General features: G+C 57.2%; 53 protein-coding genes and 5 pseudogenes (1 of these 58 running past the window's edge). 25 read left to right on the top strand and 33 right to left on the bottom strand.

Translation table 11 applies throughout. The features are described 5' to 3' along the window. The 3 genes and pseudogenes from ACUVSA_RS09375 to ACUVSA_RS09365 form a co-directional block, all read right to left on the bottom strand. Positions 1 to 935, bottom strand: a pseudogene (locus ACUVSA_RS09375) (acetyl-CoA acetyltransferase); it reaches 261 nt to the left of the window's first position. 13 nt (positions 936 to 948) lie between these two features. After that, the gene (locus ACUVSA_RS09370; RefSeq protein ID WP_445894612.1) at positions 949 to 1,311 is read right to left on the bottom strand and encodes a Zn-ribbon domain-containing OB-fold protein; all 363 of its coding nucleotides are present in this window, start codon (positions 1,309 to 1,311) and stop codon (positions 949 to 951) included. Continuing rightward, positions 1,223 to 2,329 carry a hypothetical protein gene (locus ACUVSA_RS09365; RefSeq protein ID WP_445894611.1) on the bottom strand — a complete coding sequence of 369 codons (1,107 nt, stop codon included), beginning with the start codon at positions 2,327 to 2,329 and terminating at the stop codon, positions 1,223 to 1,225. Before ACUVSA_RS09365 ends, ACUVSA_RS09370 begins: the two co-directional genes overlap by 89 nt. A 461-nt stretch (positions 2,330 to 2,790) precedes the next feature. On the opposite strand from ACUVSA_RS09365, the gene ACUVSA_RS09360 reads away from it, so the two are divergent. The 4 genes from ACUVSA_RS09360 (at position 2,791) to ACUVSA_RS09345 (ending at position 4,574) form a co-directional block, all read left to right on the top strand. Then, entirely contained in the window at positions 2,791 to 3,312 is a 522-nt protein-coding gene (locus tag ACUVSA_RS09360; protein WP_445890831.1) for a hypothetical protein, read from the top strand. Positions 3,313 to 3,382: 70 nt separating this feature from the next. After that, positions 3,383 to 3,523: a hypothetical protein gene (locus ACUVSA_RS09355; protein WP_445894610.1), complete on the top strand. Its 141-nt coding sequence runs from the start codon at positions 3,383 to 3,385 to the stop codon at positions 3,521 to 3,523. A 48-nt stretch (positions 3,524 to 3,571) separates the two neighbouring features. Beyond that, positions 3,572 to 4,081: a double zinc ribbon domain-containing protein gene (locus tag ACUVSA_RS09350; RefSeq protein WP_445894609.1), complete on the top strand. Its 510-nt coding sequence runs from the start codon at positions 3,572 to 3,574 to the stop codon at positions 4,079 to 4,081. Beyond that, positions 4,068 to 4,574: a hypothetical protein gene (locus ACUVSA_RS09345; protein WP_445894608.1), complete on the top strand. Its 507-nt coding sequence runs from the start codon at positions 4,068 to 4,070 to the stop codon at positions 4,572 to 4,574. Before ACUVSA_RS09350 ends, ACUVSA_RS09345 begins: the two co-directional genes overlap by 14 nt. A gap of 198 nt (positions 4,575 to 4,772) precedes the next feature. Here ACUVSA_RS09345 and ACUVSA_RS09340 read toward each other — a convergent pair whose 3' ends face one another. Then, entirely contained in the window at positions 4,773 to 6,425 is a 1,653-nt protein-coding gene (locus ACUVSA_RS09340) for an acyl-CoA synthetase (RefSeq protein WP_445894607.1), read from the bottom strand. Positions 6,426 to 6,559: 134 nt separating this feature from the next. Beyond that, a complete protein-coding gene (locus tag ACUVSA_RS09335; protein WP_445894606.1) occupies positions 6,560 to 8,224 on the bottom strand; it encodes a long-chain fatty acid--CoA ligase in 1,665 nt (554 codons plus the stop codon). 379 nt (positions 8,225 to 8,603) lie between these two features. On the opposite strand from ACUVSA_RS09335, the gene ACUVSA_RS09330 reads away from it, so the two are divergent. From ACUVSA_RS09330 to ACUVSA_RS09320, 3 genes and pseudogenes are all read left to right on the top strand, one after another. After that, a complete protein-coding gene (locus ACUVSA_RS09330) occupies positions 8,604 to 9,020 on the top strand; it encodes a MerR family transcriptional regulator (RefSeq protein WP_445894605.1) in 417 nt (138 codons plus the stop codon). After that, positions 9,017 to 10,519 (top strand): annotated as a pseudogene (locus ACUVSA_RS09325) (class I adenylate-forming enzyme family protein). The gene ACUVSA_RS09330 and the pseudogene ACUVSA_RS09325 overlap by 4 nt, the downstream one beginning before the upstream one ends. Before the next feature lie 17 nt (positions 10,520 to 10,536). After that, a complete protein-coding gene (locus ACUVSA_RS09320) occupies positions 10,537 to 11,781 on the top strand; it encodes an acyl-CoA dehydrogenase family protein (RefSeq protein WP_445894604.1) in 1,245 nt (414 codons plus the stop codon). Positions 11,782 to 11,892: 111 nt separating this feature from the next. On the opposite strand, the gene ACUVSA_RS09315 is transcribed toward ACUVSA_RS09320, so the two are convergent. The 6 genes and pseudogenes from ACUVSA_RS09315 to ACUVSA_RS09290 form a co-directional block, all read right to left on the bottom strand. Next, a complete protein-coding gene (locus tag ACUVSA_RS09315) occupies positions 11,893 to 12,753 on the bottom strand; it encodes an ABC transporter ATP-binding protein (protein WP_445890823.1) in 861 nt (286 codons plus the stop codon). Next, a complete protein-coding gene (locus ACUVSA_RS09310; protein ID WP_445894603.1) occupies positions 12,741 to 13,733 on the bottom strand; it encodes an NAD(P)H-quinone oxidoreductase in 993 nt (330 codons plus the stop codon). Before ACUVSA_RS09310 ends, ACUVSA_RS09315 begins: the two co-directional genes overlap by 13 nt. A gap of 11 nt (positions 13,734 to 13,744) precedes the next feature. Next, positions 13,745 to 14,425 (bottom strand): annotated as a pseudogene (radC, locus tag ACUVSA_RS09305) (RadC family protein). Continuing rightward, entirely contained in the window at positions 14,406 to 15,059 is a 654-nt protein-coding gene (locus ACUVSA_RS09300; protein WP_445894602.1) for an MlaC/ttg2D family ABC transporter substrate-binding protein, read from the bottom strand. The pseudogene radC and the gene ACUVSA_RS09300 overlap by 20 nt, the downstream one beginning before the upstream one ends. Positions 15,060 to 15,141: 82 nt before the next feature. Then, entirely contained in the window at positions 15,142 to 16,308 is a 1,167-nt protein-coding gene (locus tag ACUVSA_RS09295) for a class I SAM-dependent rRNA methyltransferase (protein ID WP_445894601.1), read from the bottom strand. A gap of 95 nt (positions 16,309 to 16,403) precedes the next feature. Next, a complete protein-coding gene (locus ACUVSA_RS09290) occupies positions 16,404 to 16,673 on the bottom strand; it encodes a hypothetical protein (protein ID WP_445894600.1) in 270 nt (89 codons plus the stop codon). 249 nt (positions 16,674 to 16,922) lie between these two features. Between ACUVSA_RS09290 and ACUVSA_RS09285 the strand changes: the two genes are divergently transcribed. Further along, positions 16,923 to 17,576 carry an LOG family protein gene (locus tag ACUVSA_RS09285; protein ID WP_445894599.1) on the top strand — a complete coding sequence of 218 codons (654 nt, stop codon included), beginning with the start codon at positions 16,923 to 16,925 and terminating at the stop codon, positions 17,574 to 17,576. Here the strand turns inward: ACUVSA_RS09285 and ACUVSA_RS09280 are convergent. The 6 genes from ACUVSA_RS09280 to asnB all read right to left on the bottom strand — a co-directional run bounded on the left by ACUVSA_RS09280 (position 17,566) and on the right by asnB (position 27,360). Continuing rightward, a complete protein-coding gene (locus ACUVSA_RS09280; protein ID WP_445894598.1) occupies positions 17,566 to 19,056 on the bottom strand; it encodes an Rne/Rng family ribonuclease in 1,491 nt (496 codons plus the stop codon). The two genes, ACUVSA_RS09285 and ACUVSA_RS09280, sit on opposite strands and share 11 nt — an antisense overlap. After that, positions 19,053 to 20,411, bottom strand: a complete 1,359-nt coding sequence (locus tag ACUVSA_RS09275; protein WP_445890816.1) for a CoA activase — start codon at positions 20,409 to 20,411, stop codon at positions 19,053 to 19,055. Before ACUVSA_RS09275 ends, ACUVSA_RS09280 begins: the two co-directional genes overlap by 4 nt. A gap of 22 nt (positions 20,412 to 20,433) precedes the next feature. After that, positions 20,434 to 23,496, bottom strand: a complete 3,063-nt coding sequence (locus ACUVSA_RS09270) for an acyl-CoA dehydratase activase (protein WP_445894597.1) — start codon at positions 23,494 to 23,496, stop codon at positions 20,434 to 20,436. 174 nt (positions 23,497 to 23,670) lie between these two features. Next, positions 23,671 to 24,636 carry a radical SAM protein gene (locus ACUVSA_RS09265; RefSeq protein WP_445894596.1) on the bottom strand — a complete coding sequence of 322 codons (966 nt, stop codon included), beginning with the start codon at positions 24,634 to 24,636 and terminating at the stop codon, positions 23,671 to 23,673. After that, positions 24,633 to 25,076 (bottom strand): MerR family transcriptional regulator, encoded by a 444-nt coding sequence (locus tag ACUVSA_RS09260; RefSeq protein ID WP_445890813.1) that lies wholly within the window; start codon positions 25,074 to 25,076, stop codon positions 24,633 to 24,635. Before ACUVSA_RS09260 ends, ACUVSA_RS09265 begins: the two co-directional genes overlap by 4 nt. 490 nt (positions 25,077 to 25,566) lie before the next feature. After that, positions 25,567 to 27,360, bottom strand: coding sequence for an asparagine synthase (glutamine-hydrolyzing) (gene asnB, locus ACUVSA_RS09255; RefSeq protein WP_445894595.1), 1,794 nt, complete (start codon positions 27,358 to 27,360; stop codon positions 25,567 to 25,569). Positions 27,361 to 27,650: 290 nt separating this feature from the next. Between asnB and ilvD the strand changes: the two genes are divergently transcribed. The 7 genes and pseudogenes from ilvD (at position 27,651) to ACUVSA_RS09220 (ending at position 33,484) form a co-directional block, all read left to right on the top strand. Then, on the top strand, positions 27,651 to 29,312 hold the full coding sequence (gene ilvD, locus ACUVSA_RS09250; protein WP_445894594.1) for a dihydroxy-acid dehydratase: 1,662 nt from the start codon (positions 27,651 to 27,653) through the stop codon (positions 29,310 to 29,312). A 9-nt stretch (positions 29,313 to 29,321) separates the two neighbouring features. Next, positions 29,322 to 30,167 (top strand): class I SAM-dependent methyltransferase, encoded by an 846-nt coding sequence (locus ACUVSA_RS09245; protein ID WP_445894593.1) that lies wholly within the window; start codon positions 29,322 to 29,324, stop codon positions 30,165 to 30,167. A gap of 19 nt (positions 30,168 to 30,186) precedes the next feature. Beyond that, positions 30,187 to 31,203 carry an AmmeMemoRadiSam system radical SAM enzyme gene (gene amrS, locus ACUVSA_RS09240; RefSeq protein ID WP_445894653.1) on the top strand — a complete coding sequence of 339 codons (1,017 nt, stop codon included), beginning with the start codon at positions 30,187 to 30,189 and terminating at the stop codon, positions 31,201 to 31,203. Then, complete coding sequence (locus tag ACUVSA_RS09235) at positions 31,203 to 31,883, top strand: endonuclease III domain-containing protein (RefSeq protein WP_445894592.1); 681 nt, start codon at positions 31,203 to 31,205, stop codon at positions 31,881 to 31,883. The genes amrS and ACUVSA_RS09235 overlap by 1 nt, the downstream gene beginning before the upstream one ends. Next, a pseudogene (locus tag ACUVSA_RS09230) lies at positions 31,820 to 32,356 on the top strand (universal stress protein). Before ACUVSA_RS09235 ends, ACUVSA_RS09230 begins: the two are co-directional and overlap by 64 nt. 4 nt (positions 32,357 to 32,360) lie before the next feature. Next, complete coding sequence (locus tag ACUVSA_RS09225; RefSeq protein WP_445894591.1) at positions 32,361 to 32,897, top strand: hypothetical protein; 537 nt, start codon at positions 32,361 to 32,363, stop codon at positions 32,895 to 32,897. A gap of 2 nt (positions 32,898 to 32,899) precedes the next feature. Further along, a complete protein-coding gene (locus ACUVSA_RS09220) occupies positions 32,900 to 33,484 on the top strand; it encodes a shikimate kinase (protein ID WP_445894590.1) in 585 nt (194 codons plus the stop codon). 25 nt (positions 33,485 to 33,509) lie between these two features. Here ACUVSA_RS09220 and ACUVSA_RS09215 read toward each other — a convergent pair whose 3' ends face one another. The 6 genes from ACUVSA_RS09215 to ACUVSA_RS09190 form a co-directional block, all read right to left on the bottom strand. Then, the gene (locus ACUVSA_RS09215) at positions 33,510 to 36,122 is read right to left on the bottom strand and encodes an FtsX-like permease family protein (protein ID WP_445894589.1); all 2,613 of its coding nucleotides are present in this window, start codon (positions 36,120 to 36,122) and stop codon (positions 33,510 to 33,512) included. Further along, on the bottom strand, positions 36,107 to 36,805 hold the full coding sequence (locus tag ACUVSA_RS09210) for an ABC transporter ATP-binding protein (protein WP_445892642.1): 699 nt from the start codon (positions 36,803 to 36,805) through the stop codon (positions 36,107 to 36,109). The genes ACUVSA_RS09215 and ACUVSA_RS09210 overlap by 16 nt, the downstream gene beginning before the upstream one ends. A 184-nt stretch (positions 36,806 to 36,989) precedes the next feature. Continuing rightward, a complete protein-coding gene (rfaE2, locus tag ACUVSA_RS09205; protein WP_445894588.1) occupies positions 36,990 to 37,481 on the bottom strand; it encodes a D-glycero-beta-D-manno-heptose 1-phosphate adenylyltransferase in 492 nt (163 codons plus the stop codon). Next, positions 37,438 to 37,962 (bottom strand): hypothetical protein, encoded by a 525-nt coding sequence (locus tag ACUVSA_RS09200; RefSeq protein ID WP_445894587.1) that lies wholly within the window; start codon positions 37,960 to 37,962, stop codon positions 37,438 to 37,440. Before ACUVSA_RS09200 ends, rfaE2 begins: the two co-directional genes overlap by 44 nt. 375 nt (positions 37,963 to 38,337) lie before the next feature. Beyond that, the gene (gene trmL, locus ACUVSA_RS09195) at positions 38,338 to 38,895 is read right to left on the bottom strand and encodes a tRNA (uridine(34)/cytosine(34)/5-carboxymethylaminomethyluridine(34)-2'-O)-methyltransferase TrmL (protein WP_445892639.1); all 558 of its coding nucleotides are present in this window, start codon (positions 38,893 to 38,895) and stop codon (positions 38,338 to 38,340) included. A gap of 57 nt (positions 38,896 to 38,952) precedes the next feature. Continuing rightward, positions 38,953 to 39,342: an Lcl C-terminal domain-containing protein gene (locus ACUVSA_RS09190; protein ID WP_445894586.1), complete on the bottom strand. Its 390-nt coding sequence runs from the start codon at positions 39,340 to 39,342 to the stop codon at positions 38,953 to 38,955. A gap of 228 nt (positions 39,343 to 39,570) precedes the next feature. Between ACUVSA_RS09190 and ACUVSA_RS09185 the strand changes: the two genes are divergently transcribed. Then, on the top strand, positions 39,571 to 40,428 hold the full coding sequence (locus tag ACUVSA_RS09185; RefSeq protein WP_445894585.1) for an alpha/beta fold hydrolase: 858 nt from the start codon (positions 39,571 to 39,573) through the stop codon (positions 40,426 to 40,428). On the opposite strand, the gene ACUVSA_RS09180 is transcribed toward ACUVSA_RS09185, so the two are convergent. Beyond that, positions 40,347 to 40,916, bottom strand: coding sequence for an alpha/beta hydrolase (locus ACUVSA_RS09180; RefSeq protein ID WP_445894584.1), 570 nt, complete (start codon positions 40,914 to 40,916; stop codon positions 40,347 to 40,349). The two genes, ACUVSA_RS09185 and ACUVSA_RS09180, sit on opposite strands and share 82 nt — an antisense overlap. A 191-nt stretch (positions 40,917 to 41,107) precedes the next feature. Between ACUVSA_RS09180 and ACUVSA_RS09175 the strand changes: the two genes are divergently transcribed. Next, positions 41,108 to 42,127, top strand: coding sequence for a patatin-like phospholipase family protein (locus tag ACUVSA_RS09175; protein ID WP_445894583.1), 1,020 nt, complete (start codon positions 41,108 to 41,110; stop codon positions 42,125 to 42,127). A gap of 213 nt (positions 42,128 to 42,340) precedes the next feature. Here the strand turns inward: ACUVSA_RS09175 and ACUVSA_RS09170 are convergent, their stop codons facing one another. From ACUVSA_RS09170 to ACUVSA_RS09140, 7 genes are read right to left on the bottom strand one after another with little or no spacing between them, the layout of a single operon-like run. Then, positions 42,341 to 42,952 (bottom strand): F0F1 ATP synthase subunit B family protein, encoded by a 612-nt coding sequence (locus ACUVSA_RS09170; RefSeq protein WP_445894582.1) that lies wholly within the window; start codon positions 42,950 to 42,952, stop codon positions 42,341 to 42,343. 19 nt (positions 42,953 to 42,971) lie between these two features. Further along, on the bottom strand, positions 42,972 to 43,397 hold the full coding sequence (locus tag ACUVSA_RS09165) for a F0F1 ATP synthase subunit B family protein (RefSeq protein WP_445894581.1): 426 nt from the start codon (positions 43,395 to 43,397) through the stop codon (positions 42,972 to 42,974). Between the two features lie 30 nt (positions 43,398 to 43,427). Further along, positions 43,428 to 43,679, bottom strand: coding sequence for an ATP synthase F0 subunit C (gene atpE, locus ACUVSA_RS09160; RefSeq protein ID WP_445894580.1), 252 nt, complete (start codon positions 43,677 to 43,679; stop codon positions 43,428 to 43,430). A 21-nt stretch (positions 43,680 to 43,700) separates the two neighbouring features. Continuing rightward, positions 43,701 to 44,432 carry an ATP synthase F0 subunit C gene (gene atpE / locus ACUVSA_RS09155; RefSeq protein WP_445894579.1) on the bottom strand — a complete coding sequence of 244 codons (732 nt, stop codon included), beginning with the start codon at positions 44,430 to 44,432 and terminating at the stop codon, positions 43,701 to 43,703. A 2-nt stretch (positions 44,433 to 44,434) separates the two neighbouring features. Further along, the gene (gene atpB / locus ACUVSA_RS09150; RefSeq protein ID WP_445894578.1) at positions 44,435 to 45,109 is read right to left on the bottom strand and encodes a F0F1 ATP synthase subunit A; all 675 of its coding nucleotides are present in this window, start codon (positions 45,107 to 45,109) and stop codon (positions 44,435 to 44,437) included. A gap of 34 nt (positions 45,110 to 45,143) precedes the next feature. Next, positions 45,144 to 45,575 carry an ATP synthase subunit I gene (locus tag ACUVSA_RS09145; protein WP_445894577.1) on the bottom strand — a complete coding sequence of 144 codons (432 nt, stop codon included), beginning with the start codon at positions 45,573 to 45,575 and terminating at the stop codon, positions 45,144 to 45,146. After that, positions 45,572 to 45,796 (bottom strand): AtpZ/AtpI family protein, encoded by a 225-nt coding sequence (locus ACUVSA_RS09140; RefSeq protein ID WP_445892628.1) that lies wholly within the window; start codon positions 45,794 to 45,796, stop codon positions 45,572 to 45,574. The genes ACUVSA_RS09145 and ACUVSA_RS09140 overlap by 4 nt, the downstream gene beginning before the upstream one ends. 254 nt (positions 45,797 to 46,050) lie before the next feature. On the opposite strand from ACUVSA_RS09140, the gene ACUVSA_RS09135 reads away from it, so the two are divergent. After that, on the top strand, positions 46,051 to 47,763 hold the full coding sequence (locus tag ACUVSA_RS09135; protein ID WP_445894576.1) for a L,D-transpeptidase family protein: 1,713 nt from the start codon (positions 46,051 to 46,053) through the stop codon (positions 47,761 to 47,763). On the opposite strand, the gene ACUVSA_RS09130 is transcribed toward ACUVSA_RS09135, so the two are convergent. Further along, positions 47,726 to 48,274 carry a DUF882 domain-containing protein gene (locus ACUVSA_RS09130; protein WP_445892626.1) on the bottom strand — a complete coding sequence of 183 codons (549 nt, stop codon included), beginning with the start codon at positions 48,272 to 48,274 and terminating at the stop codon, positions 47,726 to 47,728. The two genes, ACUVSA_RS09135 and ACUVSA_RS09130, sit on opposite strands and share 38 nt — an antisense overlap. A 426-nt stretch (positions 48,275 to 48,700) precedes the next feature. Further along, complete coding sequence (locus ACUVSA_RS09125) at positions 48,701 to 49,378, bottom strand: DUF3786 domain-containing protein (RefSeq protein WP_445894575.1); 678 nt, start codon at positions 49,376 to 49,378, stop codon at positions 48,701 to 48,703. A gap of 919 nt (positions 49,379 to 50,297) precedes the next feature. On the opposite strand from ACUVSA_RS09125, the gene ACUVSA_RS09120 reads away from it, so the two are divergent. The 7 genes and pseudogenes from ACUVSA_RS09120 to ACUVSA_RS09090 all read left to right on the top strand — a co-directional run bounded on the left by ACUVSA_RS09120 (position 50,298) and on the right by ACUVSA_RS09090 (position 55,823). Continuing rightward, complete coding sequence (locus ACUVSA_RS09120; RefSeq protein ID WP_445894574.1) at positions 50,298 to 50,429, top strand: hypothetical protein; 132 nt, start codon at positions 50,298 to 50,300, stop codon at positions 50,427 to 50,429. 75 nt (positions 50,430 to 50,504) lie between these two features. Next, positions 50,505 to 50,834: a hypothetical protein gene (locus ACUVSA_RS09115; RefSeq protein ID WP_445894573.1), complete on the top strand. Its 330-nt coding sequence runs from the start codon at positions 50,505 to 50,507 to the stop codon at positions 50,832 to 50,834. 231 nt (positions 50,835 to 51,065) lie between these two features. Further along, positions 51,066 to 52,274 carry a DEAD/DEAH box helicase gene (locus tag ACUVSA_RS09110; RefSeq protein ID WP_445894572.1) on the top strand — a complete coding sequence of 403 codons (1,209 nt, stop codon included), beginning with the start codon at positions 51,066 to 51,068 and terminating at the stop codon, positions 52,272 to 52,274. A gap of 417 nt (positions 52,275 to 52,691) precedes the next feature. Next, positions 52,692 to 52,830 (top strand): annotated as a pseudogene (locus tag ACUVSA_RS09105) (IS30 family transposase); the annotation flags it as partial. A 360-nt stretch (positions 52,831 to 53,190) separates the two neighbouring features. After that, positions 53,191 to 54,321, top strand: a complete 1,131-nt coding sequence (locus ACUVSA_RS09100) for a glycosyltransferase family 4 protein (protein ID WP_445894571.1) — start codon at positions 53,191 to 53,193, stop codon at positions 54,319 to 54,321. Further along, positions 54,321 to 55,343 (top strand): glycosyltransferase family 4 protein, encoded by a 1,023-nt coding sequence (locus ACUVSA_RS09095; RefSeq protein ID WP_445894570.1) that lies wholly within the window; start codon positions 54,321 to 54,323, stop codon positions 55,341 to 55,343. The genes ACUVSA_RS09100 and ACUVSA_RS09095 overlap by 1 nt, the downstream gene beginning before the upstream one ends. 114 nt (positions 55,344 to 55,457) lie before the next feature. Next, positions 55,458 to 55,823, top strand: a complete 366-nt coding sequence (locus ACUVSA_RS09090) for a glycosyltransferase (protein WP_445894569.1) — start codon at positions 55,458 to 55,460, stop codon at positions 55,821 to 55,823. Positions 55,824 to 55,850 lie beyond the last annotated feature (27 nt).

Genomic DNA, 55,850 nt, shown 5'->3' with positions numbered 1-55,850 from the left:
GGAAATCTGCAGGTCTTCGTAAGTGACCAATTCCGTGATGGAAAAACAGTCGTGCACTTCCAAAACGCTCAGCTCTTCACGAGGCCGAGCAATGCCCGCTTCCGCGTAAGCCCGCCTGGCCGCCTCCGTGGTGGTTTTCAAATAGGTGCCGTCCCACCGAGTCGTCAGCATCTCTTCGCCCGAAGTGGCCGCGATTTGCAAGGCTTTGACCATCACAGGGGTTTTGCCCAAGGCGCGGGCCAGATCTGAAGTGGTGACGATGGCGGCCGCCGCCCCGTCACTCACACCACAGCAGTCAAACAATCCCAAGGGCCAGGCAATGATGGGAGCCTTCAGCACCTGCTCGGGGGAAATCTCCTTGCGCAGGTGCGCTTTGGGATTCAGGGCTCCACAACGATGGCTCTTGGCCGAAATCTTGGCCAGAGCCATCTTGCCCTCTTCGGGAGAAATGCCGTATTTCGCAAAATAGCGGGTGGCCATGAGGGCAAAGCCGCCGGGGGCCGTGAAGTTGGGCAGGATGAAACGATTGAGCGTTCCCATGGCCGTGTCGAAGCCGGGAAGACCTCCGTAGCCGGTGTCTTTGAGTTTCTCGACGCCAAGGGCCAGCGCGATGCGACAGGCGCCTGAAGCCACAGCGTAGCACGCGCTTCGAAAGGCTTCCGTACCCGTGGCACAGAAATTTTCAACGCGCGTCACGGATATGCTGGGAAGTTTTAAGGCCTGTGCCAAAGGAATGGCGCTCTTGCCCACATTCACTTCATCGAAACATGTGCCCAGCCATGCCGCATCGATCTCTTTTTTTCAATCCCCGCATCCTGCAACGCTTCCATGAAGGCTTCCACCATGAGGTCTTCGGCACGGTCGTTCCAGCGCTCCCCGAACCGGGTGCATCCCATGCCGATAATGGCCACCTTGTCTTTGATTCCCGTCGCCATGGTTGTCGCCTCCTTATCGTTGCGCCGAGACAATGGGCACGGCTTTCCAGAAATAGGTGTGCACGCCCCGCTGACCGTCATGGTATTTGCGTCGCAGATGCAGCTCCACCGGCTGATCCACGCTCAGGGATTCCAGGCTGCAGTCGGTGAAATCCAGCATCATGCGGCCTCCTCCCTTAAAGTCCACAATGCCGTAGATCTGAGGAGGATCCAGTGAGAAGGCTAGGTTATCCCCCGTGTAGCTGAAGATGCGCGCCGTTTTGTCGGAAAAGAGGTAGGGTTCCATCTCATCGACGGCCTGGCATTCGCTGATGGCGCAGATGCGCTGTGGAGGAAATTGCGGCGTGCCGCACCGGCGACATCGAGACCCTTCCAAGCCCAAAATGGCCCGCCGATACCGCCATTGGACGGACAGGGGGGGGTTCCGCTTGAAACTCTCCCCGCAACCCCGTTTCCACGGGCGCCAATTCCCGAAAGGCCACGGCTTTTTCATAGGGAGCCAGAGAGGCTTTGCGAGCCAATAGAGCCTCCACGGTCCAGGCGGGATGAAAAGATGCCGCGGCTTCCGTGACGCGAAAGTGCAGAACATCCACACCGCTTCCGTACCCCACCACGAGAATGTGGTCGCCTGGGAACGCCGATTCCAGAACGTGGCAGAGCATGAGCAGGGGATGGGCCGCTCCTGTATCCCCCACCGTGGCCGCCAGAGGATCGGCGACCTTATCTGCGGAAAGCCCGAGTTTGGCGCTGATGACACCGTGTTCCCTGGGATAGGGACAGGGGTAAATGACCGCGGAAAAAAGGTCCGCCGTGATCTTTTCCTGGGCAAGGTAGCCCTTGATAGCCTCAGGAATGAGCGACACATAGCCTTCGTCACGCATCCAGCGCTCTTCCCAGGAACGTCCAAGCTTCTTTTCGGTTTCTCGAAAGGGCGCCGGAAAATCGGCGCTCAAGGAAAAAGTGCCCACAAGCTCTGCAAGAACTCCTTCCGAGCCCAGCACCATGGCCGCTGCGCCGTCGCCAAAGAGGAGTTCCTCGGCGCTTCCCATTTTGGCCCGTCGCGTATCGGCCGCCACCACCACGGCCCGCTTCGACGCACCGCTCACCACCTGGGCCGCCGCCGCAAGAATCGCCGCCGTGCCCGCGCGGGTGGATCCCGTCACATCCACAGCGGCAGATTCTTCCGATAAACTCAAGGCCTCCCGCACAATGGCGGCGTTTTGGCGTTCTGCGTAGGGAAACGTGGTGGAGGCCGCAAAAAGGGCTTCAACGGCGGCATCAGAGCGAAATCGGCACGCGTTTCGCGCCGCCGCCACCGCCAAAGTGATGGCATCTTCGTCCGCGCCCGCCACCGTTTTTTCTCCGCCCGCAAGGCCCCACGGGGCGGGTTGCATCTAGGCCATGGCTTTGGCCGCAACCTTTCTTTCCAACCGATATCTGGGCAGATACGCACCATAGGCAAGGATCCCGACCATGCACTCCTCCTTGGTTTAGGGTAAAGGAAAGATCCTTGGCGCCCATACTAACCGAGCGCTCGTTCAGGTCCTGACAGACCCGCCTGAGGATATCAAGCAAAAGATGGTGCTTGGGAAAGGCGCGTGGTCCGGATAGAATGGTCCTCGATAACCGTCTGGGAGCGTGTCCGACAATGCCTTTTTGGCGCCGTTTGTGTTGCATTTCGTAGGAACGCCGCAAGGCGCGATCCGGCGTCGCGGCTTGCGCCGCTCCTCCCGCAGGTGTTCTCGGACGGCCTTTGAGCTTAGGCCTCGGTGCCGTTTTCGTGGGTTTGAAGCCGGTGGTAAGGCCTGATAAGTTGTGGAATCCAATGCTTTGTTTTCGGTATTGAGGTGACTTCATGAAGCTGCAAGACCTTACGGTCCCTAAGGAACGCGCGCACCATGTACTGCAGGCCTCTCGCCTCTATGACGTTTTGGGGCCTGAAATCCTTGCCGACGACAAAATCACGCAATCTTTGAAAGCCTACAGAGCAGCCATTAACCGAACGCGCGCCGCCTTTGCCGAAGCCGGCGTCTTTGCAGCATGCAGCGCCTGCGCCGCCCACGTCTTTGGCGGGTGCTGTTTTCCGGACATGGAATGGAACTACTCAGTGGTCCACCTGCTCATCAATCGCCTGCTGGAATGTCCCCTTCCAACGCGGCAGGCCTACGAAGATCAATGCCTTTTTCTGGGAGACACGGGCTGTCTGCTCACAGCAAAAAACCACTTTTGCCTCAACTACTTCTGCCAGGACATTCAGAGAAGACTTGGGCCCACATCCATGAAGGCACTCCTTCAGGTGGTGGGTGCGGAAATCATGGCCGGCTGGAAAGTGGAACTGTTGCTCCTTCACAAATACCGCTCGGCCCTTATCCTTTAAAAAGCCCCCCCTGCCCGCTTCACGGGCCTCATGCATTTTTCCGTCAAGCTTTCCCGCGCTTCTGCCGCTGATGCAGCAGAAACGGGAACACGCACCGGAAAGGATTCCTTATGGCAACAAAAAATGCCGTGTCATCGTCTCACGCCTCAATGACCTTATGGGAGAAGAACTCACGAGCCTTCTCGACCTACCCGGCCGCTTCAACGCCTAGGCGGAAAAGCTGAAGGCGCGCCTTGCCGAAGATGCCTCCCATTTCGGTATGGCTTTGACGCACCTTTACATCAATGCCATCACACCGCCTGAGGATGTCCAGCGGGCCATCGACGATCGAAGCAAGCTGGGCGTCTTTGAGGACGTGAACAAACTGCTGAAACTCAAGGCCGCCACCGCAATGGAAAAAGCGGCCGAAAACCCTGGAAGCGGCGGTGAAGCGGCGGGAATCGGTTTGGCCTTTATGATCCCAGGACTCATGGCCGAAGCCCTTCGAAACCGCCAAACCATGGACTCTCAAGGCGCATCGGGCCCCCTGTGCCCAGACTGCCACAGTCCTGTTCCGAAAAATGCTCAGTTTTGCCCTCATTGCGGGCATCATCTGGTGGTGTTCCAGCGATGCCCCTATTGCGGTAAGAATCTGACGCCCTGTGCTCGATACTGCCCACGGTGCGGCAACGCGGTGCGCACAACACCTGTGGAAAAGAAGTGCCGACACTGCAGTGGGTCCGACCTTGCTCAAGCCGTCTTTTGCGATCAGTGCGGTGAACGACTCTAGGTTCCACATTCAACTCCCCTGCCCTCAGTGCGGCGGCCGTGTGATACTGGAAGACACGGACAGATTCTTTCACTGTCCCTTCTGCCGCGTGCGTCTGGCGCTGCAGGCCACGCCGCAGCGTACCTATGTGTTTTCGCCAAAAGATTCTTATCGCTTTCGTCCTCTCACTTATCTTCCCTATTGGCGGTTTCGAGACCTGGTCTTTGTGTTGGAAGCCGATGAGGTCCGTCACAGAATTTTGGCTGTGAGCGCCGCCGCCGTGGGCTTTCCGGACATGCCTTCATCTCTTGGTCTTCGTCCTCAGGCCGTGCCCTTGTTTTTTTATTCACCGGAAATTCCCGGCACCTTTGTTGAGCCCTCGTTTCCGTGCAAAAAGTGGCTCAAATCCCTGGATTTCGACCTAAAGGATCGATCCCGGCCATGGGCGTCATCCATAACTTATCATGCCTTAATCGGGGAAAGCGTAAGTCTTGTCTACACGCCTTTTTTTTGAGCGGAACGGCACGATGCACGACGCCGTGACGGGCCAATCCTTAACCCCCTGGCCGAATGAGCTTGGGCACGGGATTCCAGCCATCAACACGCAGCCTCGGCTGGATTTTCTTCCGACCCTGTGCCCTCGGTGGGGGGACGATAAGGACAGAGAACTTGCATGCCCTGCGCTGGGGCCGCGCCTTGTAGGCGGCTTCCTTTAGGAAAACAAGCTTCGGTAATGGCGGCGCAAATCCCGTTTGAGGATCTTTCCCGTCGGCGTTTTGGGCAGCGCTTCCACCACTACCACGGCCTTGGGCACCTTGAAAGGAGCCAGCTCCTTTTTGCATAAGGCCACGATCTCTTCTTCGGCAAGACGCTCCCCAGCCTTGGGCACGACGATGGCTGTGACGGCTTCAATCCACTTGGGGTGGGGAACACCGATGACGGCCACTTCCGAAACCCTCGGGTCTTTGTAAATGACTTCTTCCACTTCCCGTGTGGAGACGTTCTCACCGCCAGTTTTCACCATGTCCTTTTTGCGGTCCACCACCGTAATGTAGCGATCCTCGTCGTAGACGCCGACATCGCCGGAGTGAAACCATCCGCCGGCCATGGCTTCTTCCGTCTTGTCCGGATCCTTGAAGTACATGAGCATGACGTGAGGGCCGCGGCCGCAGATTTCACCTGGAATGCCGGGTCCCGTCACTGGTCGACACAAATCATCCAGCAAGGCGGTTTCCATGTTCAGGCCGCCCATGCCGGCAGACCCGGGTTTGATCAACTGATCGGCGGGTTTCAGAATGGTGTGATAGGGCGAAAGTTCCGTCTGCCCATAATAATTGTAGAGCCTTCGACATGATGGAAGTCTTCGCTGAATCTCCTTTAGAACCTCAACGGGCATGATGGAGGCGCCGTAATAACCTTTTTGTACCGAAGACAGATCCCGCTTGTCGAAATCCGGATGGCGCAGCAGCCCGATCCACACCGTGGGAGGGGCAAAGAAGACCGTCGCGCGATGTTCTTCGATCTTTTGCAAAATGGTGGGCACATCGGCCGTGGGAAGCAAAACGTTGGTGGCTCCAAGCCAGAAGAAAGGCGTCAGGAACACATCCCTTTGCGCGCAATGAAAGATGGGCAAGGCATTGAGGTTGACGTCCGAAGGGCTGTATTCCCCGTCCACAATACAGCCCATGTACTGGGCCATGAGGGACTGGTTGGTGAGCACCACGCCTTTGGGCAGCGATTCGGTGCCGCTGGTATAGGTCATCTGCACGGGGTCTTCGATATGCAACACCACGTCGGGCTCTTTGTTGGACTGGGTATTGGCCCACGTGTCGAAATCGAGCCATCCCTCAGGGGCCGGGCGCCCCGCTCCCTGATTGGACCACAGGCGATGCGACACCGTTGGCATGTCGTCCAAGACGCCATCGACCAGCTCGGCCAAGGTGTCTTCCACGATAAAAAACCGGGCTTCCGAGTGGTTGATGCAATAGGCGATGTCCTTGCCGCGAAGCAGGTAATTGATGGCCAGGTAAATGCCGCCGGCCTTGGCCGTTCCCAGCCAGGTAAGCACATGGTGGATGGTGTTGTGGGCCAAAATGGCGACACGGTCAAAACGCTTCAGACCCAAGTCCAAGAGCCCCTGCGCCACACGGTTTGTGGCTTCTTCAAGCTCCGCATAGGTCAGGGTCTGGTCGCCGAAGATCAAAGCGGGCTTTTCCGGATAACGATAGGCGCTGCGCCGCACGATGTCCGCAATCACCCAGCGGGTGATGCGGTTGTAGCGGGAACGCAAAAAGGCGATGCTTTCCCGATCGAAATGGTGGTAGTGCCGGCGAGCTTCCTCCGTGAGCGGTGTGCCTTGTGCCATGGGCTCTCTCCTTTGTCCTGAACATGACCCCCGAAGCCGTTCAAACTTCCCCTTCACATCGTTGCACGCGTGCGTGATCCCATCTTTGGCCAAGGATCTTATTTCAACGACCAACCAATTAAGCGGCCCTGTCGTTACGCGCCATAGTGGGCCGCGTACTGTTCCCGCGCAACCCTCTTGGCAAATTTGCCGACGCTCGTTTTGGGAATGGCTTCTACGAAAAGAACATCGTCCGGCAGTTGCCATTTGGCAAAATGAGGAGCAATGAAATCCAAAACGGCCTCCTTGGTGACCCGACCTCTGGCGGCTTCCTTGACGACCACCAGCGCCAATGGGCGCTCTTCCCACTTGAGGTGAGGAATCCCGATGACGGCTGCCTCGAGGACGTCCGGATGGGCCATGATGGCGTTTTCCAGATCAATGGATGAGATCCACTCGCCGCCGCTCTTGATAAGGTCCTTGAAGCGGTCGGTGATTTTGAGGTAGCCGTTGGGATCAATGGTTCCAGCATCGCCGCTGCGCCAGTAGCCGTCCTCGGTAAAGGATTCGGCGCTGCGCGAGTCGTTGTGGTAACGTCGCGTGATCCAGGGGCCTCGAATGAGCACTTCCCCCACGCTCTTGCCGTTCCGCGGAAGGGTTGTGCCGTCGGGGCCCATGAGGGTCACGTCCAGTCCCACAACGGGAAGCCCCTGTTTTTTCCGAAGCTCCCACTTCTCGGCCTCCGACAATCCTCGAAGGGAAGGTTTCAGGTGATTAATGGTGACCAAGGGGGCTGTTTCCGTGGCGCCGTAGGCGTGAATGACCTGAGCTCCACCCAGCTCGTCATAGCCCTTCATCATGGCCAAAGGCGGCTCCGTGGCCCCGCTGATCATGCGCAGTCCGCTGAGGTCCGGTCGGGTGGGCAGGTTCTTGATGTAGTGCAACATGGGCAGGAAAATGGCCGGGGCACCACAGGTGACGGTCACCTTTTCTTCCACAAGCAGCTCCACCAAAGACGAAGGATCTTCCATGGTGTAGCGGCCAGGAAACACGAGCTTGGCGCCGAGCATGGGCCCGCAAAAGAACATGCCCCAACCTTGGGCATGGAACATGGGCACAATCTGCATGATGACATCATCCTGGGTCATGTGCAGCGCCTGGGCGATGATCAAGGTGTGTAGATACATGGCCCGGTGGGAATTGTAGACCCCCTTGGGCTTTCCCGTCGTCCCGGATGTGTAACAGGCCGTGCAGGCCGATGTTTCGTCAATCCAAGGAAATTCAAAGTCGTCGTCACGTTCGGCAAGGAGTGTCTCATAGTCGTAGGCGGTAGGAAAGGCGCTCTCGCTTACCCCCTTGCCCAGATCGTCCAGGAGGATCAAGCCATGGACGGTGGGGCATTCCCCGGCCAAAGGTTCGATGAGGGGTTTTAAAGATGCGGCCACCGCCACGAACCGGGCTTCACTGTGGTTGATCACGTAAGCGCGCTCGGCTGCGGAAATGCGCGGATTTAATTCCAGGAGCACCGCCCCGATTTCGGAGACGGCGAAATAGAGTTCCATGAAGCGATGGGTGTTCCAGTCCAGGGCTCCCACACGGTCCCCGGGAGCCACCCCGAGTTTTGTGAGGGCTTTGGCCAATCGCCGTACGCGGCGCTCCACCTCTGCGTAGGTGCTTCGATGCAGCGCTCCGTCCAGGTTCCGTGAGACGACCTCCGTTTCGGGATAATTTGTCGCAGCGTGCTTCAAAAAGGTGATCATGTTCAAGGGATAGGCGTCGTTGGACGTTGAAGGAAAACCTTGAATGATTTTCTGGGCCATGAGCCCACCTCCGGGAGTTTTGCGGGAAGGACTAAAGGATGGTCTTGACCTTTGGCTTGCTTTTCAGGCCTTAGACATTCTCACCTCCTTGGGCTTGTCTTGATTTGTGTGATCTCTTGGCGACAGATCTTTTCGGGGGCTGAAACACCGTCATGACAACTCTGGAAAGCGACCCACCATGCCACTGGGGGCCGTTCTAACTGAGCGCTTGTTCAGGTCCATGCCCCAAAAATATGCACGCGTCAAGGAAAAAGGCGGGAGTCGAAGGGTGGATGAAGGTTTCTAAGGGACCTTGCCCTGGCTGTCCAAAGTTTATCGCAATGGTTTTGACAGGGCGTCAGACTTCCAGTTAACGTCATGTGTACATGGAGGGACTTCTATGGACAAAGATCGCAAGAAAACCAAGCATGTGTTCAGCATCTCCGAACTGGCCGCTCAACTGGACATCAGCCCTCGAACCATCCGTTTCTATGAGCAGAAGGGCCTCATCAATCCCCGACGCACGCCGGGCAATCAGCGGGTTTATACGTCTAAGGACCGCGCGCGACTCAAGCTCATTCTTCGTGGCAAGCGATTCGGCTTTTCCCTGGATGAAATCGCTGAAATGATCGGCATGGCCGACACGGACATGGACGAAGTGTCCCAGATTCGAAAGAGCCTGGATTACGGCCGCAAAAAACTCAACGAGATTCGAGATCGCATGAAGGACCTCATCATCCTCGAACAGGATCTGCTGGCCATGCAAAAGAAGCTTGAAACACGTCTGAAAGAATTGACCAAGGAGGAGTTCCCATGAATCTGGTGGAAATGCTGGATCGAAACGCGCGAAAATTTGCCGCCAAGGAGGCGCTGCGGGCGCAAGGCCGCGGCGTGACCTTCTCGGAACTCAAGGACAAAGCCGAACGTATCGCCGCCTCTTTCAGGCTCAGCGCATCGGCCCCGGAGACACCGTGGCGCTCATGAGCCAAAACACTCCGGACTTTGTTTTCGCTTTTTTCGGCGCCCAAAAGGCGGGAGCCGCCGTGGTCCCTGTCAACCATAAACTGACACCTCCTGAAGTGGATTACATCTTAAAGCACTGCAATGCCCGCATGTTTCTCTTTGACGGATCATTGGCCCCGGTGGTCGACGCCTTGTCCCTGTCCATACCCGTCGTCTCCATGGATTCAGCCGTCCCTGGCCGGCCTTTTCTTGAGGATTTGGTAACCACAGCCCAGAACTTCACACCCGTTTGCGTTGACGACGAGGCCACAGCGGAAATCCTTTATACTAGCGGCACGACAGGGAAACCCAAGGGGTGCGTGCTCACGCACCGAAGCGTCGTCATGGCGGCCATCACGGGCGCTCTGGCCCTGAAGATGGACGAAAACGACCGCCTGCTCATGGCCATGCCCATCTGGCACTCTTCGCCGCTCAACAACTGGTTTCTCGGCGCTTCATATGTGGGGGCCACCACGATTCTTCTTCGCGAATATCATCCGCTGCATTTTCTGCAAACCGTGCAGCAGGAGCGATGCACGGTGTATTTTGGAGCCCCCCGTGTCCTATCTGCTTCCCCTGCAGATGATTCCCAATTTTGATGATTTTGACCTCTCCTCCATGCGCGCATGGATTTACGGCGGAGGCCCCATCGCGCCGGAGACCATTCGAATGCTTCAAAAGCGCTATCGAAGCGATCGCTTCTACCAGGTTTACGGCATGACCGAAGCGGGACCCACAGGTACCATGCTCCCTCCGGAAGCCCACACCCACAAGGCAGGATCCATCGGCAACAAAGGCCTTCCAGGAACAGATCTTGTGGTGATGAAGTCGGAAACGGAGCACGCGGTGCGGGGCGAAACCGGCGAGATTTGGCTCAAGGCCGATTCCATGATGAAATGCTATTTCAACGACCCTGAAGCCACGCACAAAGCCTTTTGCAACGGATGGTACCGCACAGGGGATGTGGCTCGCATCGATGGCGATGGATACCTCTTCATCGTGGACCGCCTCAAGGACATGATCATCACCGGCGGCGAGAACGTCTATTCCAAGGAAGTGGAGGACGCTCTGGCGGAACATGCCCATGTGGCGCAAGCGGCGGTCATCGGCACGGCCCATCCCGATTGGGGTGAAACGGTGACGGCGGTCATCGTTCCCGTTCCGGGCACGCAACCCAGCGCCGAGGAGCTCACCGCCTTTTTGCAGACTCGATTGGCAAGGTACAAGATTCCGAGGATCTTTCATTTCGTGGAGGCCCTGCCGCACACGCCCACGGGTAAAGTGATGAAGTACAGGTTGCGGGAAATGTTTTAGGAGCGGAAGGAGAGCTCATGTTCAACTGGCTGCTGGATGAAAAGACACGTCGCTGGCGCGATGAAGTGCGGGACTTCGTCAAATCCATTCCGCGTCAAATGATCCTGGACATGGACGCGGACAAAATTCGCTTTCCCAAGGAATTTCTCCAGGAGGCCGGTCGAAGGAACCTATTGGGATGCCGGTACCCCAGACAGTGGGGCGGTCGTGAGATGGACTGGGTCAGTACCTGCGTGGCCATGGAAGAAGTGGGCACGCTGGGCTACATTTTCGCCTGCACCTTTGGCGTGGGCGCGGAACTGGTCTGTGACGCCATTGTGCTTCACGGCACAGACGCGCAAAAGGAACGCTACGTGGCCCCACTGCTCAAAGGGGAAATCTTTGCGGCCGAGTGCCTAACGGAACCTCGGGGCGGATCGGACTTTTTCGGTACCACCACCACTGCCGTGGACAAAGGCGACCATTTTCTGCTCAACGGTCAAAAACGTTTCATCGTCGGCGGCGAAGGCGCCGATTATTTCCTCGTGTATGCCCGCACCGATCCCAAAGCCAAACCCCACGAAGGCATCACCTGTTTCATCGTGGACCGTGGTCCTGGCGTGGAAACCGCGTATCTCTACGGACTCATGGGCTGCCGGGGTGGCGGGACCAGCCGCTTGGTCTTTAAAGACGTCAGGGTCCCCAAGGAAAACGTTCTGGGACGCCTTCACGGCGGCTTTGACGTTTTTAAGACTATGATGATTCCCGAGCGCTTAGGCACGGCGGCCATGACCATCGGCGCCGCTCGCCCCGCCTTGGAAGTGGCCACGGGGTATTCCACGCGCCGCAAGGCTTTCGGAAAACCCATTCAGGAATTTCAGGGGGTCAGCTTTCAGGTGGCCGAAGCCGCCATGCTCTTGGATGCCTCCCGCGCCATGGTGCATGCCACGGCCAAAGCCGTGGATCGCAAGGCGCCCGCGGCCACGGTGCGGCGTATGATCTCGGAAACAAAAAAATTCGTCACCGAATCCTGCCAAAAGGTGGTCCATTACGCCATGCAGGTGATGGGAGGGATCGGTTACACGACCGTTTTTCCCGTGGAACGGATTTATCGAGACCTGCGCCTGGCCTCCATCTGGACCGGGACCAACGAAATCATGGCCGGTATCATCGCCCATGAATGGTACAAAGAATACTGGACCATGAAAGCCGCGCGCCTGACGCGCGACGTGGAACAAGACGCGGCTGGCGCCGATGATGTGGAAGAAAAGGTCTACGAATAAATTTTCCGCCCGAGAAATCGACGCGGACGAGGACGGCCGTTTTCAACCCTGCGGTGTGTCCTGGTCACAAAAGGCTTTTTGTTGAAGGGCCGTCGTATGGCTGCCGAAGCCTTAGGAGAAACCCAGTCGAGTCCGGTAGCGCCCTCCGAGCGCCTCCACCTCAATGGGAATCTCAAAAGCCGAGGATAAAACCGGCGCGGTGAGCACCTGCTCTTTGAGCCCGCTGGCCACACAGCGGCCCTGTCGCAGCACAAGCACATGGGAAAAAACGGGCATGATCTCTTCCAGGTGATGCGTGACCAAAACGAGGGTGGGCCCTTGGGCATCCCGGCCCAAGCGGTCCAGGGTTTCCAGGAGCTGTTCGCGGGCGACCAAATCCAGCCCCGAACAGGGTTCGTCCAAGATGAGGAGCTTGGGATTCGCCATGAGGGCACGGGCGATGAGCACCCTTTGCTTTTCCCCCTGAGAGAGCACGCCGTAAGGGTTGTGCACAACAGCCGCGCATCCCAGGATTTCAGCCAGCTTTTCGGCCTTCCGCGTATCCTGAAGGGAAGGTTTTTCATAAACCCCGATGGAGGCGAACTTTCCGCCCACAATGAGGTCCAAGGGCTTCTGATGAGCCGGCACGTGTTCCTGCAAAAAGGATCCCACCCAACCGATCTTTTTGCGCACTTCTCGAAGGTCCACGGTACCGAAACGGTGCCCGAGCACCGTCACCGAACCTTGAGTGGGCCACAGATAGCCGGCAAGCAGCAGAAGAAGTGTGGTTTTGCCGGAACCATTGGCTCCCAGCACCACCCAGTGTTCCCCTTTCTGCAGGCGCCAGGTGATGTCGGTGAGAATAGCCCGGCGAGACCGCACGAAGTGAACCTGTTGCAGCGCGGCAATCCAGGCACTCTGACCGCCGTCATTGCCGTTGCCTTCGCTGCCCTGGATGTGGAAGTCGACGGCCTGCCTGATCACTCCTTCCATCGCACCACCACTTTGCCGAAATGCTGGCTGTTGCGAACATACAAATGTGCTGCTTCCACGTCCGCCACGGCAAAGATTTGATCCACCACGGGCCGAACCGTCCCCTTTTCCAAAAGCGGCAGCACCTGCGCACGAAACTGCCTCAGGATCGCCGCCTTTTCGGCATCGGACCGACTGCGGAGCACAGAACCGATGATTCGGATTCTTTTCGTGAGCACAGGGGCCAGGGAACACGACGCTTGGTGCCCGCCCATGAGGCCGATGAGCACGAGACGGCCCTTAGAGGCTAAAATCTTTAAATGTTTTTCCACATAGGGAGCGCCAATGAAATCTACGATCACGTCCACGCCTCGGCCTTCGGTCCAGGACAGGACGGCACCGGCAAAGTCTTTGTGCTTGTACGGCACCACCAGATCTGCTCCCAGAGCGCGACATTTTTCAGCCTTCCAGTCACTTCCGCACGTGGTGGCCACTCGAAGCCCTCGAGCCTTGGCCAATTGAATGGCCGACGTGCCCACGCCGCTTCCGCCGCCGTGCACCAGTAGCAGCTCCCCAGGCTCCGCCCGCCCCTCCTCAAAGATTGTGGTGTAGGCCACGACAAACACTTCGGCGGCCGCGGCCGCTTCCACGAAAGAGAGATTCTCGGGGACAGGCAGCAAATGATCCGCGCACACCACCGCATACCGCCCATAGCCACCTCCGGCCACAATGCCGAAGACACGGTCCCCTTCGCTCCAGGGCACGTCAGGGGAACCCCGCCTGACCACATATCCTGCCAGATCCAACCCGAGAATGGAGGGCGCACCCGGGGGCGGCGGGTACAATCCACGGCGCTGGAGCAAATCGGCTCGATTCACCGAAAAGGCCTCCACCTGCACTAGCACCTCCCCGCCCTTGGGCTCCGGCATGGGCACATGTCCCAAAGTCAGGGTGTTCCAGCTACCGGGTTCTCCCGTCTCCTGAACGAGCACGGCGGGCATCGTCCTCTCCATCAGTCCATCTCCCCTTGTTCCGCAAAGGAATAGTATCGGGTTGCGGCCAGAATGATGTGGTCATGGACGGCAATGTCCAGCTCCATGAGCAGGCGTTGAAGCTTTCGCGTCATCTAGCGGTCAGCGGTGGACGGTTCGGGATTCCCGCCAAGATGATTGTGGGCTAAAATCACTGCCGTCGCGCGATGTTTCAAGGCGGCTTCCACCACTCGCCTGGGGAAAACGGTCGTGCGATTCACCGTGCCTTCCTGAAGGTGTTCCACAGCGATGATCCCGTTTTGGCTGTTGAGAGCCAACAGGCAAAAGACCTCGACACATTCCGCTTGAAAATGCCCCATGAGGTATTCCACCGCCTCTTGGGTCGAATTCAAGGTCTTGACCGTACGCCACCGGTCTCGGTGGTAACGCTCCAGAAGGCGGGGAATCAAGGCCAGAAGCAGGGCCGAACGAACGCCGATGCCCGATACGGCTTGCAGCTCTTGAGGCGAGGCATCCAAAACGGCCGAAAAAGATTTGATGTGGTCCAGAGGAGCTTTGGCAGCGGGTTTGACATCGCGCCTGTGGATGGCAAAGGTCAGGAGAAGCTCCAGCACCTCATGGTCTGCGAAGGCGTCCAGCCCACCGGTCAAGAAGCGTTCTCGAAGGCGCCGACGATGGTCTTCAGCTGCCAAGGCGGTCATTCTTTTGCAACTCCGCCACCTTTTGTTTCAGACTTTCCAGGAAATCATTTACGGAACGGTTCACGAGAAAACTGTCAAATTGGGACCGGTAATTGTTTACGTAACTGATCCCTTCAATGACCACGTCGTAGACCATCCATCGACCGCCACTTTGCAGCATTCGGTATTCCACAGCGACATCTTGGTTTTGATAGCGCACGCGGGTTTTGACCAAAGCAAAACGCCCTTCCACACGTTCTTCTTCGTAACGAATCTGCTCTTCTTCACCGCACGTGTAGGTGTCCACCTTACCGATGTAGGTGAAATACAAGAGATCTTTAAATAGCCGCAGGAATTCGGAACGTTGTTCGGGCGTAAGATTTTTCCAGTGCCGACCCAAGCTGCGTTTCGCCGCCTCTTCAAAATCCACGTATTCCATAGCGAGGCTTCGAACAGCTTCGCGCCTGGCTCTGAGCTCTTCGGGCGAATTGCCTCTGCACGTGCGAAGCACCTGAAGAGCCCGTGCCGTCGCGTTCTTGATCACTTCCGTGGGCGTGGTCTGAGCCCACGCCACAGCCGCGTGTCCTTGCAGCCAATAAAGTCCAAGCACCAGAAAGGCTGAAGCCCAGAATGTTCTTTGACCCAATGTTTTCATGCGTCCTCCTTCCACGTGTGCCATCGTGCTTTTGAACCTTGTTAATCCACTTGACGATCCCTTGTAAAGGCTTCCGCCATTTTCAGCGCACTTCGAGAAAAGCGCATTTCAGGTAGCGGGTTTCCGGCATAGCCAAGAGCGCCGGGTGGTCCAAAGCCTGACCTCGCGCTTCCAGGAGCCGCACCGATCGGCCCGCCGCCTGGCCCGCTCGAACCAACATCTCACGGAAGGCATCTTCTCGAAGATGCGAGGAACACGAACAGGTCACGAGAAGACCACCGCGGCGCAAGGCCAGCATGGCTCGGCGATTGAGATCCGTGTAGCCTTTGAGGGCCTTCGGCAGCCCACTCTTGGTCTTGGCAAAAGCCGGCGGATCCATGATGATCACGTCGTAGCTTTCCCGAGGTGTGCGTTTCAAAAAATCCAGCACGTCTTCCGTTTGAAAGGCGCATCGGTCTTCGAGGCCGTTGGCCTGCGCGTCCGCTTCCGCTCGTCGCACTGCTTCGCGTGACGCATCCACGCCTAACACGCGCACGGCTCCAGCTTGAGCCGCCACGAGACTCCACAACCCTTGATAACAAAACAAGTCGAGTACCTCGGCGCCGACAACAAACCGGCGAAGCGCCTCGCGATTGTCTCTTTGATCCAAAAAAAGCCCCGTCTTTTGCCCTTCCATGACATCCACATGCACCGTCAGGCCGTGCACGGCCACCGGCACGAAATCCTGCACCGTGCCGTAAAGTATCTGCTTTTCCAATGGCAAGCTTTCCAAAGCGCGTGAGGCGACGTCGTTTCGAGCCACCACGACCGAGGGGTCAAACAGCCCCACCAGAGCCTCGCAAACCTGTGCGGTCACACGGGCCATTCCTGCCGTGGTGATTTGCATCACCCATGCCGAACCGTAGCGGTCCAGCACAAGGCCCGGCAGTCCGTCCGATTCTCCATAGACTGCACGGTACGTTCGCTCACCCGGGTAGAGCTTCTCACGAAAAGCCACCGCTTCCCGCAGCCTCTCAGCAAAAAACGCCACTGTCGGTTCGGTGTTCCAAGGCCCCACAAGGCGGGCCGCAATGAGGCTATGGGGATTCACGTAGCCCGTGCCCCACCGCCTGCCAGACGTGGAGACCACCTGCACCCATTCCCCCGGTGCAAACATTTTGAGCGGGCTTTGCACTTCATTGCTGAACACCCAACGGTGCCCTTGCATGAGCCGTCGTTCACAGCTTGTCTTCACCACCAACGTTTGCATGACCCCCACACCCATCCGCGCCGCAACTCGGCATTCGGACAAAATAAAAAAGCGCTCCCCGGGAGCGCCCGCAGGACTTCAGGCCGTGGCATCCCTTAGCCTGCGTCGGACCGCACTGACTCCAACAAGATTCGATAGTCTTCGTAAATCCGCGCTTCACTTTCAATAACCTCATAGAGATCGTCCAAATCCATGGCGATCACGGCATCTTTGTCGGGCGCTTCTTCCTTTAGTTCAATCCAAATCCAGTCCAGAAGCATCTCTTCCGGGTCACTATAACCTTCCTCGTGCTTATTCAAAATACCGTCCGTAAGCTTGCGGTTGACCTTTTTCAGAGCCGCCTTGACAAACTCTTTTATCTCCATGGCGCATCCCCTCCACATTCCACAATGGGAACAAACTTTTCCTTTTCATGACCCACGTGTAAGCCCCGGCGCCGGCGCAAGGGCAACGCACTCGGCTTGATAGCGGATTTGGCGAACCATTTCAACACACAAACGTGTAGCTCCTGACAGAAAGCCAAGTTTTTGGTTTTCGAGCCCGCACACACCGTGATAAGTTCTTTCGGGTTCTTGCCAAATGTATCCTTTTATGCACGGGAGCTGTCAGCGATCATGAAAGAACGTCAATACGTTATCGACGCTATGACTGTTCAGGATTCCTGGCGCCTTTTCAAAATCCTGGCGGAATTTGTGGAAGGCTTTGAAATTCTAGGGGATATTTATCCAGCTGTGTCCATCTTTGGGTCCGCGCGCGTGCGTCCGGGAGATTCCATCTATGAATTGACGGTGGAAATCGCCAAAAAATTGGCCCAAAACGGCTACAACATCATCACTGGGGGCGGGCCCGGGGTGATGGAAGCGGGAAACAAGGGCGCCAAAGAAGGCGGCGCTCGATCCGTGGGGCTCAACATCGAGCTGCCCATGGAACAGGAGCCGAACCCCTACGCCGATGTGAAAATCAATTTCAGATATTTTTTCGTCCGCAAGGTCATGTTCGTCAAATATGCTCAGGCCTACGTGGCCATGCCCGGAGGCTACGGGACTCTGGACGAAGTCTTTGAGGCGCTCACACTGATTCAGACGCGCCGCATCAAGCCCTTTCCCATTATTCTCGTGGGCAGCGACTACTGGGAACCTCTCCTGCATTGGATACGCCACACCCTGCTGCCTCGAGGCCTCATTTCTGCAGAAGATCCTGACTTGGTCATAATGGCCGACGATGCCGATCAGGTGGTCAAGTTCATCACGCGTTACGTCATTGTGTAGACGAGGCGGCTTCGGCGGTCACGCATTCCAGGTGACCCTCGTGCGGCGCCAGATGGGGAGAGGCTTCAATGATGATGTCCTTTCGGAATTGTTCCTCAAAGGCCATGAGGTCTTTTCTTTTGCGGTTGAGCAGGTAATGGGCGACGTCCGCCGCCAGGTGCGCGCGCACAGCGACGACATCCTCCTTGAGCAGAGCATTCCAGATTTTTCGAAGGTACCAAACCGCCGAGGTTTCCGTGGAGCGCACCATGCCGGTTCCCGAGCACATGGGGCAGGCTCGATAGGAGCCGAGCTGAATGCTTAAGCCCAAGTGTTCCCGTGAAATTTCCATAAGGCCAAAGGATGAAATCTTTCCCACCTTGACTTTGGCTTTGTCCTTCTTGATTTCTTCCCGCAATCGCCGTTCCACGTTGCGAATGTGCTGGGCCTGGCGCATATCGATAAAATCCACCACCACCAGACCACCCAGATCCCTTAAGCGCAATTGCCGAGGAATCTCTTCCGCGGCCTCCATGTTAACCCGGTAAATGTTATCCTCTTGCACCGTTTCCCGGGTCGCCTTGCCGGAATTGACATCGATGGCCACCAGGGCTTCTGTGCTGTCGATCACCAAATAGCCACCGGATTTCAAGGGAACTCTTTTTTGAAACAACTGATCGACCTGTTCTTCCAGATGAAATTTATTGAAAAGGGGCGCTTCCCCTTTGTAGAGCTTCACCAGGCGCTGATGTTTTGGGCTGATGATGCGAACAAAGTCTTTGACTTGCCGATGCACCTCCGGATGATCCACCAAAATGGACTTGAGGGCCGGGTGAAAGTAGTCGCGCACCACACGAATCGCCAGATCCCGTTCTCGATAGATTAACGCCGGCGCCTTGGTTTCCTGCACCTTCTTGAGAATCCCTTCCCAGAGACGAAGGAGGTAGCGCAGGTCTTTCTGAATTTCCCGCTTGGTGCGGTTTTCGGCCGCCGTGCGCACGATAATCCCCATTTGTTCTGGGATTTCCAGTTCTTGAGCCATCTGTTTGAGGCGTTCTCTTTGGGCTTCATCCTCGATCTTGCGGGAAACCCCCCGTTGGTTCTGGCCCGGAGCCAGCACGAGGTAGCGGCCTGCCAAGGACACGTAGGTGGTGAGAGCGGCACCCTTGCTGCCCACCTCTTCTTTGGTCACCTGCACCAAGACTTCCTGGCCTTGGCGAATCACGTCCTGAATCTTGGGAGGCCCCTCGATGTCGACAGCATAATAGTCCGGATGGATTTCGCTGAGAGGCAGAAAGCCGTTGCGCTCTCCACCGTAATCCACAAAAACCGCTTGCAACGAGGGCTGCACATTGACCACAAGGCCTTTGTAGATGTTGCCCACCACCTTGCCTCGAGCGGCCGTTTCAATGAAAAACCCTTCCAGGGATTGGCCTTCAACCAAGGCGATGCGGATTTCTTCTGGGTCGTGGGCGTTGATGAGCAGATGTTGTGGGTTCATAGAGTTTGGATGTGCCCGGAGCGCTTTTTTTGACGTTGCTGCGCCTGATAAACGAAGGTCCTTAAAATCACATCCCGGTTGGGCTGTGAGGTGCCGTCGTAGGGAGCGTCCACATAAGGATAGCGCCATTCCAGGAGTAAGGGCTTGAGGATGGCGGCACAGATCGTGCTCGGCATGCACGTGAAGGGAAACACGTTCACGATGCCGTCAAAGCCCTCTTGAACGTAGGCCAAAGCCCCCCCGATGCTCAAGGCGGCTTCCGTGCCGATATCGAAACTGAAATGACGGTCATGGTCCAGAAAGTTTTCGATGTGTTGCACACTATGATCCGGCTGAATATCCAGATGGCGGAGCACGCGTGCATAAACTTGATGCTGGCGCCAGGACTGATAACCGTTTTCCAGACGCTGATGCATCACCGCCTTGGCCGCCCGCAGCGCTTCCGCCCTGCGACCTTGACGCCACGCCTGGGCGCAGTGCTTTTTGGCCTTGCGCAACCTTTCATAGCTCACAAAATTGATCCATTCCGCAATGGACGCAGCCACTACTTCGCCCCCGTAAGCTTCGATCTGCCGAATGATGTTCTGGTTTGAGTCCGGGTGACTCCTCAGGTAAATTTCACCGATGATGGCAATCTTGGGTCGCCTTGGTTTTCTGGGATCCACAAAGGTCGCCGCCGTTTTGGCCACATCTTCCACCAGATCGTACAGCCGAGCGAAGTTCCTGCTAGGCCCGTAAATCACCAAAGCCTTTTCCACAGCCTGCAGGGCCTCTTCCATGAAAGCATCGGTCAGGCCCGGCCGCATTTCATAAGGTCGAACCCGCCAGACGATCCGGTCCAGCACGTCCGCAATGACGGCCGCCACATAGGCCACGCGGCGAAAATAGCGCGCCTTTTTCTTGGGCAGCAAACCAGCCACGGAATAGGCATCTTGAGTGGAAAGATAGGTGATAGGGATGCCGCGATATTCCGGAAACCGATCCAAAACGATTCGCTGAAACTTGTTGTACATGCCGAAACGACACGGGCCGTCCGATTCCGGCAGAAAATACACATAGCGCTCCGGATCGAAATCCGGACCCAATCGACGCTTTTCGTTGTCGAGAAAGTACAGGATATCTCCGAGGGTCACTTGGCAGGGAAAGCACTCCTTGCCGGAAGTGAACTCCTTACCCATCGCCAGTCCCTTGTAGGTTTCCAGAACCTTGGCCGGCACGCCAAAGGCGCGAAAGCTCGCCGCCAAAAGGCGCGTGCCGAAGGGCGTCATTTGTGGCAAAAGCAGGGTGCGCCCAGTCACATCAAAACGGTCCACCCCTTTGTGCAATCGATCCAACGCCTTGAGCGATGCTTGCATGGAAACTCTCGGTCCTGCTCCTTTAGTTGCTCAACTTGCCCGCTAAATCATTCCAGTCCGCCGAACCCAAGGAGGCTTCATGCACGTTCTTGACCACGTTGCGAAAAGCTTCCACCCGCGTCAACAGTCCAGCCACGGCGCTGTGTTCATCCAGCTCCAAAATCAGTGCTGGTTTGGATTCCAGAATATGCCGATAGAAATGTTCCACAAAGGAATCCGGGCCACAACTGAAATTGCTCAGGTGCACGCCAAACCAGTGGGGCGTGCGCGCGATTTTTTTCGCGCTTTTCAAAATTCGAGCGCCAAGGCCCCAGTACATGCGCGGAAAGTCGCTCAAATCCTCACCATCCACGTCCAGAATATCGGCCGGAATCGCCCAGATGCCCAGCTTGGCCAGGTGGCGTCCCAATTTCAGGTTCAGCCGTTCGTCGTAAAGGTTATATGGGCGGCCCGTGACAATCCAGACCGGCTCCAGCATAGGAACACGGGTTAGGATGGCGCGCCCCATCTCCTGCACCCGTCTTCGAAATCCTTGCTGATAGGCCCAGGCCGCCCGCACTGCCGCCTCGACACGGCCCCGGCTCATCTTCCAACCCTTGGGCAAAGCCCGCCACAGCGCCGCCATCACGGCCTCAGGGCCATCCTTCATGTAAAGGGTCGGGCGCACCAGGCGATGATCGGGAATGTTCAAGGCCGCCCGCACCACGTACTGGGAACTTTCCATCAGCGGACAAAACATCCCCGCCTCCGAAGATTCGGGGACAGGCATATTGATGACGTTAGGCAAAAAGAGATAATCCGCGTGGTCCAGAAGAATGTGAACATGCCCGTGAAAGACTTTGACCGGAAAGCAGGTTTCGGCGGTCATGGATTCCACGCCCCTGAGGACAATGCGGTTATCGGTTGCGGGACTTACCACGACCTGACACCCGAGAGCCGCCAAAAGGCGCACCCAAAAGGGTGCCCATTCCAGGGAATGCAGCCCCATGGGAACACCCACCACCGGACGCCCCTCGTCCTGCAACGACGCTTGGACCGGCTCCCCTAACACTTGAGCGTATTCGCGCACCATCTGCCAGAACAGACGATGCCGTGCTTCAAAGGCGTTTTCGGCGGACGGCCCTCGGTAATGGCTGACTTCAAAGCGCCCGCAGTCTCCTCCCCAAATGCTTTTTCGCCCCACAAAATCGTAGATTTTCAGCTTGCATTCGTTATGACAGTGCTTGTCGGCACGGCACAAAGATTCCGTAAATTGCACCCTCGCCTGGGCAAGGGCGTGAAAATCGCGCCGCTTTTCCGAAACCTCGCCGCGCTCCCACGCCTCCTTTACGGCCAGAGCGGCTCCGTAGGCCCCCATGACCTCCCGATGAGGCGGCACCACCAAAGGCCGTTGCAAAACCCGCTCAAAAGCCGCAACCACAGCCTTGTTCAAGGAAGGGCCGCCAAGGAACATGATTTTTTTCCCAATGGGTCTTTTGCCCACGACACGGTTGAGGTAATTGTGCACCACGGCGTAGCACAAACCGGCAATGAGGTCTTCACGGCGCGCGCCCTTTTGCAGATAACTGAACAGATCCGATTCCATGAACACCGTGCAGCGTTCCGCTAAATTGACCGGGCTTGGGGACACCATAGCCAGTTCTTGAAATTCCCCCACGATGTTGATCTTCAGCTTATTGGCCAGTTCATGAAGAAAACTGCCCGTTCCGGCGGCACACACCTTGTTCATGTCAAAGTCCAAAGGATGGGTGGCTTCGAGGCGAATGTACTTGGAATCTTGGCCGCCGATTTCAAAGATGGTGTCCACGTTGGGGTCCACCGCCACCGCCCCTTTGGCATGGGCCGTGATTTCATCCAGGATAAGATCCGCATCAAGAAAGTCCCCCACCACGTTGCGGCCCGACCCCGTGGTGGCCACGGCCTTGATGCGCACATGAGAACCCATTTGCTCCAACAATGTGCGTAAGAGATTTTGGGTGACTTCGATGGGTTTTCCCTGGGTCTGAACGTAACATTTGTGGCGAAGGATTCCGCTCTCATCAATCAAAGCATACTTCGTGGTGGTGGATCCGATATCCACACCCAGGTAGGCCGGAAAAGGACTCTTGTCGTCACAGCCCTTCCAAGACGGCACCTCATTGTTTGCCTCAAAAACCGTCCAGCGCAGCTCCAACCGAGGGGCTCGTGGAAATTCCAGTCCCGCAGCATCAACGCCCTCCGACAGCCTTTCCAGATCCACACGGTTGCATCGGCCAGCACGACGGCTCCGCAGAGCCGCTCCTAAGGCCCCCAAGGACGTGTGGTGCGGCGGCACTGCAAGCGATGGAAAATAATGACGAAAAGCTTCCACTTGCAGCGGATTGGAAGCCATACCCCCGATGAAAATCACCGGTTCCTCCAAGCGGCGTGCGGCCACAATGGTGCTCACATAATTGGCCGCATTACCATAATGAAGCCCCGCGATAATGTTTGGTAGAGGTTCTCCCTTGTTCTGCAAATGAATCATGTCGGATTTGGTAAACACCGTGCAGCGGCAGGCTACCGGGGCCGGCGAGCTGTGTTGCAAACCCAGAGCAATAAAGTCCTCCAGAGTTTTCTGCATCTTTTCCTGGCTCATTTCAAAGTCGGCCCCATAGATGGATGAAGCCAGTCGCGCACTCTGCTGGTCCATAAAGGATCCCGTTCCCGAAGCGCAAGGGCCGTTCATGTTGAAAGCGTCCAAATGCCAGGACCCATCCGTGTAGCTCAGTTGAAAAAGGCAGGCGTCTTGTCCTCCAATGCTCACAATGCTGCGCACGCCCGGCGCCACATGTACGGCACCTGTCACTTGAGCAATGGTTTCCACTTCAAAAGGAGCACCAAGAATGGCGGCGATCCGCTCCCCGTGAACCCCAGTAAAAGTCACGGAACGCACCTGGTCCGCCCCAAATCTGGAAAACACCTCCTCCAATGCCCGGCGCACCTCGGCCGCCGTATGGCCAAAGTGCCTGACATAAGGGGCTTCCCACACGATTTTTTCTTCGTTATCGACGACCACCACATTGACGCTAACCGAGCCGATATCCACACCGACATCGAACGCCATGACGGCACCCTCCATCACGGGCTGAAATCATGAGCTTCTCTATCGCGTGGCTAGCATACTCGAAGGCCCCTTGAAGGAAAAGCCTCTACCACATCAGCCCTCGAGCTCTCCGCCAATGTTTGAAGCTGTTGCAGGAGTTCCGCTCAAGGGCCGTTCCGTACGGCTCCAGAACCCTTAATGCCCGTCATCGGGCTGCACCGGTACCACGAATAGGTGCCCCTCAAAGTCTTGAACATCAAGCAGGCCGGCCTCACGCTGCCTTTGCACGGCCGCTCTGACCACTTCCACCGCCACGCTCAGGGCGTCCGCCATCTCCTCCAGAGAACACGGCCTGCGCCGCACCAGCTGGACGACGCGTTCCTCCAGGTTGTCCGTGGGCGCAACCGTCCCTTTGCGTTCATAACTTCCGATAATTTCCACAGGGCACGATGTAAAGAAAGCGGCCGCCTCTTGCATGGCTTGGCCGGACAATCCCTCAATGCCGGGTACAGCCGGAGGCCGAACCACGGTGTTTAGTTCCACCCGATCCGGGTGGATGCGCCGCACCAATGCCGCTAAGTCCCGCAAATGCTCGGGACTGTCATTGATCCCCTTAACCAAAAGGATTTCCAAATGGTACGCGCCTCGATATTCGTGACGAAAAGCCGTCAGACCTTCCACAACCTCGTGAAAAGACAAATGCGGGTGCGGCCGATTGAGTCGCGAAAAAACGTCCGGGTCCGCGGCATCCAAAGAAGGCACCACACGATCCGCGCTCTTCAGACTTCGTCGCACTTCAGGGTCCCACAACAGGGTTCCGTTGGTCAAGACCACCAACGGAATGCGCCCACCCATAGCTTTGATGCCCGAGATGAGCTCACCAAGAGGCTCATACAGGGTGGGTTCTCCCGCCGAAGAAAAGGTCAAGGCTTCCACGGATCCCGCATGCCCTTTTAAAAACGCCCGCAATTCCGCCAGCACGCGATCCGGCGGCATAAAGGCCTTTCGCTGCAGACTTCGATGCGTTGTGGGCCCGGACTCACAATACAAGCAATCCAGTGTGCAGGTCTTGGGGGGAATGACATCGATGCCCAAGGAACGCCCAAGCCGGCGGGACGGCACCGGCCCAAAGAGCGCACTGGCCATGGAGGAGGCTTTCATGCCTTGGAGTCCTGCGCCTTGGCTTCCGCACAGCGCTGCATCATGACATGGTTCTTCTTCTTGAGGTAGACTTCACATTCGCTGCACACCTGCCCTTTTTCCTTGCAGGTCCGGGGCACCAGATCCCAGCAGGGCACAGGAAAATTCAAAATCGCCGGGCAACTCTTGCGCACTGACTCTTCACAACCGCGAACCTCCCAGCACGGAGCCACGGTTAGAAGCTTTTTCACTCCGGCGATGTTCAATCCATCTGCACTGAGCAGGCGGCGCAGGCACTTGAGCCATTGCAGGTCATTGTTGGAATAAAACCGCTTGCCGCCACGGCGGGCCGGCTTGATGAGGCCTTCCTGCTCATAAATTCGCAGTGTTCTCGGATGGATGTTGAGCAGCTCGGCCACAATGCCTATGGGATAAAGAGCTTTTGTATTTTCTACCTCCACGACGTCTTCCTCCTTCGTGAGTAAACTGGACAAGGTGACACGGCAATGCATCTGATACATGATTGTCAAATGAACTGTCAAGCCATCGTCGCAAGTCCTTTTTGATGCCCACGGACAATCCTGGCTGGGTTCGTCACCGGGGCCTATGGGATGCCACGCCATCAAGGATCGTTCTCTAGGAGCCTGTCTAACAATGCTGATTTCGTGCCAATGGAGCCTTGCAACTTATTGAAATTGCAAGGGCGCCAATTGTCAAAATTGAGTTCTCGGACAAGCTCCTAGGAGCCTGTCCGAAAACGGCTTTTCAGGGCCGCTTTTGTTTCATTCTGTACACACTCTTAGCGGATGGCGGCACGGCGTCATGGTGTGTGCCCGAGTGCATCCTCACGGCATCGGTGGGACCCTCATGGCGGGCGGCCCTGTTTCCACAGGCTCGGCCCACCCCAACCATCTCCGACGCCTGGATCCTTTTCCGTCCAGGCACGCTCGGCTAAGTCACGAAGGCGCGGTAGACATGCTTCAGCCAGCCCCGACGCCAACTTCCCACGGTTCGGGCGTTGGGCGTGAGCCATTCGGCAATGGGGACGGCAAAACCTGTTTTGGCGCGATGCAACAAGGGCTCGGGGGGATTTCCGTCCCAGGCGCAACGGGCCACGAGTTGTTTATAGTTCAAGGCCTTGGCCCGCAGCAGACCGACCACGGTTTTGAAAAAGGCCACATCCACAAACGGCACCCGAATTTCCAGGCTGTGGGCCATGCCAGCCCAATCACTGTCTCGAAGGAGCATATTGCGCATGTACTGGGTGACTTCAAGGGCGGAAACCGCGTGAAAGGGATCCGCCATCTCATCGATCGTCCGGTTCAAAGCTTCCACGGCGTTGAGCCTTTGCCATCCTTGGTGCGCCATTTCCGGGTCCATGAGCCGAGGCAGCTCCCACGGCACGTAGACGGCACGCCGCAGCAGGTACGCTCCACCAAAACTTCCACCGTATTCGAAAATTCCCGCATACTTGGGTGAGGCCACGCGTCGAAGGACAGGCTCCGCCACAGCCCGCGCCAGGGAGCCCACCGATGCAAAGGGCTTGGCGACCTTGACGATCAGGGGAACATGCCGGAAAGAGGGGTAGCCTCCAAGAAGTTCGTCCCCGCCTAGTCCTGAGAGCACCACCTTGAGCCCCCTTTCGGCGGCGCCTTTACTCACCAAATACGTATTGATCCCATCAATGGAAGGTTGATCCATCGCGTCAAAGATGCGAGGCAGATCGTCCATCAGTTCCTTTTTGGACACCCAGCCCGTTTCGTGGCAGGTCCCTAAACGCCGAGCGACCATTTCGGCAAGGGGTGTTTCGTCGTCCAGTTTTCCTCGAAATTCATCGAATCCGAGGGTAAAGGTGCGCAAAGGGAGATGGGCGCACCGCGTGGCCAAGGCGGCAAGGGATGTGGAATCGAGCCCGGCGGACAGAAACACGCCCACGGGCACATCCGCCACCATGTGATAGCGCATCGTTTCTTTGAGTGCCTCCTCGAGGGTTTCTCTCACCTTTCGGCGGCTCATCGACAATGGCGAATTCTCAGAACCCGCAATGATTCGACCCACATCGCAATAGGTTTCGGGTTCACCTACGGGACCGCCTCTTGAAACCCACAGGGCGGATCCTGCAGGAAGAGCTCGAATGCTTCGGTAAAGCGTAAAAGGTTCCGGCACCCAGCCCCAGAGAAAGAAACCCGCATGACCAGCTGGTTCCGGCGAGGTGTCGGAGACCCCTGCGGCCAGGAGCGCTTTGACCTGGCTGGCCACCTTCAGCGTCCCGGCGTCGTCCGCGTAATACAGGGGCTTGATGCCAAAGGGGTCCCGGGCCAGCAAAAGCCCTTCTTTTTGCGCATCCCACAAGGCAAAGGCGTACATTCCTCGAAGGTGCTCCACCATCCTCTTGCCGTAGCGTCGATAGAGATGCAGAAGCACTTCGGTGTCGCTATGGGATCGAAACCGCACGCCTTGGCCCTCCAGGGCCGCGCGCAGGTTTTTGTAGTTGTAAATCTCGCCATTATAAGTCACCCACAGGAGGCCGTCGTCAGAACCCATGGGCTGATGTCCTGCAGGAGAAAGGTCGATGATGGCCAGGCGCCTGTGCCCGAGGCCCACCGTACGGTCTTGGGAAACCCAAAGGCCCTCGCCGTCGGGACCACGCGGTCTTTGGCGAGCGTTTACCTTTTCCAGCCAAGATGCTGGATCGTCGTGCCCTGCATGGTCCTTGTAGCGAAAGATTGCACCAATACCACACATACAACCTTTTCCTCCTCATCGCATATCATCAACGGAAACCGCTGGCCTTGGACCTTACGCCCTCCCGGCGAACAGTCCACACCCTCAAGATGGGATGGCATTTTGACACGATTTCAGAAAAAGTCGAGTGGGCGAATCCTCCTTTTCCCTTGCCAAGACTTTAACGGCTACAGTAAGTTTTCCTGCCTTATGATTTGCCGAAGATTCCACCTTTAGCGGCAGGTGTGCGGTCCGCCGCCCCAAACGGCCAATACCCTGAAAACTTTGACATCTACAGAGGAGGAACGGCCATGCGCAGCGACGTCATGAAAAAAGGACCAGAAAAGGCACCCCATCGGTCCCTTTTCAAAGCCATGGGCTACACTCGAGAAGAAATCGATCGGCCTCTCATCGGTATCGTCAATTCTTTCAATGAAATCATTCCGGGGCACATCCATTTGGATAAGATCTCTCAGGCGGTGAAGGCCGGTGTGCGCATGGCGGGAGGCACCCCCATTGAATTTTTCACCATCGGGGTCTGTGACGGCCTCGCCATGAACCACGACGGCATGCGCTACAGCCTGGCCAGCCGCGAACTCATCGCCGATTCCGTGGAAGTCATGGCCATGGCGCATCCCTTTGACGGGCTGGTGCTCATTCCCAACTGCGACAAGATCATTCCCGGCATGATCATGGCAGCGTTTCGTTTGAACATTCCGAGCCTGGTGGTCAGCGGAGGTCCCATGCTGGCGGGTCGAGTGGGCCGACGTCCAGTGGATCTAATTTCGGTCTTTGAAGGTGTCGGCGCGTTGAAGGCGGGGACTATTGCGGAACAGGATTTGGACGAACTGGAGGACAGTGCGTGCCCAGGCTGTGGTTCCTGCGCCGGCATGTTTACCGCCAACTCCATGAACTGCCTGAGCGAGGCTTTGGGATTGGCCCTGCCCGGAAACGGAACCATTCCCGCCGTATCCGCCGCCCGTTATCGGCTGGCAAAAATGGCGGGCATGCGTATTGTGGATCTGGTGCGCAACAACATGAAGCCCCGGGATCTCATCACCCTGACCTCTTTTGAAAACGCCATTGCCGTGGACATGGCCCTGGGATGCTCCACCAACACGGTCCTGCACGTCCCGGCCATTGCTCATGAAGCCGGCTTCAAGCTGGATCTCGATCTGTTCAACACCATCAGTGCCAAGACTCCGCACCTGTGTTCCCTGCGTCCAGGAGGTCCTTATTTTCTGGAGGATCTGAACGCCGCGGGGGGAGTTCTAGGCGTCATGAAAGAGTTGGCCAAGATCGGCGCCATCCATCTGGAGGCCCAAACCGTGACGGGATGCACTGTGGGCAAGAATCTGGAATCCGTCACGCGGGTGGACCACGACGTCATTCGGCCTGTGGACAACCCCTACCATGCCCAGGGAGGCATCGCCATTCTGTACGGCAACCTGGCCCCTCAAGGCGCCGTGGTCAAACAAAGCGCTGTGGCTCCGGAAATGCTGCAAAGGACAGGGCGCGCCCGGGTTTTTGAAAGTGAACAAGATGCCGCCAACGCCATCCTTTCCGGCGCCATTCAGCCTGGAGATGTGGTGGTCATCCGCTACGAAGGCCCCAAGGGAGGGCCAGGCATGCAGGAAATGCTTACCCCCACGGCGGCTATCATCGGCATGAACCTGGGCAAAGACGTGGCCCTCATCACCGACGGCCGGTTCAGCGGTGGCACACAAGGGGCCGCCATCGGTCACGTCAGCCCCGAAGCAGCGGCTGGAGGGCCCATTGCGTTGGTGGAAGAAGGCGATCGCATCGCCATCGATATTCCAGGAAAGAAACTGGAGCTTCTTGTGGACGAGGCGACTCTCGAATCGCGCCGAGCGGCTTGGCGTCCCAAGCCGCCACGCGTTCGCCACGGCTATCTGGCTCGCTACGCCCAAATGGTCACCAGCGGGGCCACAGGGGCGGTATTGTCCCAGTAAGGAGGAATCGTGGGATACGTGTTTCGTTTGGAAGATGCCCAGAAGATGGAGCGGTGGGCGATGACGGAACCCGGGCGCACGGTGGTGCGCCTGGAACGCAACCTGCTCCTGCGCCTTTGGAATCCTCCGAGCCCTCAGCGTGTCCTGGACGTGGGGTGCGGCACAGGGCAGACCCTTCAATGGCTCGCTGAACAAGGGCATCTCGTCACGGGCGTGGAACCTTCCTCGGATTTGGTTCGCCACGCCCGAAAAAATCTACCGGAGCGCGTCGCGATCCATCACGGATTTGCCGAAGATCTGCCTTTTAGCGATAATGAATTCGATGCGGTGACCTTGATCACCACGTTGGAATTCGTGGAAAACCCTCGGGCCGCCCTGGCCGAGGCATGTCGCGTGGCGCGTCGCCACGTCCTCATCGGCACTCTTAACAAATGGTCCCTGACCGCCTGTTACCGCCGCATGGAATTCCTGTGGAAGCCTTCTGTTTACCGCCATGCGGCCTTTGTCTCGGTGCTTTCTCTTAAACGCATGCTGGAAGAGGTGCTCTACGGGTCGCCGGTCTGCCAGTGGAGATCTTGCCTGGTTTTCCCCTTGTGGCTCACAAGACATCTGGACAGGATTGAAAATCATCCTTTTTTTCAGTATCAACCCTTTGGGCATTTCTTGGCCATGCGCGTGGATCTTCGCCCCATACACAGGCCGGTTCAGGAGCCGCTCATGGAGCGGGTCGTGGGAGCCGGAACTTCGGGAACGCCGCGATCCTGCTGGCGGTTGCACGGCCGTCCCGTCCCTTCAAGCCCTCCCGGACGAGGTGGCGCAGGACGTGTCACGCACACGTCAGCGGAAACACCTTAGTGACATGAGGGAAGCGGCTATGCATGAAGCGCGGTTTTATACGCCGGAAAAAGAACAGGCCGTGCGCTGTCACTTGTGTGCGCATCGATGCTTGATCAGGCTGGAGAAAACCGGCATTTGCGGCGTGCGGCGTAACCACGAAGGCCGCCTCGAGTCCCTGGTTTACGGCAAACTGATCGCCACCCATGTGGATCCCATTGAAAAGAAACCCCTCTTCCATTTCCTTCCGGGAAGTTTGAGCTATTCCATTGCCACCGTGGGGTGCAATTTTCGGTGCCTTTTTTGCCAAAACGCCGACATTTCCCAAGCCCCTCGAGACCAAGGAGCCGTCTTCGGCCGGGATTTTTCACCCCACGCGGTGGTTCAGGACGCTTTGAAGACCCGGTGTGCCACTGTCAGCTATACGTACACGGAACCCACGATCTTCATGGAATTCGCCATGGATGTGGGCATTGAGGCGAGAAAAGCGGGTCTTAAAAATGTTTTTGTCTCCAACGGTTACATGACTCCGGAGGCGATGCAAAAGGCCGCCGAGACGTTTCTCGACGCCGCCAACGTGGATCTGAAAGCCTTTCGCGATCGGTTTTACAAAGAGATGTGCGGCGCGCGCCTGGAGCCGGTGCTGGAGACGCTGCGGGGCATGAAACGGTTGGGCATTTGGCTTGAAGTGACCACGCTGCTCATTCCCGGCCTCAACGATGACCCTCAGGAATTAAAGGAACTGGCCGAGTTTCTTGTTTCCCTAGGACCGGAAACGCCGTGGCACGTGAGTCGATTTCATCCCACATACCGCTTGACCGATCGGCCGCCGACGCCTGTGGCCACACTGCGACAGGCTCGAGAAATCGGTCTCAAAGCGGGTTTGCACTATGTTTACACGGGCAATGTGCCGGGAGACGAAGGGGAAAACACCTACTGCCCTCAGTGCGGCGCCGTCATTTTTAAGCGTCATGGCTTTTCCACCAAGCCTCAGGGAATCCTCAGAGGGATCTGCGAAGCGTGCGGCGCCCGCATTCATGGAGTGGATTTGCCGTAATGGGGCCGCAGCCTGCCGTCTTTCTGCGCCGTCTCTTTGAAACCCTTTTCGCCGCCTTCGGTCCTCAGGGGTGGTGGCCTGCGGACACGCCTTTCGAGGTCATCATCGGTGCCATTCTCACGCAAAACACCTCCTGGAACAATGTGACCCTCGCCATCGAGCGCCTCAAGGTTAAGGACCTCCTCGACCCCCATAAGATCCTCGCCACTGACCCAGAAACCTTGCGAGAGTGCCTGAAGCCCTCAGGTTTTTTCAATCAAAAAACCCGTTACGTGCTGGCCTTCTGCCGCCATCTTCAAGATCGTCACGAAGGCAACCTCTTGGCCTTTCTCGCTCAGGACATGGCTCTGTTGAGGCAGGAACTTCTTGGCATATCCGGAATCGGGCCTGAAACCGCCGACAGCATCCTTCTGTATGCCGCACACAAACCCAGTTTTGTGGTGGATGCCTACACGCGGCGTATCCTTTCCCATCACGGAATGGTATCCTCCACCATCGGCTATGAAGCTCTGCGCCAATATTTTATGGACGCTCTTCCCTCCAATGTGTATCTTTTTCAGGAATTTCACGCTTTGCTCGTGCGCATCGGCCATCTTTTCTGCCGAAAAAAACCACGATGCGGACCATGCCCTGTGAGGGCCATGCTGGAAGAAACACCGGAGACGAGGAGACTGCCATGATTCAATTCAAGAAGATTCTGGTTCCCGTAGGCTTTTCCGAATTCTCCCAAAAAGCGATTCGCTACGGTGTACAACTCGCTCGGGACAGGCAAGCTTCCCTCACCCTGATGCACGTCATCAATCAAAGGATTATCGACGCTGTCCACGAACTCAGCGCGTAAGGGTACAAGGGCGATTTTGTGGAGGCCATGCGCAACATGGCCCAGGATCGAGAAGAAGAACTCCATCAGCTGCTGCCCTTGGAATGGCGGGAAGGGGTCCCCGAGATTCATTTTGAAATCCGCAAAGGTCGTCCGGCAGAGGAAATCATCAACTACGCCAAGGAAAACGCCATTGATCTCATCGTTGTGGGCACGCACGGCCGTTCCCCCCTGATGAGCACTCTGATCGGCAGTGTGGCCAACACCGTGGTGTTGAGGGCTTCATGTCCCGTTTTGGTGGTGCGAGCCATTGAGCATGATTTTGTGAAATAATCGCATGACTGCATGCTCTCCTCTCCTGTCGCCGTGGGCCGTCTTGGACGACGCCCAGTGGCGTGGGTTCTTTCAAGGCCTCGACTCGCATCTTCAGGCGCCGGCCTTCAGGAAACTTCGATCGTTGGCTCATCAGGCGCGCCAGGCTCTCAACGACCTGGATGCCTTCATGTCCCGCTACTGCGCCCAAACGTGTCCGCACTGCCCCGATGTGTGCTGCAGGGCCTTACGTGTCGCCTACAATGTCACGGACTTGGTCTACCTTTGGGGGCTGCATGAAGCGCTGCCCCTGGGACAGACCCGCCGCAACGACACCGATCCGTGCCGCTATCATTCATCTTCAGGCTGCATTCTGCCTCGCCATCTTCGACCCTATGTGTGCACATGGTTTTTCTGCGAAGCCCACATGCAGCTCTTTTCTTTGGAAACGCCTCGATTTCAGAGGCATGTGCTGGCTGTCCTTCAGGAGATGCGCCGCCTGAGAAGCGCCATGTACGAGACGGTCCGAATCTCTTTTTCCACAGGCGGAACCAAGGAATAACCATGGCTTTGGGGACTCGTAACGGCCGCTCGACTTCTCCAGCATGGCCGAATGGCAGCCGACCTGAAGCACCAAATTTGGTGCTCATCGGCATGCCCGGAGTTGGCAAGAGCACTCTGGGGGTTCTGGCGGCAAAACAGTTGGCCGCTCCTTTCGTGGACACAGACCTCATTATTCAAACGGCGCACGGAAAACGCCTTCAGGAAATTATCCGTGAAAGAGGCCTTGCGGGCTTTCGAGCCATCGAAGAAGCCGCCGTGTGTTCCCTCGCCGTCTCGGGCACGGTCATCGCCACGGGAGGCAGCGTGGTCTACAGCCCGAAAGCCATGACACACCTTCGCACTCATGGGTTCATTGTCTGGTTCGACCTGTCGCTTCCCTTCTTGGAGCAGCGCTTGGGTGATCTAGACGCTCGGGGTGTGGTGCGAGCCCCCGGCCAGACGCTTCAGGGGCTTTACAAAGAGCGTCAACCCCTCTATGCACGTTACGCCCAAGCTCGCCTTCTTCTGGACGGCCTCAGTCACGACGAGGCCCTTCAAGCCCTTTGGCGTGTTCTTGCATTGCACGGAGTTTTCACAACTCCTTGATAAGATCCTCGGCGGCGGGGGCGCTTCAGTGCTCGTCTTCTCGAAGGAGCACGACGGGGCTGTAACGGAATGCCAAGCGCTGTGCGGGAATGGTGGCTGCCAGGGACGCCGCTGCGATGAGAGGAAAAGCCACGCCCAGTTGATCCCAGGCCACGTGATAAAGAAAAGTCCAGCCGAAAGACTGAGCGTTGATCACTTCAATGAGGATCACCGACAGGGCAAAACCACAAACGACGCCCAAAACAAGCCCCGCCACAGCCAAGAACAAGGCTTCCCATAAGAGCATGCGGCGCACCTGGCCCGTGGAGGCTCCGATAGCCTTGAGTGTGTTCAAAGACACCATGCGTTCCAGGACCATGATGGCCAGGGTGGTCATCATGCCCAGGCCGGCGACCATGAGGGCCATCACTAGAAGGACCGTCGTCACCGCAAAGGTTTCGTCAAAGACACGAAGAATGTCCCGCCGAAGCGTGCTTCCCACCATGACGTCCGGGACATCACGAGTGCCAAAATGCCCAAGAATCTCGTCTCGAACCTCACGAGCCCGCTGCGCCCTGGCCTCTTCCGATCCCGGAAAAAACAGCCGCACGCCGCTCCAGGCCCGGTCCTTGGTTCGCTCCTGCAAGACCTTGAGGTCCATGTAAATGACGGCGCTCTGGGTTCTATAGTCCCTGTACACGCCAGCTACACTGAATTCCAAAGGGACACCGTGCACGCTCAGAGCCATGCCATCCCCCACACGCAGGCCTGTGCGACGGGAAAAGACTTCGCTCACCATCACGCTCTCTCCGGCCTTCATGGCTTTATAGGCATGCTGAGGATTTCCTTGCAAAAAGAGAAACCCCCCGTGGCGCAACAACCCGTCCAGATCGATGCCCTCCAGAGCACAGTCCACACCGCGATACGTCACGGGGATTCTTCGATAGGCCACCACATCGGCTTCGGAAATGTTTTGCAGAAAGTGAACCAAATGCGCCGGGAGCGGGTCCCTGTAGCCGTTCAGGTCGGCCATCATGGGGCGCACAAAAAGATCCCCACTGACCGTCTGAAAGACCCAGGTTTCCACGGTCTTTCGAAAGCTGGAAATCATGACCACGAGAGCCGTAAAAAGCCCCACCGCCGTAATGAGGGCGCCCACCGAGACGGCCATCCGCGCTCCGGCTTTTTCCAACTGTCTGAACGCCAGCACGCACGGCTCGCCGCCCAGGCGCCGCGCCAGTGTAGATGGCATTGTGGAGATGCGCTTGAGGACTCCAGGGGCCAGGAGCGAAAATCCACAAAAGAGAAAAAAAACCGCCGCGTACCCCGCCACGGGAACACCCCTCAAGGGCGGCATTAAGGATAGAGGCAAGACTGAGGCGAGCAGACCAAGGCCTATAGTGGTCAGACGTCGCGTTTTGTTCTCTTCATGAGGTGCCGAACTGCGAGGGCGAATGGCTTCCGTCGGAGGCACCATCATCATGTGGTGAGCCGGCTGCCAGGCCGCCAGGGCGGCTACAGCGGTGGTGAGAATGATGGAAACAACCACATCCCACACGCTCAACGACACCGTTCGCACGTCCACCCGTGCAAAAAGCAGGGTCACCGTGGCGCTGACTGCCTCCATCAAGTGCCTGGAAAAGCCCCAGCTCACCGGAATCCCCACGGCCCATCCCAGCAGGCCCAAGACCAGTCCGTCTAAGATAAAAATAGAAAACACGAAGCGTTTGGAAGCGCCCAGGGCTCTCATTACAGCCACTTCCCGCCGCCGAGAAGCGCTGTTGAAAGCCGTGAGGCTGTAGACAAGAAACATGCCCACAAAAAGAGACACGAAGCTGAGCACCGAGAGGTTTTGTTCGTAAGCGGCCACCATGGAACGCGCCGATCGTGCCCGCTCCACAGGCCGATCCACAGCATAGCTCGAACCCAAGACATTTTTCAGTTCCCGAAACCCCTCTTCGCTCCGGCCTTCGATAAAAGCGCCTTCCACACGATCCACGCCTTCAAACCGCCCTAAAAACTCCTGAACCGTCGCCAAGTCCGAAAGAAGGATCAGGCCTCCTTCGGCCGATCCCAATCCTTCATCCTTGAGAATTCCCAATACCTTGAGGATTCTGCGGCGGTCCTGATATTGGACCATGACGGCCGATCCGGCTTCCAGGCCCAACGTACCGGCCAGGGCCGATCCCACGAAAACCGTGTCGGGCTCACTCATGAGGCGCATCCACCCCTGTGCTTCTTCTGCCTTTTCAGGCCGCTGCGCCGCCCAGGGTCTCAGAGGGCGATCCAAAACGGGGTCCAGCCCCATCCAGCGAGCCACAGCGCCTCTCTCGGCGCCTTGCCCCATAGATTCAACCCGGACCACAAGACTCGTTATCGGTGATACCGTTTGAACGTTCGTCACAGACAACAGGTCACGAATAAGGGAAAAGGGGACGCTTTCGCCCGGGCGGGTCACTACAAAATGGGCACGCCCCGACACGGCGTCCATGCTGCGTTCAAAGGAACGCACCGAAGTGGTCGTGGCGAGCCGAACCGCCACAAAGACCCCTGCCCCTAAGCTCAGACCCAGAATAACCGCCGCGGTGCGCCACAGATGCCGCCGAGCGTACCGAAGGGAAAACCAGCCGTAGAGGCGCAGTCCTAGAGAGACAGACATCGATCGTCCACTATGGTGCCGTCCCGCAGGCACAAATGCCGCGTGGCCACCTCATCGGCAATAGGGCTGTGTGTGGCCATGACAATGGTTCGGCCGTGATCGCGATGGAGCGAGCCTAGGATGTCCACGACACGGGCCCCGTTGCGCGTATCCAAATTGCCGGTGGGCTCATCGGCAAGGATCACCAAAGGATCGTTGATGAGCGCACGAGCGACGGCTGTGCGCTGGGCTTCACCCCCCGAAAGTTCTCCGGGCAAATGATGCCGCCGATCCAGCATGTCCAGCCACTTAAGCCAATGGAGGGCCTTGGCTTGCGTGGATTCGTAGGAAGCCCCGGCAAGAAGCGCAGGCAGGCATACGTTTTCCAACACCGTCAAGGTGGGCAGCAAATGAAAGCTTTGGAACACAATGCCCACCACGCGGCGCCGATATTGGGTGAGTTCCCTTTCAGTTAGGGCCGTCACGTCAACACCGGCCACATGAAGCCGACCCGACGTGGGTCGGTCCAAGCCACCCAGCAAGGCCAAAAGCGTGCTCTTGCCGGAACCGCTGTTGCCCTTGAGCAGAACGAATTCACCTGAAGAAATCGAAAAGGTCACATCCCTGAGAGCCACAACACCCACAGGGCCCAAAGGGTAAATCCGTGTCAGATTTTCTGCGAAAATCAGAGGAGAAAGGTCCATGACAGGATCAGCGGTTCACGTTTTCGAGGAGCTCGTCCGCCAATGGTTTGGGCGCGTCCTTTCGGCTTGAGGCTGTAGGAGCGCCGAAAGGCGCGATCAGGCGCGTCGCGGCTTGCGCCGCTCCTAATATAGCTGTCCTCAGACAAGCTCCCAGAAGGGTTTCGTTTTGGCCACAGAACCACGTTCAGGAGCAGGATGCTTGCCTCAAGATTTTTTCGATGATCCGCGACGTGGAATAGCCTGCCACCACCGGAATGCGCACCACCGTGCCGCCCCGACCGATGACCCAGTCGGCTCCGACAATCTGATCCACCGGCCAATCCGCTCCCTTGACCAGCACGTGGGGGTCCAAAGCCTGAATCTCAGCCAAGGGATTCGGCGCATCAAAGAGCACGACACAATCCACGCAGTGTAAACCCGCCACCAGTTCCGACCGTGCCTTTTCATCCACCAAGGGCCGATGACCTCCTTTGATGCGCCGCACCGACGCATCGGAGTTGACGGCAACAATCAAGTAATCGCCCAAGGCGCGGGCTTCTTCCAAGTAGCGCAAGTGCCCGAGGTGCAGCAGATCAAAGCACCCGTTGGTGAAAACAATGCGTCGGCCACGGCTTCTGAGCTCTCGGCACAGTTCAGCCGCTTCTTTCAGCGGTTTGACTTTTTCCCTCGCCTGCATTCTTCACATCACCCTGACCCACCGTCGGCTTCTGGGTCATCTCGCGCAGCAGCCGCTCCACCTTCTCTCGAGGCGAATCATGCGAGAGGCTCACGTGTTCACTTTCCAAAGCGTCAATGATACCCTCTAGATGCATCTTGATCCAGAAAGGCAGGCTGGCCTGGTCTGCATTGGCGACGCGAATGACCCGCCCGGGGTCCTCCACAAACACTTCACCGCGAAAGATGGTCTTCAGACACAGAAGCGCCCGGCGCCCTTGGCCGCACCGCTTGGGCCCTTCCACTTCCAGATGGTAAATGGTGATCTCTTTGGTACCTTGAGGCGTCAAGGACACGCTCAGCTCTCCCCAAAAGGCTCCGGGCTTGCGGAACCGAAGCACTTCCATGGGACCGTGCCCCTTGAGAATCGTCAGAAGATCCTTAATGGATAGATCACCATAAGCAGCTTTCCAGATGATGCCTTTCCATTCGATTTCCGCCACTTTTTTTCACTCCGGATGTACGACACAGTCGCAGGGATGAGGTGGAAGGGGCCGGGCACCGGACTTCGCCTAGCTTCCTGACCGCTTCGCGAATGGCACGCTTGAGGTCGCGCTCCCACGTGGACACGTTGTGAGCGGAAGATTTGGCAACGATAAACGAACTTAAGGGAGGATCTTTTTTCGAGCAGTCCCTACTCTCAAAAAAAACCACTCAGTAATGGGTCCCTCGACCCACCACCACGGAGTAAAGGCCCAATTCCTGAATTTCGGGACACAGCTCAATCATTCTCAGGACAAGGCTTTTTTTGGGTAGCGTCTCCATGGAATCCCTTTGCCTTTTGGCCTGGAAGACCGTCCTTCAGATGAGCAATCTCTTCACAGGGGACGCGCCGCCTGCGGCCGGATCCGTGACGGCTGTTCCTTCAGTTGTCTTCGCGCTTCAAAGAGCGCAATGCCCACCGCGGTGGAAAGATTGAGGCTGCGCACGTGGGCACTATCCATGGGAATCCTCAGCACTCTGTCGGCATGGGCTTCCAGAAGCCATGCCGGTAGACCTTGCGTCTCGGAACCGAACACCAGGCAATCCCCCGGCTCATAGCTAAAAGCATCGTAATCTAGGCAGCCCTTTTTGGAGAAGAAAAGAAGCCTTCGCCCCTCCATGTGGCAAAGGAAATGCTCCAGCGAACGGTGAACGGTCACATCCACGTATGGCCAATAATCAAGTCCAGCCCGTTTCAAGTGCCGGTCGGTGAGGCGAAAACCCAGGGGTTCCACCAGGTGCAGGGGCGTATTGGCGGCGGCACACGTGCGCGCCACGTTGCCGGTGTTGGGAGGAATCTCAGGCTCCACCAAAGCCACCTCCACCGGCGCTCTGACCGCCTGGGCCGACGACAAACCTAAGCCTCGAAGGCCCGTGGTATCTCTTGGCGCCACACCCCTTCTCCACTCACGGCGCTGGGTTTGGTTCTAAATTCCAGCAAGGGATCAATGCTACTTGCGCTGTCCTCGAACGGCTCGAACAAAATGGTTGGCGTATTTTTGTTCCACCACGTAAAAATCCCCGTAGTAGAAATCCGCATAGACCGACTTGTGGTGGCCCGCTTCGGTACTGCTCCACACGCAGCGCTGCTGCCCAAAGATCGGGTCGATGTAGAGGCCTGTGGACGGGTTTTCTTCAGCCATGAGCAAGGTGGCCAGTTCTTCTTGGGTCGGGTAGCGCCAGTCGTCAAAGCCTCCCCATCCGCTTCGGTTGAGCTGTTCAATATAGGCAAAGCCGTCAGGCCACATGAGCCGATCAGGGGACGCCTCCCCTTGCCACATCAGCCCTGTGTGACGATCCATAACGATCATGTCTTTGAGCAGGGTGAACCGCGCCGTCATAAGCTCCTCCTCACCATGGAAACCGAATGAACGCCTTGCCTGGATTGGCGAAACATGGGAAAAACGGTCGGCGTGCAGCGTGTCGCTCATGGCGCCTCCCACGATTGTCGTTGCCCGGGACCGTCCCAAAATAGTGTTTACATACACCATAGGGCCTCGAGGGCGCAAACGGCAACTGAAACCATGAGAGATACTGAAAGGTTAGCGCAAAAAAGAGGAGAAACTGCCATGCCCGTGCTCACAACCCCTTCCGTCCAACTCTACTACGAAGTCCATGGAGACGGACCGAATCTTCTTTTCGTGAGCGGCCTTGGCGGCGGCACGTGGTCCTGGTATGGACAGATTCCCTACTTCAGCCGCCACTACCGAACCATCGTCTTTGACAACCAGGGCGCCGGCCGCTCCTCCATGCCCTCAGGACCCTATAGCATGAAGGACTTTGCCCAAGACACCCTCGCTCTGCTGGACCATCTCGGCATCGACCGATGCTTCATGGTCGGCCTCTCCATGGGCGGCATGATTGCTCAGCAAACAGCCCTAAACGCTCCCGAACGCTTTGACGCCCTGGTCCTGGGCTGCACGCATCCCGGAGGTCTCCTTAAGATTCCACCGTCTTCCCAAGTTCTTGCCCGCTTCACAAACAATCAAGGGCTCAGTCAGGAAGAGATCGTGACCAAAAACCTTCCGTTTTTCTTCAGCCCTGAAGCTTTGGCGCAGCACAAGGAGGCGGTGGAAACCTACAAGTCTGTGCAAATCCATGCACCATGGCAGCCCCAAGAAGCCTTTTTCAGCCAACTGGCGGCTATCCAAGACTTTGACGCCACCCATGGACTTCCCCACCTTCGTGTTCCCACCCTGGTGGTCACAGGCACGGAAGACGTTCTAGTTCCGGGAGCCAATGCGCACCTTTTGGCAAAGCTGCTTCCCCACGCCATTCTGGTGGAGCTGGAGGGGGCCGGTCACGCCATTCACGCTGAATGCCGCGACACCTTGAATGCCGTGATTCACGACTTTTTGACCGATCCCGTGAGGGCATCCAGAAAGAGTCCCAGACGCCGCCGGATTTCCTGCTCACGGCCCCAATAAAAATGGTCGGTCTGAAGGGACACCTCTACATGGACTGGGTTTCCTTGGGCGCTGTGGGTCTCGGCCCATGCGGCAACACGGGGCGCTTCCGCAAAGGCATCTGCATCCCCGACGATGACCCAGGTGGGACATGAGGGAAGGGAAAGATTCGAAAAGTCCAAGAAGTGCAGCGGAGGGGAGACGAGAGCGAGACTCTGCGGCGTTATCCCCAGCCGGCAGGCCTTGAGGACCACCCAAGCGCCAAAGGAATACCCGGCCATGTGGATCTTTCCAACGTCAGCAGACTCAAGCCACCGATGCACCCACATCATGTCCTGGGCTTCCCCGTCGCCATGCCCGTAGGTTCCGGTGCTCGCACCGACGCCACGGAAATTGAACCGCACCGTCGTCCATCCTCGATCCCGGTACGCCGCTTCCAGGGCCAAGACCACATTGTTGTCCATGGCCCCCCCCGTGCAAAGGATGCGGGTGACCGATAAGAGCGCCATTGTCCAAGGATCCCCGCTGCACCACGGCTTCCAATCGGTGGGTCTCACAATCGATCCAGACATGCTCCGTCGAAGTCATCACCATGCAATCTCCTTGCGCAACCCTGCTTTTCCGAGGCATATCTTTTTTGGCACCAAAAACCGAGAGCGCCGCCTGCCGGCGGCGCGGCTCGTCAAAGAGGCAAGTTGACATGTTGAAAACCGCTTTGGTCCTCAGCGGAGGCGCCGCCAGGGGCATCGCACACCTGGGTGTTCTCCGCATGTTCGACAGCGAAACCCTTCCCGTCCACATGATCCTGGGCACCAGCATGGGGGCTATCATCGGCGCCCTCTACGCCCATCACGGCACTTTGGCCGTCGTCGAGGCCAAGATCCGCACTTTTGTCCACAGCACCATCTTTCGCGAAACCCTCTCCCTAGCTGTGGACGAAAACAGCGCCGTTTCTTCCGCCTCGTCTCTTTTTGACCGGTTCAGTCAGCAAATTCGAAAGACTTACCTCTACACCCGCCTCGTTACGCGAACCAGCCTGGTTCCCGAAGACGACTACTGGAAACTCCTCGCGGAGATCGTCCCGGACATTCGCATTGAGGATCTGCCCATCCCTTTCGGCGCCGTCGCTCTGGACATTCTCACGGGCGAAGAGGTGGTTTTGACCACAGGGTCCCTTCTCAAGGCCCTGGGTGCCAGCGTTTCCATTCCCGGCATGGGCCCGCCTGTGCGTTACCGTGGCAGGCTCTTGGTGGATGGCGGCTGGATCGACAACGTGCCTTGCCTTCCCGCACGACGCCTCGGGGCTCACTTCGTGCTCGCCGTGGACACCTCTACGGAAGTGGCCGACATGCACCCCTTACCCAGTTGCGCGCTGGAATATGCCCTGAGAAGCAGTGAGGCGTCCCGCATCGCCTTAAACAAACTGCGCCTAAAGCACGCGGACTTTATTATTCGCCCGCAGGTATCCCACATTCGCTGGTCCGATTTTCACCTCTTTGAACAAAGTCTTCAAGCTGGCCACGAGGCATGGCTGGCGGCGGCTTCATCCATCAAGAAAACCTACCGTCGTTGCCGAATCAATCCTCTGGCTCGCTTACGGGCCTCCCGGTGGGCTCGCTCCATTCCATGTCCCGCCCATGGTGTTCGTCTGAAAAGTGTTCAAGCCATGGACTTCAGCCTACACCGCACAGCTCGCGGCCCAGCAGGGCTCTCTCGCTGAAACACCCATGAGCTCATGGAGAAAGGACCATGCCTTGATCGGCTCAAACCATGTGAGCCACTCAAGCCGTCGTTTTGCAAGCCCACGGCTTGATTTTTTCACCTGAGCCCATGCCCCCGTGGAGCACACCGCTCCGTCGGGTTTAAGCTATGAAAAAAGGGGGCTTTTCAAAGGCCCCCTCTGGATCCGCTGTGATCAAAGCTCTATCGAGCGCTACAAGGTCGATGGCCCGGCCGTCTTGGTCCCCCTTTGCAAAGCCTCCAATTGGCCGAGGTAACTTTCCAGCAGTGCCCGCTGGTCTTTCTTGGTGATTTTTTTTCGAATACGCTCTTCGGCCAAAGCCACCGCTGTTTCCACCACTTCGGCGCGAAATCTCTTTTTGGCTTCTTCAAATTCCCGATCGGCCGCGAGCTTGGCATCTTGAAGGATCTGCTCTCGATAGCGTTCAGCTTGCGCAAGGATTTTGTCTTTTTCTTCTTGGCCGATCTCGTGGTAATAGGCCTTGATGCTCTCAATCTTTTTATCCAACTGAGCCAGCAAGGCATCTTGCTCGCGCCGGCGCTGTTCCAAAGCCTTTTCCTTGGCGCTCAGCCCATCAAAGACGCCCGCAATAGCTTGTCGACGTCCTTGAATGAAACCGACCAAGCGACCCTTAAGGTACTTATGGATGCAGAAGACAAGGATTCCGAAATTGATCCATCGCCACATCAAATCCCATGAGGACCTGTCGATCCCGAAGACGGTCGACGATGCACCGTGGGCCTTTTCGGCCAAGAGCAGAACGACCGCCGTCACACCCCCCATGATACCACCGGCTCGCAGCATGTTCGAAACTCCAGGCCTCTTACAATTTTCGCCCCACCAATTTCGCGGAAATCTCGTAGGAAAGGGCTTGTGCCAACTTCTTTAGATCTTTTCTTGCCTTGATCAGCTCCTTTTTCACATCGGCGCGCACTTTTTGGCGCAGCGCCACGATCTCTTCCTGGGTGGTCAACATCGTCCGATGGGCTTCCTCGGCGGCCCGAGCCCTCATGGCTGCCCTAGCTTTTTGGGCCTCTTCTTCCGCCGCACGGAGCCGCCTGTTGTAAGCCGCCGCCATTTCTTCCAGTTCCGCTCCCACGAATGCCAGCGCTCTCTCCTTTTCCTTGATGGCCTGTTCCCGCTCCAGAATAAGCCGATGGAGCGGCTGGATCATGAGGCGGTTCAGGATATAGAGCAGCACCAGAAACAAGGACACTTGAACGAAGATCGTTGCATTCAGGCTGATCATGGCTGACTCGTTTTTGGCCCTGCGCTGGATTTACTTCACCACAAACATGAGCAACAAGGCGACAACCAATGAATAAATACCGGTCGATTCCGCCACAGCTTGGCCCACAAGCATGGTTCGCGTGAGAAGACCCGCTTCCTCCGGACGGCGGCCTACCGCTTCACAGGCTTTCCCTGCCGCATAGCCTTCGCCCACACCCGGCCCGATGGCACCCAGACCCATGGCAATACCGGCGCCGAGGAGCGCCAATCCTCGAACAAAGTCAGCTCCTGAGATTTCCATGTGCTCCCAACCTCCTGTCCATTAGGACGCCCAAATCAACAACAATGCCACAACCAGCGAAAAAATCCCGGCGGATTCCGCCACCGCCTGTCCAACCAGCATGGTGCGCGTCATAAGGCCCATGTTATCGGGATTGCGGGCAATCTGGTAGACGGCCTGCCCCGCCGCCATCCCTACACCGATCCCCGGACCAATGGCACCAAAACCCATAGCAAACCCCGCACCCAAGATACCGCAGATGCGGGGGAAAGTCAACACTTCAGGCAATTGCTTAAAAAGCATCAGCAAGGCAATGAGAAAACCATACACCACCGTGGACTGGGCCACCCCAGCGCCAACAAGCATCAAAGTCGTTATGGGACCGGAGGCCCCCGGTTGACGGCCTATGCCTAAACAAGCCCCCCCAGCGGGCAAACCTGCCCCTATCCCGCAGCCAATGGCGGATAAGCCGATGGAAAAGCCTGCCGCCAAATACGCCCAGGCTGTGAGCATCGGCTTTCCCGAAGCGGGGGCAAACAACATGAGCATGGCGATCACTAACCCGAAAATGCCCGACGTCTCGGCAACGGCTTGGCCTACCAACATGGTTTTCAAAATCTCCCCGGCCAGTCGAGGTCTATAGGACACAATTTCGTTGGCCCTACCTGCGGCATACCCTTCCCCGACTGCCGCTCCAATCGCAGCAAACCCCACAGCAACCCCTGCACCAAGGCCAGCAGCCGCCCTAATCCAGTCCACTTGTTCCCATGCCATGATCACTTTACCTGCACTGAAATGTAGACAAGGGTTAGCATAGTGAACACGAACGCCTGAACCGTCCCGACAAAAAGGCCGAAAAACGCATAGAGGAACGGGGGCACAATCAACCCGTAAACAAGGTGTGAGACAACAATGATGATGATGGACCCGCCCATGATGTTTCCGTAAAGACGAAAAGAGATGGAAATCACTTTCGCCAGTTCGCCGATCACATTCAAGGGCATCATGAAGAAAATGGGCTGAAAATATTCCTTGATGTAATTCCCAAACCCCTTGGTTTTGATGCCGGCATAATGGGCGATAAAGAATCCCATCACTCCCAGGCTAAGGGTCGTGTTCAGGTCCTTCGTTGGTTCATTCATGTGGGGCAGCACACCGATCCAATTGGAAAGCAGCAGAAACATAAACAGGGAACAGATAAGTGGAAAATATTTCTTAGCCATTTCTTCATCCAAGGCGTTTCTGGTCAAGTTCCAGAACGTCTGAACGAAGAGCTCACCCACCACCTGGCACGGATTAGGCACATACTGCGCCTTGCGTGTTGCGTAAAAGCCGAAGAGGATCAAAAGGCCCATAATGATAAGAGTCATGATGATGGTCATGGCATTAAAAACCAAACGATACCCTGCAACTTCCCATATCCATTCCCATACTTGGGTCAACTCTTCCATAGCCTACTCCGCTTCAGCTCACCGGCCACTTATCTCAATAACCTTCGCCCGCAGAGGATCGTGCGCCGCGCCATGGCCTCATCAATATATGGTCCGCAAAAACGGCCGCCTGCACGGTAAAAAGGCCCACAACGACGGCCCAGAATTGAAAATTCCGGCTTTTCATGGCCACCAGCAAAGGGATGGCGATCACGCCCAAACGGACGGTGAAGGAAAGCATGGCCACGCTGGTCGCCTTTTTCTTCGTGATGCCGGCTCTTACCAGATATGGCAACACATGGGCCATGATGACAAGGTTCAAAACACTGAACAGGCCCCCCAGAACCAACCCCTTGGCAACGGCTGGATAGCCGAGCCCATAAATGACAAGACCACCAGCCACCGCCATTGTAAAGCCCCCCCGCGCCAATCGGCTCCGGTATCCCCAATAGGCCTGGAGGGTTTCGTGCGGTATGTCTCCATTCATTCCTTTGGAAGCCCCGTAATCTGACGATACACCGTCACCGCCCCACCAACGATCCCCAGGACGATGAAAATTACCAGAAAAAGACCGCGCGTGCCAAGCCATTTGTCCAGGTAATAGCCCACCATGAAACAGAAGGCGATACTTCCCGCCATGGTCAACCCCACCTGGGTGACCAAGGCCAAGTATTCGATGGTGTCCCGCTTTTTCTTAAAATTCTTCACGGCCCGTCGCCGGTTCCTTTTGCAAAAAAACTTCAGGCATCCTTCAAAACCCTGTTTATCAGAAGCGCATTCATTTGTGAAATGTTTTTCGCTGTTCGCCATCGGCTTTTTTCACTATGGATGAGCGTCACCTCTTGGCAGAAGCCAGTGGATCATGTCAAATAGGCGGCGCGTGCTATTTGGTTTGCACGCCAACTCAAACACGGAAGCGGATCTGGGTGATGGTGTTCAAAGGCATGGTTCAAAGGTACTCCATGGCCCCTCTCCTCCTGATTGTGGGAGGTCTTTTGGGCCTGCTTTTCTGGAGCCGCGAAGGGGCGTGCACCGAGGGCGAGACGATTGAAAGCGCTCTGCAGCTTTCCTTGACCCAATTCGACGCGGACGGCACCCTGTATGCCGCCTGTCAAAAGCTTCATGCCGCTCAGGAACTGGCCGCCTTTTATCGTAATCGGGGTTATGCGCCGGCGTGGCTGGAGGGTTCAAGGTCTTCGCCTTGGGCCAAGGAGCTCGTACGCTTTCTTCAGGAAGAAGCGCCAAATCACGGCCTAAATCCCGAAGATTATCACCTGGCGTGTCTTTCCGCGCTGCTTTCGACCCTGGACACTGCACAGCAAGCTCAACGCCCCGTCTCACCATGCCTTTTGGCGCACCTGGACCTGGTGCTGAGCGACGCTTTTCTGATTCTGTTCTCGCACCTGTCATCGGGCCGCGTGAACCCCTCGGCCCTGGACCCTCAGTGGATCGCGCACGCCCATCAGGCGGATCTGCTGGCAGGGCTCGAGGAATTTCTCTCCCATCGCGACCTTCTGCGCACCCTTCGCCATTTTGCACCGCCTGACGAAGACTATTGGCGCCTTGTGGCCGCGGTTCCCGCACAGCGAAAAATCGCGGCCTTTGAGGATCCCTGGCCTACTGTGCCCGAAGCCCCCAGCCTTCGCCCCGGCCAGAAGGACCCTCGAGTTTCCACCATCCGCCGTCAACTGTACCTTCTGGGAGACTATCGAACTCAACCCACTAAGAGTTCGGATATCTATGATGCCGAACTGGTCAAAGCCGTGCGGCGTTTTCAAGAACGCCATGGGCTTGGTGCGGACGGCGTGGTGGGGAAGAAAACCGCGGAGGCGCTCAATGTGTCACCTCGAGACCGCCTTTTGCAAATGCTGGCGAACCTGGAACGCCGCCGCTGGCTTCCCCGATCTTGGGGGGACCGTTACCTTGTCGTCAACACCGCCGACTATTCTCTGACGGCCTACGAGCACGGCACCAGTGTATTGAAAATGCGGGTCATCGTGGGAGGAAGCGCCAACTCCACGCCCGTGTTCAGCGAAGTCATGCGCTACGTGGAACTGAATCCTTACTGGAATGTGCCTAAAAGTATTGCCGCTGATGAGTTGCTGCCAAAGATTCGCAAAGATCCAAGCTTTTTGGAACGCCATCACTACGAACTGCTGGCGGCCTCAGGGGACCGAATCGCCCGCGCGGACCCCGCCAGGATCGACTGGCGAGGGGTGCGGCCCGAAAACTTTCCCGGGCGGATCAGGCAGCTGCCCGGGCCCTGGAACGCTCTGGGCCGCATCAAGTTTGTGCTTCCCAACCGATTTAGTGTGTATCTGCACGACACGCCGGAACGGCATCTTTTTCAACGGCCGCACCGAGCCTTGAGCCATGGGTGCATTCGTCTGGAAAAGCCGCTGGATCTGGCCTTGTTCGTCCTTCAAGACGATCCCCGATGGACGCGGGAATCTTTGGAAAAGCGCATTGCCAGCGGCAAGCATCACATGATCCCCCTGCTCAAACCCTGTACGGTTCATCTGCTCTACATTACGGCCTGGGTGAGTGAAGACGGCACCGTCCATTTTCGGCAGGACATCTATGACCGAGACAAGCTTTTGGTGAGGGCTTTGAAGCTGGAAAGACTCGCTTTGCAGGCTACCAGTACCGGACGGGACCCACATCCAGGTGGATGAAATCGCTGTAGGTGCCCACGCCTCCGGCTCTGAAGTCCGCGGCAGCGGATCGCAAGGCATCCAAGGAAACCCCTTCCATGAACACATCCGCCGCCATGGCTTTCATGTGGTAGCTTTTCTCCGCCACACCTTGTCCCTGGCGGCGCAGGTATTCATTGTAGACCGGGGATCGGTATCCGGAAACAAGCAGATAAGGACGTCGAGTGGCCCCAAGGCGCATTCGCACCGCGTCCAGCAAGAGATAAAGGTGACGGTCCACAGGACGCATGGTGTTGGTGAAGTGGCACCTAAAGAGGTAGTCCAGACGCCGCAGCGCTCGCGAATCCAAACGTCCGTTTCGGCTCATGTATCGTACCGTAAGCCCTTCTTCAGTGTGCAGGTTGTAGAAGCTGAGAATACCGGAGCACCTTCGAATCAGAGCGGCTGCCGAGGCGCTATGCACCGGCCAAATGGCCATACCGGACCAGAGGGCCCCTCCAAGGATGCCTTTAAAGAATTCCCGCCGCGTCATATTCGCCCTCCCCACGTCAAGGGCCGCCAACCCCCGGGCATAAAGGCTCCGCACCTTGCCCCCCAACAGTTCTTTTTAAAATCGTGCACCGACTCTCGCCCCCCCTACCACGCTCGGCTTTGCACGGTTCACGCATGGAAACGCCGTAGGAAAAGCGTGAGCCGCGTGTCGTTCCCAACTCTTGCTGGGCTTCTCCAAACCGCATTCAAAAAGGGAACTCCGCATGCGTCCTTCCAAGGCTTCCCGAACCACGAGGGAGGAAAGATCACAAGCGGGCGCGTCCCACCTGAATCCAGGGTGTTCAAAACGACGCTCGCTCGTTATGAACCACTCGGTCCCCGTCTTCCCTAGCAAAGGAATGCCGGGCTGTCAAACCAGGAGCAGGCTTCTCCGTTGCGCTGAACGGCTTGAGACCCATAATTCCTCTCAGCTGCGCTGAACTTCCCAAGCCGTACAGTGTTCCAGAAGGCTTTGGGCGGTGTACTCCGCCACGTCCGCCAGGGCGTCCAAAGGCATAAACGACGCACACCCACTGCCGAAAAGGCATGTCACCGCCGCAGGAAATTCCTCGTCAGGTTCGTGAACGATATAGTATAGGGGAATGCGCGGCAGGGGGTAGAGGGTAAAAGAAAAATCACCCGATGGAGCATCCGTGTTGCGGTGTCCGGAAAAGATTTGAAGCAAGTGATCCAAATGAATCTTGATCTTTGGCACATGCGGCACCAAGACCTGTTCGGCATGGACCGCAAAAGCCGCTTGATAGGGACCGCTGTTGGGAATTTCCTTGAAGGCCTTGAGGGGATGCAGCGAAGCTGTGTGCTCGGGCACATGGCCTATGTAAATGGAGGCAAGAACCGCCCTGGGTCCCAGATCCACATGGCCGTCAAAAAGGACACGTTCCCGTTCCACAGTGCATCGCCGCCCAAAAGCTGGAAAACTTAACGCCCCTGTGGCCTCTAAGAGGGCTGGAATCGCCCTTTGCAAAACCCCTTTCGACCGAGCCCACGCTTTGTCCAAGTACCCTCGGATGACCTCTTCATAACCGTTCATGCCGTGTGCCTGTTTTCCATGACGTAAACTTTTATCTTCAACGGTGTTGTTCATACTGAAAAAAACGCTCCTCCTCAAGATCTTCCAAACCCATTTGCAGCTTGACTGCGCTTGTGGACGCGCTTAGAGAAAAATCATTGTCACCCGAGGAAGGGAAACTCAAAACCGTGGCTAAGCATGTAGAAGCTGAAGCGGAAGGCTTTCGGACGCGGGCTTGATTCCCGCCGCCTCCACCATTAACGAAACCCCTAACCGTTCTCGGTTGGGGTTTTTTCTTGTCTGATTGCCCCGGTTCCCGCGTACTCGTGCGGTTTTTGCGAGCGCCTGCGGACTTCACCATCCGCCTGAATTGGCCGTCCCCGCCCACATTCCACTCTCTTCTGGCCATTCCTCGCTCCGACCTCGCTCCCTGAAACTGCGCCGACGTCGGCAAAGGCCACAAGTCAGCTCCATACAGATCATATGGTTACGCGCGGACGAATCGAGCGGTTGGATTGCAGCATTGGTAGGCAAAGACACCCATGGTCTCGGCAATAGTTCGATTTTTACAACAACACTCGAACTCATAAGTCACTGGGTTATTTGACATCGGCGGTTGTATACGCCATGGGAGACCGCATTTTACCAAATATAATTGTGGCTTCCCATCAACCCCGTCATAAATATCTACATGACTACAGGAGGAGCTATGCAATATACGACGGCGATTCACCCAAATGGTGTTTTGGGCATACACTGTCAGGCTAATCACTACCTAACAATTGTTGTTCCATCAGAAACGACAGGCGACGCAATGAAGGAGGTGATCAGATCTTTCCTGAATAACGGCTCGAGTTGGTTTCACCCACCCCATTCGCCGGCTTTTTAGGGGCGGCTTCGGTTCCTTAGTCCGCTCCTTTAGTACAAGAACGAGAGCCTGCGGCAGCGATAAGTTCGTGAATAGCGCCCGAGCCGCAATGCAAAACTGCGAGATATGATGAGCACCAAGAAGACAAACGCCGCCCTCGACCACTGTACGGGCATCCTGAAGTTTTGGCACAAGGTCGAGTTGACCAAGGTCATTCAGAACGTTGTCCATGAGGCGCTGACGCCGGATGAGCAATAGGATCAAGAGGAACGCGGCGAACTGGAGGGGTGTACCTGCTTTGCGCGCATCAAGGTGAACGCCCAAGGTGAGCCCTTGTTTGAAGAGGTGTCCGTTTCCACAGCGCCGTGGGCGCTGGGCGGCATTCAGCGTTATGGACTGGCGGGGCTCGATTTCGATGCATTTCAGGCGGGTGTCGAGACGCTCAAGGATGCGCTGAAGAATTTCCGCACCACGTCTGAGAAGGAGACGTCCTTCCATCTCTCGACGGATGAGGCCAGTCTCGGCGAGCAGCCTATGACCGCACTTCCGTTGACCCCGAATGAGTTGTCGGCGCTGCTCGACATCTTCCATTTCGTCAAGGCGAATGGCTGCGCCGAAAATACGAAACCGAAGAGCGCCGCTATGATGCGCAAAAAGCCGTAGAGCGTGCTGCGGCGGCACACACCCCAGCGCAGAAGGCGTTGTCAGAACGTCAGGCGGCATGGTGCGCGAAGCAGAAAGAGCTTGAACGATTGGCCAGGGTTTTTCCGCAGGCGGCATGTCCAAAGCAATCGGACGATCTGGAGCAGGAACACTGGCAGATCGGTGGCCTAAGGTGGGACGAGACCTTGAACGCGAAGCGCGCCGAACTTTTTGTGGCGGCGTTGCAACTGCATGAAGCTGGGTTGGCCGAGGTGCTCAAGACAGGGGGGGCGTTTCGGCGGCAACGTCGTGGCCTTCTGCCACATGCTGTCGGGCAAGCGCTTGCAGGAGACGCAGTATGCGCTGGCCATCGGGCGTAACCTGTTCATGGTCGTACCGGTGGTGTCGAGTACCTTCGCGTCCTTCGCTACCCAGTTCCGCGACTTGGGTGCGAACGCCCTCGGGTGGCTGTTCATTGACGAGGCCGGGCAGGCCGTGCCGCAGGCGGCCGTGGGCGCCATGTGGCGGGCCAGACGTGCCCTCGTCGTGGGGGATCCGTTGCAGATCGAGCCAGTATTTACGGTCCCCATCAAGCTGATCGAGGCGTTGTCCCGTTCGTCGGATTTGCCGCCAGACAGGAATGTCGCGCCGCATCGCGTCTCGGTACAGAACCTAGCCGATGCCGCAAATCCATTGGGTGCGTTGATCCGTTCCGGGGAAGACGTCCAATGGATCGGTTGCCCCTTACGGGTACACCGGCGCTGCCTTGATCCGATGTTTTCTATCGCCAATGAAATCGCCTACGCCGGGAAGATGATTTTTTTCGATCCGACTGATCCGCAGAAGCGTCGGCCGCCCAAAAATAGTCTTGACTTAGGGGACAGCGCCTGGGTCCATGCGCCGGGACCGGCGAACACCAAGCAAGCCGTTCCGATGCAAATCGAACGGGTGCATAAAGCGCTGGTTGCGCTGTACCAACGCACCGGCACGCTGCCGCCGATCTACATCATCTCACCGTTCAAGCGGATTAAGGACGAGTTGATCGGTCGGATATCCAAACCCGAAAATTGGCGTGTATTGTTGCCTCCAGAGGTTGTCAAGCCACCCAAGAAATCCAAGTTGCAAGACTGGTGCAAGGCTCGGATCGGCACCGTGCATACTTTCCAGGGCAAGGAGGAGAGTATCGTCTGGATGGTGCTGGGTTGCGACGAGCGCACACAGGGAGCCGCGAATTGGGCGGCGAACAAACCCAATCTGCTCAATGTGGCACAGACGCGTGCCAAGCACCGATTTTTCATGATCGGGGATGTCGGACTGTGGGGCGGTCAGCGCCACTTCGTGGCGGCAAATTCGGAATGGTTGCCGCGCATCTCCCCCGACGAATTCTTGCGACGCATGGGGTCACCGGTTTTTGTGGCGTGTGGCGCGGCTCTTGCTGAAGACGTGTTGTTGGGTATCTGACCGACAGCCAATCAACCCCAGCAGATTTCTACATGTGTCCGCGCTGTCGCTTCGGGACTTTTCAGTACTCCGGTAGCCCATGCCATGCTGGCGCGGGCGTCGTTATCCCGGTAGTCGGCGTAGTTACGCCGTGTTTGCTGCTGCCAGCACTGACGCCGTTCGAGCTGGTATTCAACATTTGTGAAGAATTCTGATTTAGGTTCTGAGGCGGAGGAGTGAATGAATCGCTGCATGCGAGTAGCAGGTTCTTGTTTCCATGCGAGTTTCCGTTAAAAAGATTCGCGGATTCACCTTTGAAGTGCAACTTTTGTAAGATTGTTTTGGGGTGAGCTACGGTAGTATCGAAGCCTCTCAAACGACCAAGTAAAAGGAGCTCAGCCGCAGCATTACAAGCAGCTCACCTGTGAGCAACGATACCTGATTGCGGATTTGAAGAAAGCGGGTTTGAACCATACGCAGATTGCGGATGAAGTGAGCTTAAAAAAGTGCACGATTTCCCGGGAATTGAGGCGGAACACAGGGGCAGCGAGGCTGGCGCCCCAAGCAGGCTCAAGAAGGAAACGCTGAATAAATGGCTGCGCAGGCGGATTGCTGCGTTGCGCGGTGTTGGCTACGGCCGTGAGCTTCGCTCGCGTAACATTCGCTGCGCCAATGTTAGCCTTCGCCGAAACTCCCTTTTGGCTGGGCCGAAACTTCGTTTGCGCTTCCTTAAGCGGTTTGAGTTCACGGGACCGCTCACACACCTTGAACCCAGGCTTATAAAGTGTATCGAGCGTATGAGAACAGGGTCGAGATCGCGCGGCACGCACAATGCAAGACCTGACCCCTTCCCTGCATACGGGGCGACATGACAAGATGCCCGATGTCATGATACAAAACACGACGCAGTGCTTTTATGTAGACGGCCTTGGATTGAATGACTGAGAAACGAAAAAAGCTAATTCATATTACTCGTAACTTTCCGCCGCTGTGGGGTGGGATGGAGCGGTTGAATTGTCATCTTGTAGAGGAGCTGGTCAAGACATTCTCAGTCAAGATGATTGCCCCAAAGGGGGCCGCTACCTACGCTCCATCCGGCGTTGACGTGCGGGAAATTCCTCTGAAGCCACTGGAGCGGTTTTTACTGGGTGCTGCATGGGCGGCCGTCTCGGAAGCGCGCGCCTTTCAACCCCAGATCATACTTGCTGGCAGTGGACTCACCGCACCGTTGGCGTTGCTAGCCGCGCGTGCCTGCAGGGCGCGCGCGGCTGCCTATGTGCACGGGCTGGATGTGGTCGTGCCGCATCCGGTGTATCGTGCGCTGTGGTTGCCTGCGTTGCGACAGATGGATAGGGTCATTGCCAATAGTTCACCGACTGCCCAGCTCGTGCATGGCATAGGCGTGGCAGCAGAGAAGATTGCCATTGTTCATCCAGGCGTGGATATTCCCGAATCTGACGCAACCGCATGCGCGCGTTTCCGGCAGCGCTGGCAGCTTGCGCCGCATGCGCCTGTGTTGCTTTCGGTCGGCCGTCTGACGGCGCGCAAGGGGTTATGTGAGTTCGTGCGGGAGGTTTTGCCTCGGATCGTGAGCGCCAGGCCGGACGTCGTGCTAGTCATCGTAGGTGACGTACCTAGACAGGCGCTCCATGCGCAGGTGCAAACGCCGCAGAGTATCCTTGCAGCGGCACGATCCGCGGGGGTGGGCGCCAATGTGCGGTGGCTTGGAGTGCTCTTTGGGCAGGATCTTGCCGACGCCTATTTCGGCGCCGATCTGCATGTGTTTCCCGTGCGCGAGATCCCTGCTGATCCGGAAGGTTTCGGCATGGTCGCCGTTGAGGCCGCCGCGCATGGCTTGGCGACGGTGGCATATGCCACAGGCGGCGTGGTCGATGCGGTCGCCGACGGTGAATCAGGAAAATTGGTCAAGGCAGGCGACGCAGAGGCGTTTGCGCGGGCAGTGCTGGCACTATTGCATGCACCACTTGCAGCTGAACGATGTCGGGCGTTTGCAAGACGCTTTGCGTGGCCCGATTTCGGACAGCAGATCGAAAGGGCGCTGTGTTGATGGCTAAATCCCTGGGCGTTTGGTTTCCTGCCATTCGCGCCCACAGCGGCGCGGATGTCTTTACCGAACGGCTCTGTGCTGCGTTGAATGCTTGCGGCATCCACGCGGAAATCACCTGGCTGCCTCTGCGTGCCGAGTATGCCCCTTGGACCGTGCCTAAACCCAAGCCCCCGGACTGGGCCGCGGTGGCGCATGTCAATTCCTGGCTGCCACAGCGTTTTTGGCCTAAGCGCCTGCCCGTTGTCTGCACAGTGCATCATTGCGTCCACGATCCAGCGCTTATTCCCTACAAACGGCTCTTGAAGCGGGCTTATCACCGCCTGTGGATTTACGGTATCGAGAAAAACGCGCTTGCTCATGCGCAATGCACGGTTGCGGTAAGCCAATACACTGCCCAAGCCGTGCGCACCACCTTCGGTATCCGGCCCGTCGAGGTCATCCTAAACGGGGTCGATACGGATTTTTTTACGCCAATCCCGCGCATTCAGCCCAACAAGCCCTTTCGCTTGCTCCATGTCGGCAACTGGGACCGACGCAAAGGGGTTGATCTACTTGCTCCGATCTTGCGTAAGCTCGGCAGCGGGTTTGAGCTCGAGTACACCGCTGACCGTGGGGGCCGCCATGCCCGCTATGGGCTGCCGAGCAACGCGCGCTGCCTGGGCCGGCTCGATCTCGAGGATTTACGGCAGGCCTATCGCCATGCCGACGCTTTGCTCTTTCCGACCCGGTTGGAAGGTCTGGGGTTGGTCGCGGTCGAGGCCATGGCCTGTGGGTTACCAGTGATCGCCGCGCGCAGCTCCGCCCTGCCTGAAGTCGTGGACGATGGTCAGACCGGATTCCTCTGTCCTGTGGATGATGTCGCCGCATTTGCCGCCGCCGCCAGGCGTCTGGCCGAGGACCCAGAGCTGTGGCAAGCCATGCGCGAGCTAGCCCGCGTCCGGGCAGTCGAACAGTTCAGTCATGCGCGACAAGTGCAACAGTACATCGAGCTGTATGCCACATTAACCCATGCACTGGTTTAGCGCATGGCTTCTACCAAACTACGCAAGGCCTTAGTGTCAAGCGTTCTATGCGTGCAGCTTGCTTGGATGGCTAGGGCGTGTGTAAGGGTGTAAGCAGTCCGTGGAGAAAAACCTATGAATCGCCCCATCATCGGCCTTACCCTCAACTACCGCGACGCCAACCGCACCAGCCGATGCGTTGCCTCGCTACTGGCCGACGGTGCGACAGCCGTGCTGGTGTGGGATAACTCTGAAGATGGAAGTGTGTCTGCGGAGGAATTGCATCGACGTTGGGCGCATGACCCCCGTGTTGTCGTGCAAGTGAGTGAACGCAACCTCGGCTTTGCCGCCGGTGTCAACCGCGGCATCGAGGCTATCCTTGCCCGCTGGCGACAAGCCTGGGTTATGCTCATCAACAATGACGCAGTGCTCTACCGCGGTGCGCTTTCTGCACTGACCGGTGCCTTAGGAGGCTGTCCGAGAATTGCTGAACATTCATAGTTTATATTATATGACAATTCATGTTTG

The sequence above is a fragment of the Desulfosoma sp. genome (genome assembly GCF_052743555.1).
This window is presented reverse-complemented; position numbering and strand designations above follow the sequence as displayed.

What these genes read in the sequence shown, in the direction of transcription:
- ACUVSA_RS09365 (WP_445894611.1), bottom strand. Translation starts at nt 2,329, where the DNA reads ATGCAACCCGCCCCGTGGGGCCTTGCGGGCGGAGAAAAAACGGTGGCG.
- ACUVSA_RS09360 (WP_445890831.1), top strand. Translation starts at nt 2,791, where the DNA reads ATGAAGCTGCAAGACCTTACGGTCCCTAAGGAACGCGCGCACCATGTA.
- ACUVSA_RS09355 (WP_445894610.1), top strand. Translation starts at nt 3,383, where the DNA reads ATGCAGCAGAAACGGGAACACGCACCGGAAAGGATTCCTTATGGCAAC.
- ACUVSA_RS09350 (WP_445894609.1), top strand. Translation starts at nt 3,572, where the DNA reads ATGGCTTTGACGCACCTTTACATCAATGCCATCACACCGCCTGAGGAT.
- ACUVSA_RS09340 (WP_445894607.1), bottom strand. Translation starts at nt 6,425, where the DNA reads ATGGCACAAGGCACACCGCTCACGGAGGAAGCTCGCCGGCACTACCAC.
- ACUVSA_RS09335 (WP_445894606.1), bottom strand. Translation starts at nt 8,224, where the DNA reads ATGGCCCAGAAAATCATTCAAGGTTTTCCTTCAACGTCCAACGACGCC.
- ACUVSA_RS09330 (WP_445894605.1), top strand. Translation starts at nt 8,604, where the DNA reads ATGGACAAAGATCGCAAGAAAACCAAGCATGTGTTCAGCATCTCCGAA.
- ACUVSA_RS09320 (WP_445894604.1), top strand. Translation starts at nt 10,537, where the DNA reads ATGTTCAACTGGCTGCTGGATGAAAAGACACGTCGCTGGCGCGATGAA.
- ACUVSA_RS09315 (WP_445890823.1), bottom strand. Translation starts at nt 12,753, where the DNA reads ATGGAAGGAGTGATCAGGCAGGCCGTCGACTTCCACATCCAGGGCAGC.
- ACUVSA_RS09310 (WP_445894603.1), bottom strand. Translation starts at nt 13,733, where the DNA reads ATGCCCGCCGTGCTCGTTCAGGAGACGGGAGAACCCGGTAGCTGGAAC.
- ACUVSA_RS09300 (WP_445894602.1), bottom strand. Translation starts at nt 15,059, where the DNA reads ATGAAAACATTGGGTCAAAGAACATTCTGGGCTTCAGCCTTTCTGGTG.
- ACUVSA_RS09295 (WP_445894601.1), bottom strand. Translation starts at nt 16,308, where the DNA reads ATGCAAACGTTGGTGGTGAAGACAAGCTGTGAACGACGGCTCATGCAA.
- ACUVSA_RS09290 (WP_445894600.1), bottom strand. Translation starts at nt 16,673, where the DNA reads ATGGAGATAAAAGAGTTTGTCAAGGCGGCTCTGAAAAAGGTCAACCGC.
- ACUVSA_RS09285 (WP_445894599.1), top strand. Translation starts at nt 16,923, where the DNA reads ATGAAAGAACGTCAATACGTTATCGACGCTATGACTGTTCAGGATTCC.
- ACUVSA_RS09280 (WP_445894598.1), bottom strand. Translation starts at nt 19,056, where the DNA reads ATGAACCCACAACATCTGCTCATCAACGCCCACGACCCAGAAGAAATC.
- ACUVSA_RS09275 (WP_445890816.1), bottom strand. Translation starts at nt 20,411, where the DNA reads ATGCAAGCATCGCTCAAGGCGTTGGATCGATTGCACAAAGGGGTGGAC.
- ACUVSA_RS09270 (WP_445894597.1), bottom strand. Translation starts at nt 23,496, where the DNA reads ATGGCGTTCGATGTCGGTGTGGATATCGGCTCGGTTAGCGTCAATGTG.
- ACUVSA_RS09265 (WP_445894596.1), bottom strand. Translation starts at nt 24,636, where the DNA reads ATGAAAGCCTCCTCCATGGCCAGTGCGCTCTTTGGGCCGGTGCCGTCC.
- asnB (WP_445894595.1), bottom strand. Translation starts at nt 27,360, where the DNA reads ATGTGTGGTATTGGTGCAATCTTTCGCTACAAGGACCATGCAGGGCAC.
- ilvD (WP_445894594.1), top strand. Translation starts at nt 27,651, where the DNA reads ATGCGCAGCGACGTCATGAAAAAAGGACCAGAAAAGGCACCCCATCGG.
- amrS (WP_445894653.1), top strand. Translation starts at nt 30,187, where the DNA reads ATGCATGAAGCGCGGTTTTATACGCCGGAAAAAGAACAGGCCGTGCGC.
- ACUVSA_RS09235 (WP_445894592.1), top strand. Translation starts at nt 31,203, where the DNA reads ATGGGGCCGCAGCCTGCCGTCTTTCTGCGCCGTCTCTTTGAAACCCTT.
- ACUVSA_RS09225 (WP_445894591.1), top strand. Translation starts at nt 32,361, where the DNA reads ATGACTGCATGCTCTCCTCTCCTGTCGCCGTGGGCCGTCTTGGACGAC.
- ACUVSA_RS09220 (WP_445894590.1), top strand. Translation starts at nt 32,900, where the DNA reads ATGGCTTTGGGGACTCGTAACGGCCGCTCGACTTCTCCAGCATGGCCG.
- ACUVSA_RS09215 (WP_445894589.1), bottom strand. Translation starts at nt 36,122, where the DNA reads ATGTCTGTCTCTCTAGGACTGCGCCTCTACGGCTGGTTTTCCCTTCGG.
- ACUVSA_RS09210 (WP_445892642.1), bottom strand. Translation starts at nt 36,805, where the DNA reads ATGGACCTTTCTCCTCTGATTTTCGCAGAAAATCTGACACGGATTTAC.
- rfaE2 (WP_445894588.1), bottom strand. Translation starts at nt 37,481, where the DNA reads ATGCAGGCGAGGGAAAAAGTCAAACCGCTGAAAGAAGCGGCTGAACTG.
- ACUVSA_RS09190 (WP_445894586.1), bottom strand. Translation starts at nt 39,342, where the DNA reads ATGACGGCGCGGTTCACCCTGCTCAAAGACATGATCGTTATGGATCGT.
- ACUVSA_RS09185 (WP_445894585.1), top strand. Translation starts at nt 39,571, where the DNA reads ATGCCCGTGCTCACAACCCCTTCCGTCCAACTCTACTACGAAGTCCAT.
- ACUVSA_RS09180 (WP_445894584.1), bottom strand. Translation starts at nt 40,916, where the DNA reads ATGGCGCTCTTATCGGTCACCCGCATCCTTTGCACGGGGGGGGCCATG.
- ACUVSA_RS09175 (WP_445894583.1), top strand. Translation starts at nt 41,108, where the DNA reads ATGTTGAAAACCGCTTTGGTCCTCAGCGGAGGCGCCGCCAGGGGCATC.
- ACUVSA_RS09170 (WP_445894582.1), bottom strand. Translation starts at nt 42,952, where the DNA reads ATGCTGCGAGCCGGTGGTATCATGGGGGGTGTGACGGCGGTCGTTCTG.
- ACUVSA_RS09165 (WP_445894581.1), bottom strand. Translation starts at nt 43,397, where the DNA reads ATGATCAGCCTGAATGCAACGATCTTCGTTCAAGTGTCCTTGTTTCTG.
- atpE (WP_445894580.1), bottom strand. Translation starts at nt 43,679, where the DNA reads ATGGAAATCTCAGGAGCTGACTTTGTTCGAGGATTGGCGCTCCTCGGC.
- atpE (WP_445894579.1), bottom strand. Translation starts at nt 44,432, where the DNA reads ATGGCATGGGAACAAGTGGACTGGATTAGGGCGGCTGCTGGCCTTGGT.
- atpB (WP_445894578.1), bottom strand. Translation starts at nt 45,109, where the DNA reads ATGGAAGAGTTGACCCAAGTATGGGAATGGATATGGGAAGTTGCAGGG.
- ACUVSA_RS09145 (WP_445894577.1), bottom strand. Translation starts at nt 45,575, where the DNA reads ATGAATGGAGACATACCGCACGAAACCCTCCAGGCCTATTGGGGATAC.
- ACUVSA_RS09135 (WP_445894576.1), top strand. Translation starts at nt 46,051, where the DNA reads ATGGCCCCTCTCCTCCTGATTGTGGGAGGTCTTTTGGGCCTGCTTTTC.
- ACUVSA_RS09130 (WP_445892626.1), bottom strand. Translation starts at nt 48,274, where the DNA reads ATGACGCGGCGGGAATTCTTTAAAGGCATCCTTGGAGGGGCCCTCTGG.
- ACUVSA_RS09125 (WP_445894575.1), bottom strand. Translation starts at nt 49,378, where the DNA reads ATGAACAACACCGTTGAAGATAAAAGTTTACGTCATGGAAAACAGGCA.
- ACUVSA_RS09120 (WP_445894574.1), top strand. Translation starts at nt 50,298, where the DNA reads ATGATGAGCACCAAGAAGACAAACGCCGCCCTCGACCACTGTACGGGC.
- ACUVSA_RS09110 (WP_445894572.1), top strand. Translation starts at nt 51,066, where the DNA reads ATGAAGCTGGGTTGGCCGAGGTGCTCAAGACAGGGGGGGCGTTTCGGC.
- ACUVSA_RS09100 (WP_445894571.1), top strand. Translation starts at nt 53,191, where the DNA reads ATGACTGAGAAACGAAAAAAGCTAATTCATATTACTCGTAACTTTCCG.
- ACUVSA_RS09095 (WP_445894570.1), top strand. Translation starts at nt 54,321, where the DNA reads ATGGCTAAATCCCTGGGCGTTTGGTTTCCTGCCATTCGCGCCCACAGC.
- ACUVSA_RS09090 (WP_445894569.1), top strand. Translation starts at nt 55,458, where the DNA reads ATGAATCGCCCCATCATCGGCCTTACCCTCAACTACCGCGACGCCAAC.